62 protein-coding genes and 1 pseudogene are annotated in these 54,894 nt (G+C 59.2%); 34 read left to right on the forward strand and 29 right to left on the reverse strand.

Features of this window, described 5'->3' with window-relative positions:
- Window positions 1-88 precede the first annotated feature (88 nt).
- From GJ631_RS10555 to GJ631_RS10585, 8 genes are all read right to left on the reverse strand, one after another.
- Entirely contained in the window at window positions 89-1,153 is a 1,065-nt protein-coding gene (locus tag GJ631_RS10555) for a tyrosine-type recombinase/integrase (protein WP_156709124.1), read from the reverse strand.
- Window positions 1,140-1,265, reverse strand: a complete 126-nt coding sequence (locus GJ631_RS19240) for a hypothetical protein (protein ID WP_255453935.1) — start codon at window positions 1,263-1,265, stop codon at window positions 1,140-1,142. The genes GJ631_RS10555 and GJ631_RS19240 overlap by 14 nt, the downstream gene beginning before the upstream one ends.
- A complete protein-coding gene (locus GJ631_RS10560; protein ID WP_156709125.1) occupies window positions 1,262-1,492 on the reverse strand; it encodes a hypothetical protein in 231 nt (76 codons plus the stop codon). The genes GJ631_RS19240 and GJ631_RS10560 overlap by 4 nt, the downstream gene beginning before the upstream one ends.
- Window positions 1,493-1,718: 226 nt before the next feature.
- Complete coding sequence (locus tag GJ631_RS10565) at window positions 1,719-1,937, reverse strand: hypothetical protein (protein WP_156709126.1); 219 nt, start codon at window positions 1,935-1,937, stop codon at window positions 1,719-1,721.
- Window positions 1,934-2,200: a hypothetical protein gene (locus tag GJ631_RS10570; protein WP_156709127.1), complete on the reverse strand. Its 267-nt coding sequence runs from the start codon at window positions 2,198-2,200 to the stop codon at window positions 1,934-1,936. The genes GJ631_RS10565 and GJ631_RS10570 overlap by 4 nt, the downstream gene beginning before the upstream one ends.
- Window positions 2,197-2,334, reverse strand: a complete 138-nt coding sequence (locus GJ631_RS10575) for a hypothetical protein (protein WP_156709128.1) — start codon at window positions 2,332-2,334, stop codon at window positions 2,197-2,199. The genes GJ631_RS10570 and GJ631_RS10575 overlap by 4 nt, the downstream gene beginning before the upstream one ends.
- Window positions 2,334-3,170, reverse strand: a complete 837-nt coding sequence (locus GJ631_RS10580; RefSeq protein ID WP_156709129.1) for a hypothetical protein — start codon at window positions 3,168-3,170, stop codon at window positions 2,334-2,336. The genes GJ631_RS10575 and GJ631_RS10580 overlap by 1 nt, the downstream gene beginning before the upstream one ends.
- Entirely contained in the window at window positions 3,167-3,670 is a 504-nt protein-coding gene (locus GJ631_RS10585) for a hypothetical protein (protein WP_156709130.1), read from the reverse strand. The genes GJ631_RS10580 and GJ631_RS10585 overlap by 4 nt, the downstream gene beginning before the upstream one ends.
- Before the next feature lie 341 nt (window positions 3,671-4,011).
- Between GJ631_RS10585 and GJ631_RS10590 the strand changes: the two genes are divergently transcribed.
- The 4 genes from GJ631_RS10590 to GJ631_RS18590 all read left to right on the forward strand — a co-directional run bounded on the left by GJ631_RS10590 (window position 4,012) and on the right by GJ631_RS18590 (window position 5,081).
- A complete protein-coding gene (locus GJ631_RS10590; protein WP_156709131.1) occupies window positions 4,012-4,287 on the forward strand; it encodes a hypothetical protein in 276 nt (91 codons plus the stop codon).
- A 252-nt stretch (window positions 4,288-4,539) separates the two neighbouring features.
- Entirely contained in the window at window positions 4,540-4,731 is a 192-nt protein-coding gene (locus GJ631_RS10595; RefSeq protein WP_197424981.1) for a hypothetical protein, read from the forward strand.
- Window positions 4,732-4,911 (forward strand): hypothetical protein, encoded by a 180-nt coding sequence (locus tag GJ631_RS10600; RefSeq protein WP_156709133.1) that lies wholly within the window; start codon window positions 4,732-4,734, stop codon window positions 4,909-4,911.
- Window positions 4,908-5,081 carry a hypothetical protein gene (locus GJ631_RS18590; RefSeq protein WP_197424983.1) on the forward strand — a complete coding sequence of 58 codons (174 nt, stop codon included), beginning with the start codon at window positions 4,908-4,910 and terminating at the stop codon, window positions 5,079-5,081. The genes GJ631_RS10600 and GJ631_RS18590 overlap by 4 nt, the downstream gene beginning before the upstream one ends.
- A 2-nt stretch (window positions 5,082-5,083) precedes the next feature.
- Here the strand turns inward: GJ631_RS18590 and GJ631_RS10605 are convergent, their stop codons facing one another.
- From GJ631_RS10605 to GJ631_RS10630, 6 genes are all read right to left on the reverse strand, one after another.
- Window positions 5,084-5,344 carry a hypothetical protein gene (locus GJ631_RS10605; protein ID WP_156709134.1) on the reverse strand — a complete coding sequence of 87 codons (261 nt, stop codon included), beginning with the start codon at window positions 5,342-5,344 and terminating at the stop codon, window positions 5,084-5,086.
- 126 nt (window positions 5,345-5,470) lie between these two features.
- Entirely contained in the window at window positions 5,471-6,475 is a 1,005-nt protein-coding gene (locus GJ631_RS10610) for a Cdc6/Cdc18 family protein (protein WP_156709135.1), read from the reverse strand.
- 85 nt (window positions 6,476-6,560) lie between these two features.
- Window positions 6,561-7,088, reverse strand: coding sequence for a hypothetical protein (locus GJ631_RS10615; RefSeq protein WP_156709136.1), 528 nt, complete (start codon window positions 7,086-7,088; stop codon window positions 6,561-6,563).
- Window positions 7,089-7,402: 314 nt separating this feature from the next.
- A complete protein-coding gene (locus tag GJ631_RS10620) occupies window positions 7,403-7,831 on the reverse strand; it encodes a type IV pilin (protein ID WP_156709137.1) in 429 nt (142 codons plus the stop codon).
- A 2-nt stretch (window positions 7,832-7,833) separates the two neighbouring features.
- Complete coding sequence (locus GJ631_RS10625; protein WP_156709138.1) at window positions 7,834-8,304, reverse strand: type IV pilin; 471 nt, start codon at window positions 8,302-8,304, stop codon at window positions 7,834-7,836.
- 4 nt (window positions 8,305-8,308) lie between these two features.
- The gene (locus GJ631_RS10630) at window positions 8,309-8,812 is read right to left on the reverse strand and encodes a type IV pilin (RefSeq protein ID WP_156709139.1); all 504 of its coding nucleotides are present in this window, start codon (window positions 8,810-8,812) and stop codon (window positions 8,309-8,311) included.
- A 379-nt stretch (window positions 8,813-9,191) separates the two neighbouring features.
- On the opposite strand from GJ631_RS10630, the gene GJ631_RS10635 reads away from it, so the two are divergent.
- On the forward strand, window positions 9,192-9,341 hold the full coding sequence (locus GJ631_RS10635; RefSeq protein WP_156709140.1) for a hypothetical protein: 150 nt from the start codon (window positions 9,192-9,194) through the stop codon (window positions 9,339-9,341).
- A gap of 301 nt (window positions 9,342-9,642) precedes the next feature.
- On the forward strand, window positions 9,643-10,191 hold the full coding sequence (locus tag GJ631_RS10640; protein WP_156709141.1) for a hypothetical protein: 549 nt from the start codon (window positions 9,643-9,645) through the stop codon (window positions 10,189-10,191).
- 6 nt (window positions 10,192-10,197) lie between these two features.
- On the opposite strand, the gene GJ631_RS19245 is transcribed toward GJ631_RS10640, so the two are convergent.
- A complete protein-coding gene (locus GJ631_RS19245; RefSeq protein ID WP_255453936.1) occupies window positions 10,198-10,332 on the reverse strand; it encodes a hypothetical protein in 135 nt (44 codons plus the stop codon).
- Between the two features lie 990 nt (window positions 10,333-11,322).
- On the opposite strand from GJ631_RS19245, the pseudogene GJ631_RS19480 reads away from it, so the two are divergent.
- From GJ631_RS19480 to GJ631_RS10735, 20 genes and pseudogenes are all read left to right on the forward strand, one after another.
- A pseudogene (locus GJ631_RS19480) lies at window positions 11,323-11,532 on the forward strand (WD40 repeat domain-containing protein); the annotation flags it as partial.
- A 36-nt stretch (window positions 11,533-11,568) separates the two neighbouring features.
- Window positions 11,569-14,676 carry a carboxypeptidase-like regulatory domain-containing protein gene (locus tag GJ631_RS10645; RefSeq protein WP_231753953.1) on the forward strand — a complete coding sequence of 1,036 codons (3,108 nt, stop codon included), beginning with the start codon at window positions 11,569-11,571 and terminating at the stop codon, window positions 14,674-14,676.
- 7 nt (window positions 14,677-14,683) lie between these two features.
- Window positions 14,684-15,730, forward strand: coding sequence for a homing endonuclease associated repeat-containing protein (locus tag GJ631_RS10650; protein ID WP_156709143.1), 1,047 nt, complete (start codon window positions 14,684-14,686; stop codon window positions 15,728-15,730).
- 119 nt (window positions 15,731-15,849) lie between these two features.
- A complete protein-coding gene (locus GJ631_RS10655) occupies window positions 15,850-17,481 on the forward strand; it encodes a S8 family serine peptidase (RefSeq protein ID WP_156709144.1) in 1,632 nt (543 codons plus the stop codon).
- A gap of 2 nt (window positions 17,482-17,483) precedes the next feature.
- Complete coding sequence (locus GJ631_RS10660) at window positions 17,484-18,290, forward strand: hypothetical protein (RefSeq protein ID WP_156709145.1); 807 nt, start codon at window positions 17,484-17,486, stop codon at window positions 18,288-18,290.
- 118 nt (window positions 18,291-18,408) lie between these two features.
- Window positions 18,409-19,437: a hypothetical protein gene (locus GJ631_RS10665; RefSeq protein WP_156709146.1), complete on the forward strand. Its 1,029-nt coding sequence runs from the start codon at window positions 18,409-18,411 to the stop codon at window positions 19,435-19,437.
- A gap of 2 nt (window positions 19,438-19,439) precedes the next feature.
- A complete protein-coding gene (locus GJ631_RS10670) occupies window positions 19,440-19,700 on the forward strand; it encodes a hypothetical protein (RefSeq protein WP_156709147.1) in 261 nt (86 codons plus the stop codon).
- Window positions 19,701-19,891: 191 nt separating this feature from the next.
- Window positions 19,892-20,551: a hypothetical protein gene (locus GJ631_RS10675; protein WP_156709148.1), complete on the forward strand. Its 660-nt coding sequence runs from the start codon at window positions 19,892-19,894 to the stop codon at window positions 20,549-20,551.
- The gene (locus GJ631_RS10680) at window positions 20,548-20,940 is read left to right on the forward strand and encodes a hypothetical protein (RefSeq protein ID WP_156709149.1); all 393 of its coding nucleotides are present in this window, start codon (window positions 20,548-20,550) and stop codon (window positions 20,938-20,940) included. Before GJ631_RS10675 ends, GJ631_RS10680 begins: the two co-directional genes overlap by 4 nt.
- A complete protein-coding gene (locus GJ631_RS10685) occupies window positions 20,940-21,200 on the forward strand; it encodes a hypothetical protein (protein WP_156709150.1) in 261 nt (86 codons plus the stop codon). The genes GJ631_RS10680 and GJ631_RS10685 overlap by 1 nt, the downstream gene beginning before the upstream one ends.
- Window positions 21,197-22,090, forward strand: a complete 894-nt coding sequence (locus tag GJ631_RS10690) for a hypothetical protein (protein WP_156709151.1) — start codon at window positions 21,197-21,199, stop codon at window positions 22,088-22,090. Before GJ631_RS10685 ends, GJ631_RS10690 begins: the two co-directional genes overlap by 4 nt.
- A 5-nt stretch (window positions 22,091-22,095) precedes the next feature.
- Complete coding sequence (locus tag GJ631_RS10695; protein ID WP_156709152.1) at window positions 22,096-22,320, forward strand: hypothetical protein; 225 nt, start codon at window positions 22,096-22,098, stop codon at window positions 22,318-22,320.
- Window positions 22,317-22,499: a hypothetical protein gene (locus tag GJ631_RS10700; RefSeq protein ID WP_156709153.1), complete on the forward strand. Its 183-nt coding sequence runs from the start codon at window positions 22,317-22,319 to the stop codon at window positions 22,497-22,499. Before GJ631_RS10695 ends, GJ631_RS10700 begins: the two co-directional genes overlap by 4 nt.
- Window positions 22,499-22,768, forward strand: coding sequence for a hypothetical protein (locus tag GJ631_RS10705; RefSeq protein WP_156709154.1), 270 nt, complete (start codon window positions 22,499-22,501; stop codon window positions 22,766-22,768). The genes GJ631_RS10700 and GJ631_RS10705 overlap by 1 nt, the downstream gene beginning before the upstream one ends.
- Window positions 22,769-22,770: 2 nt before the next feature.
- Entirely contained in the window at window positions 22,771-23,319 is a 549-nt protein-coding gene (locus GJ631_RS10710; RefSeq protein ID WP_156709155.1) for a hypothetical protein, read from the forward strand.
- Between the two features lies 1 nt (window position 23,320).
- A complete protein-coding gene (locus tag GJ631_RS10715) occupies window positions 23,321-25,363 on the forward strand; it encodes a hypothetical protein (RefSeq protein ID WP_156709156.1) in 2,043 nt (680 codons plus the stop codon).
- Window positions 25,364-25,607: 244 nt separating this feature from the next.
- The gene (locus tag GJ631_RS10720; protein WP_156709157.1) at window positions 25,608-25,796 is read left to right on the forward strand and encodes a hypothetical protein; all 189 of its coding nucleotides are present in this window, start codon (window positions 25,608-25,610) and stop codon (window positions 25,794-25,796) included.
- Window positions 25,793-26,728, forward strand: a complete 936-nt coding sequence (locus GJ631_RS10725) for a hypothetical protein (RefSeq protein ID WP_156709158.1) — start codon at window positions 25,793-25,795, stop codon at window positions 26,726-26,728. Before GJ631_RS10720 ends, GJ631_RS10725 begins: the two co-directional genes overlap by 4 nt.
- A complete protein-coding gene (locus GJ631_RS10730; RefSeq protein ID WP_156709159.1) occupies window positions 26,728-28,395 on the forward strand; it encodes a hypothetical protein in 1,668 nt (555 codons plus the stop codon). Before GJ631_RS10725 ends, GJ631_RS10730 begins: the two co-directional genes overlap by 1 nt.
- Complete coding sequence (locus tag GJ631_RS10735) at window positions 28,395-29,135, forward strand: hypothetical protein (protein ID WP_156709160.1); 741 nt, start codon at window positions 28,395-28,397, stop codon at window positions 29,133-29,135. Before GJ631_RS10730 ends, GJ631_RS10735 begins: the two co-directional genes overlap by 1 nt.
- A gap of 462 nt (window positions 29,136-29,597) precedes the next feature.
- Here the strand turns inward: GJ631_RS10735 and GJ631_RS10740 are convergent, their stop codons facing one another.
- Both GJ631_RS10740 and GJ631_RS10745 read right to left on the reverse strand, forming a co-directional pair.
- Entirely contained in the window at window positions 29,598-30,809 is a 1,212-nt protein-coding gene (locus GJ631_RS10740; protein WP_156709161.1) for a hypothetical protein, read from the reverse strand.
- Window positions 30,810-30,993: 184 nt separating this feature from the next.
- On the reverse strand, window positions 30,994-31,152 hold the full coding sequence (locus tag GJ631_RS10745; RefSeq protein WP_156709162.1) for a hypothetical protein: 159 nt from the start codon (window positions 31,150-31,152) through the stop codon (window positions 30,994-30,996).
- A 956-nt stretch (window positions 31,153-32,108) separates the two neighbouring features.
- Between GJ631_RS10745 and GJ631_RS10750 the strand changes: the two genes are divergently transcribed.
- From GJ631_RS10750 to GJ631_RS10760, 3 genes are all read left to right on the forward strand, one after another.
- The gene (locus tag GJ631_RS10750; RefSeq protein WP_156709163.1) at window positions 32,109-32,696 is read left to right on the forward strand and encodes a tyrosine-type recombinase/integrase; all 588 of its coding nucleotides are present in this window, start codon (window positions 32,109-32,111) and stop codon (window positions 32,694-32,696) included.
- Between the two features lie 246 nt (window positions 32,697-32,942).
- Window positions 32,943-33,257: a hypothetical protein gene (locus tag GJ631_RS10755; RefSeq protein ID WP_156709164.1), complete on the forward strand. Its 315-nt coding sequence runs from the start codon at window positions 32,943-32,945 to the stop codon at window positions 33,255-33,257.
- 100 nt (window positions 33,258-33,357) lie between these two features.
- Window positions 33,358-34,659 (forward strand): hypothetical protein, encoded by a 1,302-nt coding sequence (locus GJ631_RS10760; RefSeq protein WP_156709165.1) that lies wholly within the window; start codon window positions 33,358-33,360, stop codon window positions 34,657-34,659.
- Between the two features lie 200 nt (window positions 34,660-34,859).
- Here GJ631_RS10760 and GJ631_RS10765 read toward each other — a convergent pair whose 3' ends face one another.
- The 5 genes from GJ631_RS10765 to GJ631_RS10785 form a co-directional block, all read right to left on the reverse strand.
- Complete coding sequence (locus tag GJ631_RS10765; RefSeq protein ID WP_156709166.1) at window positions 34,860-35,150, reverse strand: hypothetical protein; 291 nt, start codon at window positions 35,148-35,150, stop codon at window positions 34,860-34,862.
- 170 nt (window positions 35,151-35,320) lie between these two features.
- The gene (locus GJ631_RS10770) at window positions 35,321-36,841 is read right to left on the reverse strand and encodes a pentapeptide repeat-containing protein (RefSeq protein ID WP_197424985.1); all 1,521 of its coding nucleotides are present in this window, start codon (window positions 36,839-36,841) and stop codon (window positions 35,321-35,323) included.
- A 217-nt stretch (window positions 36,842-37,058) separates the two neighbouring features.
- Window positions 37,059-37,808, reverse strand: coding sequence for a hypothetical protein (locus GJ631_RS10775; protein ID WP_197424988.1), 750 nt, complete (start codon window positions 37,806-37,808; stop codon window positions 37,059-37,061).
- A 211-nt stretch (window positions 37,809-38,019) separates the two neighbouring features.
- Entirely contained in the window at window positions 38,020-38,460 is a 441-nt protein-coding gene (locus GJ631_RS10780) for a hypothetical protein (protein ID WP_156709169.1), read from the reverse strand.
- 231 nt (window positions 38,461-38,691) lie between these two features.
- A complete protein-coding gene (locus GJ631_RS10785; RefSeq protein WP_156709170.1) occupies window positions 38,692-39,726 on the reverse strand; it encodes a hypothetical protein in 1,035 nt (344 codons plus the stop codon).
- Window positions 39,727-40,228: 502 nt separating this feature from the next.
- Between GJ631_RS10785 and GJ631_RS10790 the strand changes: the two genes are divergently transcribed.
- The gene (locus GJ631_RS10790) at window positions 40,229-41,035 is read left to right on the forward strand and encodes a DUF5821 family protein (RefSeq protein ID WP_156709171.1); all 807 of its coding nucleotides are present in this window, start codon (window positions 40,229-40,231) and stop codon (window positions 41,033-41,035) included.
- A gap of 258 nt (window positions 41,036-41,293) precedes the next feature.
- Here the strand turns inward: GJ631_RS10790 and GJ631_RS10795 are convergent, their stop codons facing one another.
- On the reverse strand, window positions 41,294-41,950 hold the full coding sequence (locus GJ631_RS10795) for a helix-turn-helix domain-containing protein (RefSeq protein WP_156709172.1): 657 nt from the start codon (window positions 41,948-41,950) through the stop codon (window positions 41,294-41,296).
- Between the two features lie 83 nt (window positions 41,951-42,033).
- Between GJ631_RS10795 and GJ631_RS10800 the strand changes: the two genes are divergently transcribed.
- The 4 genes from GJ631_RS10800 to GJ631_RS10815 all read left to right on the forward strand — a co-directional run bounded on the left by GJ631_RS10800 (window position 42,034) and on the right by GJ631_RS10815 (window position 51,690).
- A complete protein-coding gene (locus GJ631_RS10800; RefSeq protein ID WP_156709173.1) occupies window positions 42,034-43,263 on the forward strand; it encodes an FAD-dependent monooxygenase in 1,230 nt (409 codons plus the stop codon).
- A gap of 487 nt (window positions 43,264-43,750) precedes the next feature.
- On the forward strand, window positions 43,751-45,094 hold the full coding sequence (locus GJ631_RS10805) for a lamin tail domain-containing protein (RefSeq protein WP_156709174.1): 1,344 nt from the start codon (window positions 43,751-43,753) through the stop codon (window positions 45,092-45,094).
- A gap of 742 nt (window positions 45,095-45,836) precedes the next feature.
- Window positions 45,837-46,745 (forward strand): hypothetical protein, encoded by a 909-nt coding sequence (locus GJ631_RS10810; protein ID WP_156709175.1) that lies wholly within the window; start codon window positions 45,837-45,839, stop codon window positions 46,743-46,745.
- Between the two features lie 469 nt (window positions 46,746-47,214).
- On the forward strand, window positions 47,215-51,690 hold the full coding sequence (locus GJ631_RS10815) for a hypothetical protein (protein ID WP_156709176.1): 4,476 nt from the start codon (window positions 47,215-47,217) through the stop codon (window positions 51,688-51,690).
- Window positions 51,691-51,723: 33 nt separating this feature from the next.
- Here the strand turns inward: GJ631_RS10815 and GJ631_RS10820 are convergent, their stop codons facing one another.
- The 6 genes from GJ631_RS10820 to GJ631_RS10840 form a co-directional block, all read right to left on the reverse strand.
- Window positions 51,724-52,203: a hypothetical protein gene (locus GJ631_RS10820; protein ID WP_156709177.1), complete on the reverse strand. Its 480-nt coding sequence runs from the start codon at window positions 52,201-52,203 to the stop codon at window positions 51,724-51,726.
- Window positions 52,200-52,331 (reverse strand): hypothetical protein, encoded by a 132-nt coding sequence (locus GJ631_RS19250; protein ID WP_255453942.1) that lies wholly within the window; start codon window positions 52,329-52,331, stop codon window positions 52,200-52,202. Before GJ631_RS19250 ends, GJ631_RS10820 begins: the two co-directional genes overlap by 4 nt.
- 318 nt (window positions 52,332-52,649) lie before the next feature.
- The gene (locus GJ631_RS10825; protein ID WP_156709178.1) at window positions 52,650-53,345 is read right to left on the reverse strand and encodes a hypothetical protein; all 696 of its coding nucleotides are present in this window, start codon (window positions 53,343-53,345) and stop codon (window positions 52,650-52,652) included.
- Entirely contained in the window at window positions 53,342-53,893 is a 552-nt protein-coding gene (locus GJ631_RS10830; RefSeq protein WP_156709179.1) for a hypothetical protein, read from the reverse strand. Before GJ631_RS10830 ends, GJ631_RS10825 begins: the two co-directional genes overlap by 4 nt.
- Window positions 53,890-54,237, reverse strand: a complete 348-nt coding sequence (locus GJ631_RS10835; RefSeq protein ID WP_156709180.1) for a hypothetical protein — start codon at window positions 54,235-54,237, stop codon at window positions 53,890-53,892. Before GJ631_RS10835 ends, GJ631_RS10830 begins: the two co-directional genes overlap by 4 nt.
- The gene (locus GJ631_RS10840; protein WP_156709181.1) at window positions 54,234-54,524 is read right to left on the reverse strand and encodes a hypothetical protein; all 291 of its coding nucleotides are present in this window, start codon (window positions 54,522-54,524) and stop codon (window positions 54,234-54,236) included. Before GJ631_RS10840 ends, GJ631_RS10835 begins: the two co-directional genes overlap by 4 nt.
- Window positions 54,525-54,894 lie beyond the last annotated feature (370 nt).

Here is a 54,894-nt window from a genome sequence, read left to right on the forward strand (position 1 = left end):
AGTATGGGGACGGAGGGAATGTAACAATTAACGGAGGTATCTCCCCGTCCAGTGATTCTACTATCACGTCGTGTTGCGTTTGTCATTGTTATAATTTATCCTCTGAATTTGATATATCGAGACGAGCCTCCACGTCTCGACGGCGTTCCTCGAACTCTTCAGTCTGGGTCGCCGCGTCGTAATATCGCCGAATTGTATCCGCGTTCGCGTTCACCCTCGTTGCGACAGTCTCGATATCGAGGCCTCGGTTCAATTGCCACGTAATCGAACCGGTGCGAATCCGGTGCGGTGACCGCGATGACGGGCACTTCGAGGCGTGGTTGCGCTCGGTGTACTCACACGTCGCCCGTCGTCGGCCGTGCGGACACTCGGTCCAGAGACACGGTTGGGTCGCCTGGTAACTCCAATACCGGAACGTCGAGAACGACGGCCGCCCCTGCCGCCCGCAGAACAACGGGGCTCGCCCTTTCTCATCGCGTTTGTCAGAGCGCTCGCGTGCGATATACGTGTCCAGCGCCGCACACACCGCGTCAGTTAACCCGACGAGGCGTTCACCCTCATGTTTGTTCTTCAGCGGCGTGCCTTCCGAGGGCCGGTGTCGGAAGTGGACGAACTGCTCGTCGGCATCGTAATCGCCGAGATCGAGGCCGCGAATCGAACCGATTCGCGCGCCGGTGTGCCAGGCGAGCTCAAGGAAGGCGTGCATCGGAACGCCGAAGTACGCCTTCGAGTCCCGGAAGAACGACAACGAGGCCTGTGCATCCTCAGCTTCGAGGCGTTCGTCGCTGGACTCCTCGGCAGCCTCCAACGTTGGAACATCAATCGAGTCGGGGAGATCGTCCTCAACAAGGTCGGTTCGCGCGCAGTACTTCAGGAACACCCGAATCGTCGTGAGCTTGCTCTTGATGGTAATCGCGGCGAGGTCACGGTCCCGAAGTTCGAGGTCGTACTCGTCGAGAAGCCACGGTGAAAGCTCGTCCATCATGGTGACATCGCGGTCGGCACACCAGTCGGCGAAGTCAGCGAGCCGACTCGCGTCACTCCGGATGGTGCGGTCGGTCATCTCGGTCTTTCGGCGCTTGATGAAGCGGTCGATGGCCTGGCGGATACTGCGTCGCGGCGGGCCGTCACCGGCGGTGTCACTCACGCTCATCACCCTCCACCTCACTCGACACCCCGGTCGGACAGCAGTTGATGGCGCTCCGTCGGGCTTCGTAGATGAGCGTACACGTCGGACAGCGATACCGAGCGAGTGTCACGCTCACGCAGTCCCACCTCCAGCAGCGGCGGACAGCAGGATAACGGCGACGCCACCGACGACGATGACGCCGAACTGCCCGACGGCGAGGACGGCCGTGGGGTCGACGGTCAGTATCGGTGTCGGGGTGTCGGGCGTCACGAACAGCAGAATCGTGCCCATCGCGGCGGCGACGGTGGTGGTGAGGACGGCGCCGAAGATGGCGACGGTGACGCCAAATCCGAGTCGGGTCATCGCTGGTCACCCCACGGGAACCAGTTACCTTCGGCCAACCGGACCGTCCCACAGTCGGGACAGACGTCACCCCACTTGAGGCCCGTCCATACCTCGGTACATGTCGGACACTGGACGTAGCCGAACTTCGTCGGTTGCCGCGGCTCCCGCCGCGGTTCCCCGCGACGGTTTGGTGACGCCCGAACGTGAGCGGCGCGGCCGCTCGTTCGTGACGAGAGGTCAGCGCTCATTGCTCCCCACCGGCCTGTCGACCCTGATACTCACAGTCCGTGTTGTGCCCGCGCTCGATACCGCTCGGCGGCGAGATGGTAATCTGACGGCCGCACTCGACACAGCGCCCGTGATGGTGGTCGTCGACGCGGTCGTCGACGAGGTGTGACTCGATGCGGTGGCCGGCGTCTGTTCGCTGGGTGCCGAGGTCGGTGAGGGCGGTCTGGGTGCTCACCGTCGGTCACCTCCGAGGCGCCCGCTGGCGTGCAAGTGATTCGAGAGCTGTCGGTACGTGGCGGCCGTGGCTTCGTGCAGTCCGCCCTGGGTTACGTCGCCGGTGACGAAGATGGCGACCGCGAAGCCCTCGCCGTCGACGGTGGCAAGACACCCGCCGGTTTCGTCCTCGATGGCGACCGGCTGCTCGTCGAGGCGCTCGGCGGCGTGGGCGTCGGCGGCGACCGCCGTCTCTGGAACGGAGGGTGCGTGGTCGGTGCTCATTGGTGGGCCCTCCGGACGTTCGCCTTGGTCGCACAGTGCCTGCATTTCTCGACACCGTCCTGCTCGATGAGCTTCTTATCCCGGCCGCAGACCGTACAGCGGTCGTTGTCCTCGAGGCGCTCGTACGTCGACATCAGAACCCACCTCCACATGGCGTGAAGCCACACTGTCGGCACACCGAGCACCCGCCGTCCGGTTGCATCTCACCGCCGCACTCCGGGCAGGCGCCCATCCCGTCGGTGACGAGATCGTCCGGGTCGGCTGCCTTCAACGCGTTGTACGTGCCGTGGTCGCCTGTCGGTTGTTCGGCGACGCCGGCACAGAACTTACAGTGCGTTTTGGTGTCCTTGAGGACGCCACGCTGTTTCTCGTGGATGTTGTTCGACGCCTGCAGCCGCGGACAGTCCAAGTCGGTGTGGAAGACGTTGGTGTGTCGGGAGCCGCGCTGGGTGGTCGCAACGTAGACGGTGGTGTCCGGGGGGACATCGGGAACGCCGCCATCCGCTATCGGAGTATGTGAATTGTTCACACTCCTTCGTTTCCGATGGAGGTCAACCACCGCCTGAATCGGGGGCTCATCGCGAGCGGCGTCGGCTTGGTCCGTCGCGAGCACGAACATCCGTTCCTGGTGGCAGTCGTCGCAGTACGTCTGAATCAACCGGACGTTGTGGGCGTCGACGACGCGTTCGCCATCGAGTCGTTCGACGTTCACGTACACCGTCTGCTCCAGTTGGCAGTTCCGGCACTGGTAGGGGAGGTCCGTAATTTCGATGCCCTCGTGGTGGCCGCCATCGGCCTGGAGTCGCTGTTCGTAGTCGTGGCGTTCCGGCGGGACGCCGGCGGGCGGTGCCTCGTCGTAGTCGTCGGCGGGTGGGTCTGGGTCGGTATCGAAGTCAGGGTCACAGCACAGGAGCGCGGCCTGCATCGTGTCGTACTTCGCGCCACAGCGGCCGCAGGCGTGGCGGGTCATGCCGAATCACCGTCCTCGAACTCCCGCAGCGTCATGTCGCCGCCGTGGTTCTCCAACACACCGTCCCAGTCGATGTCGTACACGCCCTCGCTTTCTGCGGGCGGGTGGCCGTCGCGGACAGCTTCCAGCGCCGACACGACGGCGTCGACGATGTGAGCGTCGACGGCTTGCATTGCCCACTCGGGCTTACCGTCGATGGTGATGTCCACCGAGATATCGAGGTCCTCGACGCTGACCCCCTCGCGACTCACGCGCATCGCGTCGTCGTACAGTTGCTGGGGGTCGGTGTGGAGGGTATCGCCCCACTGCTCGCGAATGTCGTCACCGCTGAGTTTCAGGGCATTCGGGCCGAGCTCGGAGACGAGCGTCACGCGTTTCTGGTGTGGACCGACGCGGATGTCGTCGACGTGCATCGGGCCGTGTTCGCGGTGCTCGACGAGGTCGCCCTTCGAGAGTGCGGCGTCGTTCGGCAGGTCGATGGCGAACTTCTCGGCGCTCATGCCGCCACCTCCGCTGGGCTGGCGCTTTCGGCTGGTTGGGTTGTGGGCTGTGCCTCTTGGTCGTGCCCGGAATGATTTTCCGGGTCGGTCTCGAAATTCATCTGTCGCCTTAGCGACCCCACACGAGCGTCGGACGGGCCCAAACCCCGTTCGGCGCGCTTTCTGTGGGCGCACCGAGTCCGCTCCTGTAGCGTCGCATATCTAAACGGTAGTAAGCCGACACCACTAATAACTTTGCACACTACTAAGCAATTATGCAAGTAAACATAGCAAGTTGCTTGGTACTTAGCGAACCTGACAATTTCGGTGCTACTATGCACACCTCGGCCGATGGAGGCAACGTGGGCCGAGAAGACCGCATCAAGCGTGTGCTCGATGTTCTCGCCGATAGCGGGTGCGCTATGCCTCCTGCGGTCATCTTTCGGAATGCCAAGCTCCGAGGGGCTGATTTCGAGCGGCGTTCCGTCAACAACTATCTGACTGACCTCCACGAGCGCGGGCTGGTCATCAAAGTCGACCCGTCCGCGCTCGATGACGGTGACGTTGTGGAAATCGACATCAGCGAGGAAGGGTACTTCATGGCCACCGACGAAGCGCCCGATCTCCTCGAAAATTAGGTTTTTGTTATGCAAATTTGCACAGTAGCACGCAAGACCTAAGTAGCTCCCGCTATTAGCGTTTAGTACGGACGCAGGGCTCAACGGGCTGGTTTCATCGAGAATCAGACTGGCCCGACCCGCTGCAACGGGACGAGCCTGAGTCCGACTCGAACAACAATGTCGTGTACCACACCCACCGACAAAAACGATTCGCACAGTATCCGAGACGACTACATCCATTTGGGTGTCGACCAATCCGGAGCGTCCCATGTGTACAGGACCTCCGACGAGACGATTTTCGCCATCGAAGCCGACGGCACACGGTCGTACCGCTTCGACGTGAGCGAGATGGGCCACCGTGCCGCTGACGACTACGTCGCCCACGTCGGCGACGCTCGAGGGTGGGCCGACTGTCGCTACGGGTTTGACGCGTTTCTCGACCGTCTCACGGAGGCGGTGTGAATGCCGCTGCGCTGTCTCGCCTGCCAGACGGACTTCGAGTGCTTCGAGGACTACGAACGGCACCGCTGGAACGAGCATGGCGGCGACTGCGACCTCGGGGACGCCGCCACCAACCCCACCCAACTCACCTCGCTCGTGAGTGATGAGGACTGTCTCGAACCACCCATCTTGGAAGGATGACCGACCGTCGTGAGGCCATCGTCGTCCGGTACGACGACGAACGGCTGCGGTTCGAACCCCGTTCGGACGGCCGCTGGCGGCGCTTCTCCCAGACATGGACAGGCTGCCGCTGGCGAACGCGCGGAACGGAACTCGTCGACGCGGTCGCCGTGACTGTCGGCGACGACTGACGCTACTCTTCCTCGTCATCCTCCTCACCCAGCGGCACGTCGAAGTGCCATTCTCCGTCTGCGCGTTCGTCGATGTAGTCGTGTTTTCCCTGGAGGTGTCGCATCGCCTCCCGCACCTTCGCCTCCGAGATATCGGCGGCCTCGCTCAACTCCCCAATCGAGAACTCCCGTTGGCCCTCCGGAATCCGCTCATCGATGTAATCTTCCAGCCGGCCGAACTCCAGCACCGTGATGTCGGGCTTCGAGCTTGTTTTCGTCGCCATGTCTACACCGAACCGCGACAATCCCGTAAGAGACTCTCCAGTGCTTCCAAAGCTTCCAAAGGCGATTACAAACGCCAAAAATCGCAATACGGCACAGGTTCGAGCTTTGGAAACGGCTTTGGAAATCTACAGCGGGTCGGCGGTGAAGTATCGGCGCCGCGAGGTCGCCTCGCCGTTGTCGACGACCAACCCGTAGCTCTGCAGTTTGTTCAGGTAGTCCGTGAACGTGCGTCGCGTGACAGGATTCTCCGAGGCCGCCTCGTAGCGCTTAAACAACTCCCCGGAGCGCAGCTGCTCGTCGGCGTCCTCCAGCGTGTGATACACGAGCCGCGTCTCGTCGTTGAGCTTCTGCAACGCCGTCTGGAGCAGCGTCTCGGCCGCATCGTCGGTCGTCCCCTGCACCGTTGCCGGCGTCACCGAATCGTACGCGCCCGCGTCGACGGCCTTGATGGCAGCCTGTAGCATCGCAATCGCCGACCGTGCATCGCCGTCAGCCGCCGCGACAATCGCATCGATGGCGTCGTCGTGAATCAACGCTCGCGACTGCAGCCCAGCCGTGATGCGGGCGTCGAGAATCGCTTCCAACTCGGTGTCAGTGTAGCGGTCGAGATGGACGTGTTCACGGCCGGCAAGCCGGGACTGCAGCCCCTCTTCGGCGTGGGCGAAGATTGCGGTCTCCTCGTTGGCGATGGCGATGACGTGACACCCATTGAGGTCGTAGCAATCTCGTAGGACTTCCGGCTCTTCGCACTGGTCGAGTTCGTCGAGGACGACCAGCATCCCAGTGTCCCACCTGGCGAGCGTATCGACGAGTTCGGCGCTGCCTTTCGAGGGGTACACGGCGTGGCTCCCGACAGTATCGCTGACGAGGTCGCGCAACACAGCGGCGCGACTCTTGCGAGCACAGCCAACGTAGGCCGTCGAGATATCGAACAGTTCCGCTTCGGCGCGATTCAGTGTCTCGCGGGCGACCGTGGTTTTCCCAACGCCGCTGGGGCCGTCGATGACGACGGGGCGTGGGTTCACCTCGTCGGTGCGGACGGCGCTGGCGATGGCGGTGAGCGCCTGTTCCCGATGGAGGATGGCATCCGGTTGGGCGTCAGGGTCGAACGCCCGGCGGTCCGTAATCATACCCGATGTGTTCTGTCGGGCCGCCCATATATCGAACCCTTACAGTTCCAAAGCTTCCAAGGCCCGCAGTCGGTCGGTTTTGGGCTTAATCGATCTCTGGATACCCAGCCAACTCCGATTTCGCGGGCTCATAAATCCGGACTGGCCAGGAGTCACCACGCACCGCGTCGGCGTCTTTGACGACACGCCGGAGCTGGCCGAGCAGGTCCTCGCGGAACGCCTCGGAGCGCGTCGCCGCGATCTGCCTGAACGGTTGGCGAACACCACTGCCGTCCCGCTCGACGCCGCGTTGGGCGACGTACACGCGGCAGAAATCGCGACCGATGTCGTCGGGTGCAAAGCGAAGGTACCGCGGGAAGCGGACGGTGCGGTCTTTATCGCCCTGGAGGCCAGTCCATGTCGATAGCACGCGGGCCAAGACCGAGGCATCGGCGTCGGGCCGGTACTCGTCGGGACGGTCGTCGTCCTCCCGGGTTTGAACGAGTCGGATGCCGGCGGCATCGGCGTAGTGTTCTAGCACCTTCCGTTCGACCTCGCTGTCAGCAATCCACGTAGCGACCCAGCGCCGGTCAATGCCGCCACTGGCGAGTGTCCAGGCGGCGAGGCAGTTCAACGCTCTCCCGCGACGGTCCCACTCCTCGAGAAGCCAATCGTTCGAAAGTGCTGTTTGTAGTCCGCGATAGCAATCGGGGCGTGACCCCTCAAGCCACGGCCGAATACGAGATCGTGGGAGTTCAACAACAGAAGACATGGCCGCCGAGCCCTTGTTCGGGTGCTTGGCGGCTTCACGTTGAACACGCTCGAAGTCCTCGACGCAGTCCCACGGGTCAGCGTACCCCGGAGGGTTGTACGTTCGAACTAGGGCGCGTTTTGCGGCCGCTGTGTCGGTCGTGTTTTCAAGCAAAATACTGGAAATCGGGTGAGGCGTTAGTTCGCTTCGTACGTCGAGAGCGTGGACGAGGAGCCGCCACCTTCTGCCGTCCAGATAAGGCGGTACGTCCCGCTCGGAGAGGTCCCAGCAACAACATCGCAAGTGTTCCCGGCAGTCACATCTGAACCGCCCCATGCGGTCCCAGTGTTACACGAATTTGCGGAGCTGCCGGTGGTTTCCAGGTTCGACGGAGTCACCGTGTCGCCACCCTCATGGGTTAGTTGGAGTTGCGGACTGGTCGAACTTTCATCCCAGTTCCACTGGGCGTTCGGACTCGTTTGTTGAACTTGGTCGCCCAGTCCGAGGACGAACGTCCCGATCACAGCGGCGAGGATGACGGTGATTGCCACCATTAGGATGACTCCGATAACGGGGGATACGGCCCGTTCCGAGTCATCAGCCGCCAATAATTTTTTGAACTCCATTGTTATTCGAACTCGTAGGTTGTCAACGTGGAAGACGAGCCACCGCCTTCAGCCTGCCACACTAATCGGACTTCGTTACCGGAACCGTCACTAAGGCTGCTGTCGCCGCTAGTCAATGTGACTGAGTCTCCAGCCCCAATTTCACTTGGGAAGGCGTTCCCGCCCTTGAAGTTGGTGCCGGCGGTGACATCCGTAATGTCGCTGGTTAACGCGCTACCTGTGAATGATAAGGTGCTCGCTTGAACTGTGTCACCACTCTCGTGAGTAATCGTTAGTTCATCTGCGTTCGATGTATTTTGCCAGTCCCATTGAGCGTTCGGACTCGTCTGTTGGACCTGATCGCCAAGCCCCAAGACGAACGTCCCAATGACGGCGGCTAGGATAACGGTGATTGCCACCATTAGGATGACTCCAATAACTGGTGAAACGGCGCGATTCTCGTCGTCTGATGTAAATAGTTCTGTGAGTTTCATTGTTTTAGTTGATCTCGTAGGTGCTGAGCGTTGAGGAGGAGCCGCCACCTTCGGCGGACCAAATTAGTCGTGCAGTGTCACCGCTGACGTCATCATCCAACCCGGCAGATGATACGCCGTCCTCACCATCGATCTCGCAGGAGACACCGGCGCTTGCTTCAGCCTCGCCCCACGTGCCATCGGTCCCGCCGCCGTTGCTATTACAGTGCGGACCGTTGATAATCGCTGAACCGCTCACTTCAAGGAGCGTAACATCGACGGTATCACCGCCTTCGTGAGTGATGGTGAGGGTGTCTGCAGAATCAGTGTTCGTTGTATCTGCGATAGATTGATCCCAGTTCCACTGGGCGTTCGGGCTCGTCTGCTGGACTTGGTCCCCCAGGCCGAGGACGAATGTCCCGATGACAGCCGCCAAGATGACGGTGATTGCAACCATAAGTATCACGCCTATGACGGGTGATACGGCACGATTCTCCTCGTCTGCTGTGAACAGTCGTTTCAGTTCCATCGTTATGTGCAGCGCCACTCCTTGAACGGTAGTGTACGCTTATCGTATCCAATCAGAGCCATCTGTAATAAAGATGCAAGCCGACTCAGGCCGTGAGTTGGATGGGTAAAACCGCCGGCAGGCGAGCTATCGAGCAGTGCTTCCAAAAGTCACGGTGACGACCTCGGCGGCAGAGGCCGTAGGGCGTGACGCTGCACAGCACCCGGTTGTGGGCGCACACCGACTTAGGGCATGGAATCTCCCCGCGGTGCATCCAGTTCTACTGCTGGTACACGCATAAAACACCCGGCCCGTTATCGCACAGTGACGATACGTCCAAAGCCCCGTCCCTATTTGCCGAGTGCGCGTGTGCGGTGGGCTATGGAGGTGACCAGGACACGTGTCACGGAAGAAGCTCGACATCCCCGAGGGCCTACAGCAGTGGGTCGAGGAGACCTTCGGGGATGGCGCTGTCAGCGACGCAGAAGCGTACCGGATGGCGCTCATGTACGCCCGGGAACGCTACCGCGCCGAGCATGGCGACGAGTGAGGCCGACGCCATTCAGTTGGTGGATATGCGAGCGCTTGAAACTGCCGTCGGTATTTAGGGGTTAGTTTGGGGTAGTTTTGGGGACAGTTGTGCAATACCTTTATACTCTTTCTGGCAGTTATATTGGGTAACGCGCGACGCGGGCGTGGTCCCAGCGGGGATACGGCAACCGACTGAAAACCGAGAGGCTGGCGGGGACTGCTGGCCGACAGCCGGTTGCTGAACACGCTCCGGTCGTGGTGTCCACACGCAGGCCGTCGCCGAGGTGTGGACGGAACAGTCCCATCTCTCACACTCATCCATGTCCACGAACACCGACACCACAAGCGACAGCGACGCTTCGACGCCGCGACTTGGCAGCCGCGAGAACTTCTGGGGCGGAAGCGACGATCTCGACGCCGACCGCGGCGGGCATAGCGAGTGTCTCGGCACCGACCCGCCGGAACATATCGCCCAACAGCTTGTGTTGCACCTCGTTGACCCAGTGTGTAACGAAACAGGCCGCCCGCTATCGGAGCCTGTATTCAACCTCCCGAAACAGCAAGCCGTCAGTACGGCCGGTCACACTATCGAGTGCCTCCCGCATCGCCACCGACGACGCATCGAGGAGCACTCAGGTCGAATCAACTGGGGCGAGACGACTTCGACGGACATCCCGGAGTTCGAGTACGAGACTTACCGGCTCTGTGTCCATACGTATCTCGCCGAACGCGACTGTCGGTTGACAAGCGTCGACGAGTATCTCGAGTACGCCGAGCAGGTATGGCGCGACCCCCAATACGGGAGTAAGGACGCTCTCGTGCAGTTCATTCGGAAGATTCGGGAGTGGGAAGACGGCGCGGACAACTGAGGTTCTTCATTCATGACACAGCAATCCACCGCCGATGAGCCGTGGCACCGCCGTCCGACCACCTACCGCCTGCTGGAAGCCGTCGCCCTCACGGGTAGTCTCGGCGCCGTCCTGACGACGTACCTCCTGCTCGGCGTCCATGCGACGGAGCTCAACCCGGCGTCGGCACTGCTCATCGAGCGCTTCGGGATCGAGGCCGTTGGGCTGGCCCGAATCGCCGTGGTTCTCGCAGCGTTCGCGGTGCTCGGCGGGCCGATTCGGCGCTGGCGACCGCTCTTCGCTGTTGCCCTCGCCTCGGGAACGGCGCTGTTGTATCTCGCCAACGGTGCGAACGACCTCCTCGTTCTCGCCCGGACGGGGTTGCCGGAGTCGTTCATCGTTGTTGACGTTGCAACGTTCGCCGCGGTCGTGGTCGGTGCGGCTGTCGTCGGTGCTGGCCGTCGCGAGATCGCTACTGGACTACGGGCAGCGCGTGGCCTGACGCCAGCGTGGTCGCCGTCGCCGCAGGCGACCGCCGCCGTCGCGTTCGCTGTGCTGTTGGTGGTGAGTGGTGTCGGGCCGTTCGCTGGGCTCGCTGGCCTCGCACCAACGGACCACGACGGACTGGCGAGCGCACAAACGAGTTGGACGAAATCCGCTGAATACACTGGCCATTCGACGGTAGTCAATTCGGTCACCACTGGCCCTGATGGCTACCTGTACTCTGGCGCAAGTTCGGGCGAGGTCCACAAGATTGACCCGTCGGATATGAGCCAAGTCGCTGTGTATTCGGGCCACGGCGACAGTTCAAACGCAGTTACAGTTGGGCCTGATGGATACGTGTATTCCGGGTCACAAGCGGGCGAGGTCCACAAGATCGATCCGTCGGATATGAGCCAAGTCGCTGTTTATACAGGACACCCCAAATCAGTCCAGTCGCTTGCCGTCGGTGCAAACGGATATGTGTATTCTGGCGGTGGTGGCCCGGACACAATCGACGGGGAGGTCCACAAGATTGACCCGTCGGATATGAGTCAAGTTGGCATCTTCGCCGGGCACTCCAACACCGTTGAGAGTTTAGCATTCGATTCGAGTAATAACCTGTATTCAGGCGCGTTTGACGACGAGATCCACAAAATCGATACGTCTGACATGACTGAAACCGGGACATACACCGGCCACTCGGGGGCAGTCATTTCGTTGACGGTGGGTGAAAACGGGAATCTGTATTCTGCATCCAATGACAATGAAGTCCACAAGATTGACCTGTCGGATCTAAGCCAAGTAGACACCTACACTGGCCATTCAAACTCGGTGAAGTCAGTCGCCTTCAGTGCTGATGGATTTCTCTATTCTGGCGGTAATGATGACGAGGTTCACCGAGTCGACCCGGCGGATATGACGCAAGCAGATACCTACACCGGCCATTCTAATGACTTGAACACAATCGCGACAGACGACGAGGCATTCGTTTACTCTGGGACACATAACAACGTTATTCACAAGACTGACCCCGGCACCTCCGTCGGACAGCCAATCACGGGCACCGTCACCGACAACGGCGGCAACCCTGTCGACGGCGCAACCGTCTCGACCGGCACGGGAGTCTCAACGACCACCGGCGCCGATGGCAGCTACTCGCTGACTGTCGAGAACACCGGCACGTACGATGTGACCGCCGAGACCGCCATCGACTCTGAAACCCAGACGGTCGACGTACCCGACGGCGGCATCACGGGCGTGAACTTCTCGCTCCAATCCGGCACCGTCGCCGGTGTCGTCGAGGATCAGAACGGCAACCCCGTCGCCGATGCGACGGTCACGACGTTGACGTACAACACCGCGGACCCGAACGTCGACATCAACCTCGAAGAGCTCCGCGACATCGTCGAGAACCCACTACCGCCGCAGTGGGAGGAGTTTCAATCCCGCGAGGGTGTGACACCGACCGAGTTGACAACCGAGGGCACTGGGACAACCGCGGGTGGCGACCTCGTCTTCGCCGAACAGACCAGTGACACGCGGGTCCTGCTGCACACGCCCGACCAGTGGGAGCTTGAAGGCCAGCCTTGGCCGATGGACGGTGTCGTCAGCATCCCGACCGCCGAGTTGAATCCGCCGCGAGTCGCTGTCCCGGCTGATTCACGCCCCGTGTTCTCCTGTTGGAACACCGACCCCGGAACCATCGAGGACACGTTCGAGGACAACTTCGGCGGGCAACTCGACGGCGTCACCTACGACACGTGCGACTCGATTACGATTGAACGCCTCGGCCCAACCGGTAGCGTCGAGGAGACGACCGAAGTCACGCCGTCGCCCAGTATCCGCATCCAGCAGGGCTGGGCGGCGATCTCGAACGGGTTCACCGTCGAGTACGAGACCGCACGACCGGACCTTGGCTCGGGTATCTACCGCGTCTACCCCAGCGACGACCCGGACGCCGCGATGGTCTACGCCGTTGCGCCGAACGGCAACCCTGAGAAGATTGCGAACAACATCGTCAACGTCACGAACAACGAAATCGAGGCCAAGAACGACTACCTCCAAGAAATCAAAGACCAGCACGACGCCGGGAACATCGACATCAAGACCACGACGACGAACGACCGTGGTGAGTTCTCCTTCGAGATCGACGAGACCGTCGTCGAGGAGGTCGAACTCCGAGCGGCCAAGAGCGGCACCGGGCTGGAGGCGCAACTCGCCAGCGGCGAACTGAATCGCCAGCAACTCGCTGCGGACTTCGAGGACACGGTCACCGGCGAGTTCAACACCTTCGACAAGTCGTCGGTGCGGTTCTCGGAGGCCGAAGTCGGAACCCAAGAGTTCGGCGATGTGTGTCGCCAGATGGGCAGCGTCGCCGACGACCTCGGCGCCCCGTACACCGGCTCGGCGAGCACGGAAGTCCCGAACCCCGACGTGACCATCCAGGGCCAACGCGCCCCGATACCGGAGGGTGTCAGCCAGCCCGTTCGGGAGTGCGCCGTCCTCAATTACGCCCAACAGGCCCTGGAGGACCCCGGCAGCCTCCTGCCCGGCCTCGCCGGTGACATCGCCGACATGGCCCAAGCGGAACTCGAAGGCCACTACGAAAACATCCTCAACCTGCTGAAGGGCAACGAAGACCTCCAGTCGGTCGTCGAGGACGAACTCGGACGCGACCTCCCCGACGACCCCTCGGAACTCGACCGCGATGAAATCGAGACGGTCATCCGCGATGGGCTTGATGGCGTCGACAACCCGAGCGACGACATCAACGTGGGCGAACCCGACGACAGCCCCGTCCCCGACATCCCGGGTGGCGATGACGACAACGACGCCCCGACTGTCGACGACCCAACCGAGGAAATCAGCGACCGCGTGAACGAAACGATCACACGCGAATGGCCGATCACCGGCGTCGACGACTGGGAGGAAGCCGGTCTCCTCATCCGCATCGACTACGCCGACGGCACCAGCGAGACGCTCTCTCGCGACAGCGAGTACGTCACGCTCGACGAGTCGGCGGTCGGGCCGGACACCGTCCGGCTCGAAGAGTTCCCGTTCGGCGAGGGCGACTCGGCGGTCGCGAACATCCGCCTCGATGTCTCCACGCCGCAGGGCATCGGCGGCGAAGAAACGCCGGTTCGGAACCCGACGTTCGACGGCACCGTCCCGTCGCTGGACAGTATCCGGCTGTCCGACTCGGCGCCCGGACCCTCAGATGCCGTCACGGTCGGCGTGACGCCCGCCGAGTCCAGTCAGTTCGGCACACTGCAGACCGTGAACGTCACGGGGCCGCAGTGCAGCCGCTCCATCCAAGCGTCGGATGGTGACGCGACCTTCACGACCTGCGGCGCCGGCCCACACCGGGTTGCGGCGACGTTCACCAACGCCGACGGCGTCCAGTTCACCGAGGTCCTGAGCGTCAAGGCGGGCAACGCTGCCCAGGCGCGTGACCCGCTGATTCGTGGCGCCGCCGGCCCGACCGGCCGCTTCGCAGTGGCGGCGAACGGCCTCGAATCCGGTCGCATCGACGTGACCGCTGGTACGAGCGAGGTCATCCTCACCGGCATCGTCCCCGCGGACGTCGACATCCCGAACCGCGTGAAGGCCTCGACGACCGGCGTCGACGTGGCCCGCGGCGCCACCACGACCGTCCGCATCCGGCAGGGCCCGAACGAGCAGACGATTCGCGACCGCATCGGCGTCGTACTGCACACGAGCGCGGTCGGGAACGAAAGCTTGCTCTGGCGGAACGGCCGCCCGATTCGGAACCCCGGCGACACCGCCTCCTCGTCAGTGGAACACTTCAACGATTCAACGGCTATAGATACATATTCATCAGACACGGCGACCGTCCGGGTAGAAGTTGACCGAGATCCATCCATCTTCCAAGAATTCCGACATTCCGTACAACTCAGATTCGCCGGAATCGATATCCCATTCCTCTCCACTTTCACCACGGTCGGCGCATCATCTTATGCCTCGATTTTGTACACCCATCTACCGAAATTAATCTGGTGGTGATGTCGATATGGCTCAAAAAATCCCGCGAGATACGTTGATTGAAGCTCTCCGAGATCTTGCGGATGAGCTCGGTGAAACGCCCACCTCTGTCGAGATGGCTGACAAGGGAGAATACGCATATTCCACCTACGGGAAACGGTTCGGGTCGTGGAGTGAGGCACTCCATGCAGCAGACCTTGACCCAACGACACCCCAACAACTAACGGTTGAGTGCGATACGTGCGGCACGGAGCTTGACCGCCCTCCATGCCGCGTGGAGAATACTGAACATCAATTTTGCTCGCAAGACTGCCAGTATTCCCATGACGCGATAGGTAATCCGGAGGCAGGCCGTGAACAGCAGTACTCTGATGAAGAATTACTCTCGGAGTTAGAATCGTTCGCCGAGGAACTCGGACGGACGCCAACAAGGCGAGAATTCAAGGAATATGCAAGCTACTCCGTTTCAACGCTCTCCCGGAGGTTTGGGACTTGGAATAGTACGCTTCGGAAAGTCGGTCTTGAACCGAACAACAAGGAACTCAGAACGGTTCAGTGTGCGAACTGCTCGTCCACTATCAGACGCCGCCCGGACATTCTTGAACAGACTGAACACAACTTCTGCGATCAAAAGTGCATGGACCAGTTCAATTCGTTTGAAACCAATTGTGCAAACTGTGGCCAATCTCTCCGAAGGCCGATGCACAAAGAGGGTTGCTTTGAGAGATACTTCTGCGATAATGACTGTAAATCGGAGTGGCAGTCTGAGAACCTAATCGGTGAGTCAAGCCCTCTCTGGAAAGGCGGGCCAGCACAATATGGTAAGGGTTGGAATGAGGCGAAGAAACGGGAGGTCCGCAGCCGTGACGGTTACGAATGCCAGAGCTGTGGAATGGATCAAACAGAACACATCGATGTGTACGGTCGGAAATTAGACGTACATCACATCGTCCCTGCTCGGCAGTTTGACACAGACGATGCTTCGAAAAATGATTCAGATAACCTCGTAACACTCTGCCAACGGTGTCACAGCGAATGGGAGGGCGTCCCCCTCCGCCCACAACTCGCTGATTAACCTCAAACAATGATTCTCAAAAATTCATCCCACTTGGTGAGCTGCAGGACTAACGAACAATCCTACCTCCCCCTAGCACTGCTTGGCGGTGGCGTTGCGGCTGCACGGAGGGTCGAGCCATGACACGAGACACCGAACCCACGGCGACGCGGCGGAACGTCCTCAAGACGACTGCGGCCGCCCTGACGATGGGCGCCCTCGGCACGCCTGCAGCGGCGGCGACCGAAGGCCTGTCGCCACCCGCGGACGCCGCGGCGGGCCTGCTGGGCTTCGACCCTGACGGCGTCGATGCGGATCTCACCGTCATCGAACGGCACGGCCACCCGTCGTGGATCGTCACGACCACCGACGACGGGCTCGTCGACCTCGCCGGCGAGTCACCCGATGACGACGCCGGTTGGATCGCTGGCGGCGAGGAGCGCTACGAGATCGCCCGGGACGCCGACGCGAACATGGTCACCGTCGCCGCGCCGCCGGGCGACATCGGTGTGACCACACTCGACCGGACACTCAACCGCGGGTTGCTTACCGAGAGTTACGTCGAGTCAGTCGCGCTGGACATCGAGATGGCGTATCCCGAGCCCATCGGCGAGGTCGCAGAGAGTCGCTTCGACCCGACGGCGAACCTCAGCCGCTGGGCGTCGTTCCGCGTCAACGAGGGCGGCCTTAGTGCCGGCCTCGCCTACGACGACGATATGCCCGCCGCGACGCTGTCGGACGTGCGCGAGGTGACGAACGCCGACGACACCAGCCTCGGTGGTGCGCTCTTCGACACCTCGAACCTCACCATTGGCGTCCTCGATACGGGCGTCAACGCCGGGTCGGTATTCGACGACTCCACGGGCTCGACGCGCATCGTCTCGGCGTCGAAGAACTTCATCAGCGGCGAGACCGTCGGCGACGCCGGTGTCACGGCTGTGGCAGATGGGTCATCTCATGGGACATGGGTGACCTCCTGCATCGCCGGCGACCCCGCGGATTCGACGTACGAATCGTACGCGCCGGCGGCGGACATCCTCGCGTGTAAGACGCTTTCCGACAGCGGGTCGGGGAGCGCGTCGGATATCGCGATGGCCGTCCGGTACGCCGTCGACAACGGCGCCGACGTACTCGTGATGAGCCTCGGGTCGGCCACGTTCAACGAACCGCTCGCAGAGGCCGTTGGGTACGCCCACGAGGAAGGTGTGCCGTGTGTCGTCGCCGCTGGGAATAGCAGGCACACCGTTCGCTGGATAGCGTCGCCGGCGGACGCCGAGAAGGCCGTGACGGTCACGGCCTCGACGGCCGAGCCCGCCGACGACGCGAAGAGCGCGGCGTTCTCCCAGGTCGACCCGGACCCCGGGACGACCGACCTCTCCGGGGGCGAAACCGCTGGGAGTCACGTCGACGTGGTCGCCCCCGGCTGTAAGATCACGGTCCAGACGCCCAGCGCCCTCTCGCAACTCACCGGGACGAGCATGGCGGCGCCCGTGGTCGCCGGCGGTATCATGCAACTCTACGCCGCCGACAGCGGGCCGAAAGGCGACGTGGAAGCGACAAAGGAACGCCTCGCCTACGCGGCGCCGGCGCCGAAGATCGGTGAGACCGAAGCCGCCCACGGGATGCTCGACGTGGCCGGCGCTATCGACGAGGTCGAGGCCGACGAAACCCAAACCGAGGCTCGCACCGACACCGCCGCGGCACGGGACGCCGCTCACCGACAACTCTCCGATATGCAGGGCGGCCGTATCGCGAGGTTCCTGTCCCGATAACCATGTCCCGCAACCAGCCAGCCGCCCGCCCGACGAGACGTACGTTTCTCCGGCGTGGGACGGCCGTCACAGCCGCCGCAGTGGGCGCGACGACGCTCGCCTCGACCGCGGCCGCCGAACGCAGCCCACCGCCTCACGTGACGCTCTCCTATGACCAACAGCAGTTAAAGCAGTACCGCCCGCTGTTGGACATCCCCTCGGACGCCGAGTTCTCGTCGCCGGAGTGGTACGGCTGGGTTGCCGAGTCACCGGAGTACGACACGACGTGCCTTGTGTACTTCGCGTACTATCGCGGCCAACGTGGCTGGACCCGCGCCGATTCTCACAGGGGTGACCGCGAGCCGATGTACGTGTTTCTGGACCAGTACGGCACCGTCACCGAGGTCGTGTACTCGGCGTGGCACTGGATGCAAGCGAGTTCGTCGACGCCGAATCTCTACGAACCCGACAGCGGCGGGAGTCACGTGACGGCCCGTACCTTCGAACCGCATCACCAATACAAATTGAACGGCGCGAACGCCGGTCGGCTGCTGCCGGTGAACGAGCTCGGGACGAGCGAGGACGCGCCCTTTGTCGCCGACCTTGAGAGCGACGTACAGTTCGAGCAGTGGCTCGCGGAGGGGTGGAGTGAAGCACTGCATCCGGGCGCCGCCACTGAGCCGTGGATCATGCAGAACCGGGATTCGTGGTGGCGTGACGGCACCGAACGCTACGCGCGGGCGGTGTGGAACGTCCAACTCCAACTTGCCCAGTTCGGCTTCGAGAGCCTCGCCGGCGAAGCTTCGAACACCGACCTCGCAGACCAATAACCATGCCTCGACACCACAACCGCCACGAAAGCGGCCTCCCGCCGCCAAAGGCACGAGACCGCCCACCGGACACGAAACCCGAGTAGTATCGCCCATCAACCAACCCCCTTCATTTCCAATGACAACTCAAACTCATCGACTGGCGAGTGTCTGCCTCGCGGCGGTGCTCATCATCGGCGGCTTCGGCGCCGTGATGGTCATGCCCGCCGCGGCGGACGCCCCAGCGAACACGAGCAGTAGCGACATCGCAACCGACGGCACGACCACCATCCAGAGCTTCGAAGCCAACAGCTCGAACATGTCGCAGTTGGTCGTCGCCAACGCGAACAACTCCGCGTCGACCATCGAGGTCGAAATCACGAAAGACAACGTGACGTACTACTCGGCGGTCGAAGGCGACACCGAGTACACGCGCCTGGAGACGAACAACGCCAACAGCAACGACGTGCACCAGTTCAACATCAGCCACGACACCCTCGCGGAGGTGCCGATGGGCATCAACGAGGACGTGACGGTCAACCTCACGGTGTGGGACCAAAACGACCCGACGAACGACACCACTGAGACCTCGTTCGTCCTCTCGAACACCGACGAGCGCTCGGTGCTCGACACCCGCAGCGAAGCCGTCGACAACCCCGACGTGGGGACGGCACTCACGACGGCGGAGGATGTCGGCCTGTTCTCGTTCTCGCTGCTGTCCGATGAGAACAACACCGACTACCGCGTCGACGAACAGCGCTCCGTGAACGGCTCGGAGACCGACATCATTGTCCCGCTGCAGGACAGCGACATGGCGTCGCGGTACGACGAGCGCGTTGGTGACATGGACGCCGGGACGCCGGTGTTCAACATCATGTCGTCGGCCGACGGCGACCTCATCCCGGTGTACGTCGACGAGCGCGGTGACTTCTCGGATGCGACCGACACCTACGCCGTCTACGACACCGACACCGACCGCATCACCGTGATGCTCGGCGAGGACAAAGCCGACCGCTCTGCGGTGGACGTGTACACGGCGTCGCACTCCATCAGCGGGAGCGAAGCGTTCGGGTACAGTGAGGCCGTCCTCTTCCGCTTCGACGTGGAAGGATTCTCGACGTTCAGTCCGCTGACGACGAACGCCGGCCACCTGACCGCGGGGGCGTGACGATGCTGGGCGAACAGCGCATGGACGCCCTGGAACGGCTCGTCGTTGGTGGGCTGTACCTGCTGGTGTTCACGCTCATCGTCGCGCCGGTGCTGTTCACCGTCGGGGTCATCCTCGGCGTCGTGGACATCATCTGGCAAGGCCTGCTGAACCGCGAAGGTATCGCGCCGATGAACTACTTCAGCAAAGCGTGGGACACACAGTACGACAACGTGCTGTGGGTCTTCACCGGCAACGGCGAGTTCGAACTCGCCATCGCCTGACGACTGCGACTGGCCGCTCTCGGCGGCCATCCAAGGTACCCCTTTCCCACGTTTCGCGTCGACGGTCCCAGTTGCGGTTCGACTCCGCGAGACGCGCTCGCCCGGCACACGCCGGGCAACCCCGTCCCACCGGGCACAACCCGCGACGGCGCTTTTCTCGCCGTCGCACACCTCGATTCCCCATTCCATTCATGACACGACTCAAACCGATAGCCGTCGCCACACTCGCCGTGCTGGCGCTGCTCGCCGGCGCCGCAGTTCCGGCGGCGGCCAACCACGACTCGACGACCCAAGACGAGGGCCTCGCCGACTCGCTGTTCGGCACGAGCAACAGCGACGACAGCGGCCTCGTCGGGCAAGCCCAACGCGTCGCCGGCGGGTTCTACGGCGCCGCCACCGGCGGCCTCGACCGCGCGCTGTATGAGTCACCGTTCGGCCCCGAGCCCGACAGTGCCGAACAGAACGCCGAGGACACCATGCAGGCGTTCAACGAGCGGTCGGAGAGCTTCGTCAGCTACGCCAACGACCGGAACGTCAGCGGCGGCGAAGTCGTCCAGATCACGTTCGGCCAAGCCGACGCCGAGGAGACGATCTATCTCGTCGCCGAGTACAACCAGACGAGCAACGAGTACGACTCGGCGCAGATGGTGAACACGACGACCCGCTCAGTCGACGAGACCGTCACGGTCAGCGGGATGGCGGCCGACAACGCCGCCGAGGAGATCGAGGCGTTCCACAGCGAGTTCGTCGCGGACAACGAGGATGTGACGACGAGCTGGTTGGCGTCGAAGTGGGCGGCGTACAACGAGGACTTGAGCAGTAGCCTCATCGAGGGCGGTGAGATGGCATGAGCGTTGTCTCGACCGCGACGGCGCCGTTCCGCTGGACGTATCGCCAGGTCGCCGGCGCCGCGAGCAACGCCTGGACGTGGCTCACCGAGGGGTTGAGTCTCAAAGACGTGCTCATCCCCGCCGTCTACGACACGCTCGTGTGGCTGACGAACCAAGTGCCGCTCGCCCTCGGCGGCGGTGAGCCCGGCGAGATGATTGAGGCGTCGTTCGTGCTCGCCGTCGCCGCCTTCGTCAGCAGCCTCATCAGTTTCGGCGCGACGTTGTTCCTCGTTGGCGTCTTCGCCTTTACGGGCTTCCTCGGGGCGCTGCGATTCATCCCGGTTGTCGAAAAGTACTGGCCCGTCGGCGAGTGGCGCATCGGCGACAGCGAGTCGCTGGGGGTGCTGTGATGGCACGGATTCCAACGCCCATCCCGGAGTCGGTCGTCAAAGACACGAAGCGCTTTTTCGCCGGTGGGTGGGGCGACATCCTCTGGAAGGCCTTCGTCGTCGTGGTCGGTGGGCTGCTGTTGGCGTTCATCCTCGCGTTGAACCCGGGTTTTTTCGTCGCCGCATTGGTCGGGATGGTGCTCTCGGTCGTGTTTTCGGATAACATCCGCGCGTTCGTATCGGACGTGTGGAACCGGAACTTCTGGGTGTGGCGAACATGACACGCACCACGACGATGCTGGTGGCGGCGCTGCTCGTCGTGACGCTCCTCACGCCGGCTGCACTCGCCCAGAGCCGCACCACTATCGACGACGACCACGCCCTTGATACCGAGGCCCAACAGGCGGCGTTCGTCCAAGAGGGCGTCGCCACCGCCGACCTCACGGCACCCGACATGCAGCTGACCGTCGCCACCGAACACGACGACGCTGGCTGTGACATCGATGGCTTCCACAGCGACCTCCGGAACGACTACCTCTGTGTGGAGTACAACGAAGAGGTCGACCGGACGATTCGGCTCTACATCCCGGCGGAGTACTGGACGCCGTACGTCCGCGAGACCGTCTCGCCAGTCGCCGGCGACCAATCGGCGTCCTTCGAGCCGATTCGAGATAACGGCTACACCAAAGTCACCTTCGAGGTAACCGAGCCCGGCACCTACGCCTGGAAGATCAACGCCGAAGCCTCCATCGCCAGCGGCGCGAAAGAGCGAACGCTGGAGAACATCGAGAAGGTGACCGGCGTCGGGATGCCGAACGCCTCGACGTGGTCCTACATCAAACCCGAGCAACTCGCCGGCAACAACTCGGCGTACGTCGTTCGGGCGCCGAACGGCACCGACGCCCTCGTGATGGAGTACCAGACCGCCAGCGGTGAGTGGGCGCAAGTCCCGGACGAAGCCGAGTCCTACGCCCCAGTCTATTACGAGACGAAGGACGGCGTCGACGACCGCGTCTACGTCTTCGCGACGAGTACGGAGGCTCCAGAGGTCCGGTATAAGACAGAGGCAGCAGCGACGACGCAGATCGGGGCGGCCGTCCGACAGATCGGCCAGATCCCGACGCGCGTCGAGGACATCTTCGGGATCGACATCCCGTTCCTTGGAGGCTAACACCCATGCAAATCGAAACTGACCCCGGCACTGGCCTGCTGTTTTTCGGCACCGTCGCGGCAATCGCTCTCGGCGTCATCACCCTCACCGGGACGTGGGCGCTCGTCATCTGGGTCGCCATCGTCCTCGTCGGCACCCTCGGCGTGTACGCCATCGGCACTCGCGTCGCCCGCTGGGCCCGCGGTGACCGCCCGCTAATCGACCGCAACCGCGGTGGTGGTGAGTCGTGAGCCGGAACCCGCCACCCATTTACATGGGGCGCCGCGAGAAGGCGAAACTCGGGTTGTTAAACCTCGGCGTCGGCGTCCTCGCCTGGCAAGCCAGCCACCTCCTCGGCCGCGTCTTCGTCGCTATCGGCCTCGGGATGCTGTTTTCCGCGGTCGTCCGCGGGGAGGAACGAATCGCCTGATGGCATCGAATAGCTTCATCATCGGCGTCGTCATCGCGACCGCGCTGGTGACGCTCGCCGCCATCATGTGGCGCGAAGACCTCATCCGCTACCACGTCTTCGAGCCACTCGAACAAGGCCGGACGCTCATCGGCCTCGTCATCACTGGCCTCGGCGCGTGGGTCGCACTGAACAGCGGCGTCGCCTGGCAGATGTTCATCGCCCTGGGTGGCATCGCGTTCGTCGTTATGTACCTGTATTTCGAGCAACCGCACGAGGACATCCGCTAACCATGACACAGACAGAGAACGAACTCATCGAGCGCTATCTCGAAGCGACAGCGTACGTCCAAGAGCCCGCCCTCGAAGACGACGCGCCCGAGATGATCAAGCGCTTCCACGATATCGAGAAGCGCCTGGAGACGTTGTGGTCGCGGGACCACGCCGAATGGATCGCCGGCTTCTACCGGAACGCCTACCGCGCCTTCCAGGCCGGCGACCGCGACGACCCGCCGTGTGAATGCCCGAATCCACGCTGTCCGTTGAAGCAGGGGAGCGTTCCCTACCAGCTGCGGCGCCGGCGGACGAACCTCGACACACCGGAGGCGACGCCGATGGAGACACTGCGGTCCTACCTGAAGACGCACCCGGAGGCGACCGTCATCGAGGAAGCCCTTGAGGAGATCGAAAGCCTCCGGGCCGAGGTGATGGAGGACCTCGCAGACTACAACCGCGACGCTCGCGACGTGCTCGACGACCACCCCGCTATCGACGATCAGGACATCGTCGCGCAAGCGGTGAAGGACCCGCCGACGCTCGACATCCCCAAGGAGGGTGCCTGAGATGAGCACCGACCGCGGCATCCACGTCGCCCAGGACCGCTCGCGGAGTCGGACCGACGCCGGCCGCCAGTCTATTCAGCGGTGGTGTGACATCGGCCACGAAGCACTCGCCGCCCAGGAGTGGGCGACGCTCCACGCAATCTGCGACGCCGAACTCCTCCCGCGAGTGGAGACGGCCCAGCGCGTCCTCCGGGCCACCGCCCGTCTCGCCGAAGACGCCGACCGGCCGTTCGACGCGCGGGCACTCCGACGGTACATACAGGAGTGCGATGGAACGGCTCACGTCGACGTGAACCCCGGGGTTGACACCGACGAAACCACGCTGCAGAACGTCGAAACAACCGTCGAGTCGGCGCCAGTGTCCGAGGCGGTGTTGACCACCGCGTTTCGCTCCATCTACACGATGCTCGCTGTCGCCGGCCGCGTCGACACCCAAGCCGAGACCGCCGTCCCAGCTGTGGAGTACGAACACCAGGTCGGCGAGCGCTACTACCGCGCGCTGTCGCCCGGGAGTCGTCGCGCCGAACTCATCGACCGCGACGGTGATCTCGAGGCGACGCTGTTCACCGGCGGCCAAGGCAGCGGGAAGTCCACGAGCGTCGAGACCATCGTCGAGGACCGCATCGAACGCGGCCACAAGATCATCGACCTGATGGACTTCACGAAAGCCGAGAACACGATGTACGACGTGCCGCCCCGCAACATCGACCTCCAAGAGGTGCGGGCGGAGATGGGCCTCGACGTTGGCTTCCAAGAGTACGACCCGCCGAAGGTGGAGGTTCGCGTCCCGTTGACGCCAGACATCGAGGACATGCAGTTGCCGTACGATACGGAGCGCGATGAGTGGGTCGTCAAGCCCTTCGCCGTCGCTGCGAGCGATCTCTCGTATCGCCAACTCGTGATGGTGCTGCCTCACGTCACGAAAACCCAAGAGCAGCACCTCCGTGCGGCATATCAGACGCTCGATCAGAGTCGCGACGACTGGACGCTCGCCGACCTCGCCACTGTCGTTCGCGAGGAGACGAACGCCGGCGACAGTATCGCCGACCGCATCGAGCGGTCGCTGGAGACCGCCCAGAACAAAGGTTTCGTCCGCGACCAGCAGGTCTCCGACGAGTACCACCTCGACTGGGAGACGATGATGCGAGACACCGACACCGCGACGGCGTTCTCGCTGTTCCCCATCACCGAGCAATCCGACAAACTCCTGTTGGCATCGTATCTCCTCGACGGGATGTACGAGGCCCGCAACGACTTACTCCGGAGTTTCTCACTCCACGACTACCCGACGGTGACGTGCGTGATTCGGGAACTCCACCAGATCGTGCCGTCCTCGAAGTCGCCGCAGGAAGCGGAGGCGACCATCGAGAACTACATGGTCGACACGATGTCGGAACTCATCGCCCTCGTTCGGCACGCCGACATCGAATTGCTGTGTGACAGCCAGAAGTTCAAACGCCAGCTCTCCGACGACGTCGCGAAGATGTTCACCCGCATCTTCGCGTTCGGCGGCCAACGGCCCGATATCAAGAAAGTGTTCCAGACACGAATCGGGAGCAGCACCGCCAACGAGCAGGCGCCGAAAGTCGCCAAGTACCAAAACGGGAAGTGCGCGATGGTCTCCGGCGACGGCTATTCGATGCCGATTCAGATGGCGCCGCCGCGGATGCATCACCTGGATGCGAAGACGGACGGCAACGGCCTCCGGTTCCGGACTGAGCACCCGACGCTCGACGAGGAACTACGCGAAGCGCCGTGGGATGCGTCGATTCCGCCGCGGCTGCGGTTTGACAACGTCGATCCGTCGCCCATTGCCGAGTTCTGGTACGAACACGTCCGCGAGACGCGAGATGCCGATGCCTTCGTCCCGAAAGACGAGCTCACGGAGGCGTACGCCAAGTGGAGTGACCTCCACGACAAGGCCCCGAAGAGCCACCGAGAGCTCCATACGTACATCTCGCGGAACTTCGATGTCGAGACGGGGCAACCCACCATCGACGGTGAACGGAAGCGGTCGTACCGCGCGATTAAGCTAACCTTCTGAACGCCATCGACCAGCCACCCATCGACTCATGCACACCTTCAAACCACCACCCGAGAGCCGGATGAACGCCTCGAACGATAACCCCGAGTCGTGACGACACCCGACTCAAGTACTGAATCCGCGGGCGCGATACGTGCGCCGCAAACTGAATCTCAAAACAGCAACACACCTCCCGCGTGCACAGCGCGTGGGAGGAATTCCCCCTTTTCGCGTATTCACCGGTTATGATTCATCATCACCCATCATGACGACGTACCAACTCGACGTTGAAGACTGGCTCTGGGACGGCTTCAAACAGACCGTCAGTCAGTCCGAGACACTGAATGACCCACTCGAAGCATCGGTCGCCGAGCGTGTCGCCGGCCACGACCTCGTCGACGACGAGCTGCAGGACCGCGCCGAAGCCTACCTCAACGGAGACCACCAGCGATGACGCTCAACCCCATCACCCACGCCCGGCGGCTCGCCGGCTACATCGCCGAAGACCCCCAGGGCAGCGACGGCCCACCGGAGCGCTGGGACGATACCTCGACGACCAGCAACGCCATCGGGTTCCTGAAACGGCATCCGTGGCTGTTCGTCGCCGGCCTGTTCTTCGCGCTGGCGACGCTGATGTTCTTCGTGCCCGTCCTGCCGACGGCCCACTACAACGGCTGGACGCTCGCCGCCGGCGTCTTCGTCGCCTCGAACGCCGTCACCGCCTACACCTTCCGGAAGAAAGGCATGCAGGCCTGGCAGGACTACGACCTCAACGTCCTCTTTACTGGTCGCGGTATCGTCCCTCGCGTCGGCAAGTGGGACGGCGACATTGACGACCGCCTGAAGGCGTTCAAAATCCTGAAGCAAGTTGGCCCCAGCGGCCTCAGAACCGCCTTCGAGCAGTTCCGCGACATCTATTCCCGGCGCGAAATCGAGCGTCACAAGGACAAATACCACCGCGTCGACACCGACGGCACCGGCGACGTCCGGCATGGTGTCCTGAAGAACACGACGTTCGAAGTCGACACCTGCAAGCACGATGTCGACGTGTTCCGCTCGATCAGCGTCTCTCATATCGGCCAGCCCGAAGAGCGCCTTGACGCCAAGGACTACGAGACCGCCGGGACCATCGCGCCTGTCATCGACGTGCGGACCAGCGACAAAATTGACAAGGCGTTCCGTGCCGAAGCCACCGCCCGCCGCCATTCTGACCAAGAGCTCGCTATCGTGAGCCAGCAACTCGATAAACTCGAAGAACACGTCGACCCAGCCGGACAGCCCCTATTCGAACGCACGATGGAGCTTCTCAACGAGGAGAAAGACCGCCGCGAAGCCGCCCAGTCGCGGTCGAACGCCGCCACGAACGGTACCGGAGGCGAGCACTGATGCGCCGGCAACTCCTCACCGCCGCGGCGGTGTGTGTCCTCCTGTTGACGATGCTGCCAGCCGGTATCGCCGCCCAGGAGGCCACGCCGACGCCGTCCGCGACGCCCGACCCCACGGCGACAGCGACGCCAACCCCCACCGAAACAGGCGGGAACACCACCGACGACGGCCCTGACGGTCCGGCTATCGGCACCCAACCTATCAGCGTCTATGTCGAACAACCCCGCTGGGTGAGTCAATCCGTCGACGAATCAACGAGCGACGGCCTCCGGCTCTACAGCGTCCAGGGCAACGTCCACGAACTCGCGCCGGAGGGTATCAACTCCTCGAACGTCGTTCGCTCCGGCGTTCGCGAGGACAACGCCGATTGGCGCTTCGACTCCGGGATCGGGCGCTGGGTGCTCGACGCCCAGGGCACCGCCGGGACGTACAACGTCTACTGGGTCGTCCGCGAGGACGGCTCGACCACGACGTACGGCGCCGTCATCAGCGTCGAGCAAGCCGAATACCAGCACGTCTCGCCCGGCCGCTTCGACGATCTCGAAAACGGCAGTGAGAACTGGCAGTGGGTGCGGGACCGCTTCGAAGGCGCCGGCCTGCTGGCGAGTGACGCCAGCGTCGACCAGGCGCGTGGCATCATCGGCGACGCCGTCACCTGGTACAAGTTCTACGTCAACCCGCTGTCGGCGTTGACCGGCCAGTTCTTCACGTTCCTGCTGTTCCTCGTGCGGTGGCCCGCCGGCTGGATCATCCTCGGCTCGATCTTCCTCGCGTTCTTCCTGTATCACCGGAAGACCGAGCGGGAGAACCGGCGGTTCAAACGCCAGTTCGCCCGTATCGAGGACGTTGACGAAGCCGAACGCCGCGCCGAAGAACGGGAATTGAAGCGGATGCTCTCGATGCAGACCTTCACCGACCTCGGGCTGTCGGCGTCGGATGCCGAAGCCATCAAACAGCACTGCGATGCCGACAACCCCCGGCAGTTCCTCGAACGCCTCCGGGACGGGCTCTCGGAACAGCACATCGTCCGGTTGCTGTTGGGCGCCCACGAGCAACGCGGTGACCACGTCCGCATCCGACGAGACGCCGACGGCATCGCCGACATGACAGTGCTCAAGGAACCGTACGACGGCGAATCCATCACGAGTGCCGACGGCGGCACCGTCCTCGACGACGAGAGCGACGAGGAGGTTCCGGAAATCGGGTACGTCAAGCCGACAGACCTCGATGAGAGCCAACTCCTGCAGTTGGATTGGACGGAACTCAACCCCGATATCCTCTGGGACGAGGAGGTCGCGGCGACGGACCTCGGGTTGCCGGTGGCGAACGACGCCCAAGCCGAGGACGACCTCGTCGCCGAGTGGGACATCCCCATCGGCGAGGACGGCCACGATTACTACATCCTCGAACGCCGCGAGGAGTTCGCCGAGCTGCTGTTGACGTTCATCCAGAACGTCGCCGCCAGCCAGTACACCGACGACGACGGCAAAATCCGGCCGGAGGTCGACCTCATCGAGTTCATGTACACGTTCACCAGCGTCGGCGCCGAGAAGTACCGGTGGTCGTTGCACGACACCGTCGACGTGCTGCTGTACAACCGCCAGCGCCTCGACGCCGACGACCGCATGGACGACCTCGCCGACCGGAGCCGACAGGGTGATGCCTGATGTTGGCCCAGACCGCCGCCGGGTACGCCGAGTCGCTGGCGTTGATTCTCGGCGGGTTGTTCGTCCTCATCCCGGTTCTCTACCTGCTGGCGACGTGGGCGCCGGGGCGTGAGGGTGACGAACGCCGCCACGAGAAGGCTATCACCAGCGAGTTGCGGTGGTTCGGCGCGACCGAGCAACGCCGCATCCGGGAGGCCGGCCACGCCGCCCGCATCGAATGCAAGCGACTGGCCGATAGCCAAAGTAAGGCGCGGTACCGGGATCGCCCCGGGAACTGGCTGCGGCGCCGCATCTCGCCCTCGACGGTCATCGTCCACGGGCGCCGCATCACCGACGGCAACGGCGACGACATCTACGTGTTGTGGATCGACCACTACCAGCTCGCCCACCGCAGTCTGGAGCAGTTACTCGAGGACGCCGAGACCGTCATCGAGCACCGCCTCGACCGGTCGCGGGTGCCGGCGACGAAGTCCGAGCGCTACTATCAGGACATGTCCGAGGGTTACGTCGATATCGAGGAGTTCCAGAAGCGCCTGCAGGGCGACTGCTACACCCGTATCGAGTCGAACATGAAAAAGAACGGCCGCCTCGACGAGGACGACCTCCGTGAGCGCCTCGTGTACGACGACGGCTTCCGGTATCCGCCGGAGGTGTTCAATCAGAAGCTCCGGCAACGCATCGGGAACGACATCCGCCGCATCCCGGAGAGCGGTGAGTTAGTCTGGGAACGATTTACCTGAGTTGTATACCGGTTACGAGATTCCCTGAAGGAGTACGATTAGGTTGTTAACGACTACGACGAGCCCCCAGAGAATCATGAGAGAAAACACTGCGAGTGCTAGCCTATAGACTTGCTGTTTTTGAGAGTCGCTGCCGAGCGAAAATAGCCACGTGAGGAGGAGTAAGCCCGTGATTGTAATAAAAAACAGTGGGACGTGGATTAGAAGTAAATCCACGATACTTCCTTCAAAATACGGCGCCATCAGTGGGTTTAATTCATCTGCCACGTCGAAGACTCGAATCGCGAGATAGGAAACGAACGGGTCTAGAATACCATGAATAGCAAGTGCAGCACCCCCTAAAATCCAAACTCGTTGGAGTCGATATTCTTCTTTTATTTCAGAATGAATTTTCAATACCGGTCGCATTAATCTGGGTATTATTTCGTTCTGTCAACAAAGCCAGCTACCACTAACTTTTCTTCACCCATCTGAGAAAGTGTCCACCTCGGTTGTCCCGTCACTTCGTTCAAACGAGACAGAGAAGGTATCGAGATTCCCATTTGGATACCTCACATTCGTCACCTCTATTTCGATCTGTGTTCCAGCTGGAATATCTCCATCAGCAGTATAGATGATTGAAACAGCAGCATACCCCCTATCAAAGCTTGCATCGTTATTTTGGAGGCTCGCACTACTGTAATCTATATCATCAGATACAAAGGGATTTGCATTTTGAGTATCATCTAAATTGATAGTAACTGTCTCGCCATCCGGAAGAGTCTGATTGACTGTGAAGGTAAAGAATTGATTATCCGGTGAATCATTCTTATTAAGATTGCCTGCGTTCACGCTTGTGAACCCTCGAACCCCATCACTTGGTGGCGTAGTCGAATCGTCATTGCTTCCACTCCCGACGTTTTGTTTCGCGGGGCCCTCATCTGGCTCTGACCGAATCCCGACCGTATTCACTTGCAGTTCGTTCGAGTCCTGCGTTGTGTCAATCGAGAACTCGAGGCCGTGGATGCCGGTCTCATAATCATCCTCGGTAACCCCGTCGTAGAATGACTGGCCCTGCATTGCGTCGCCCCAGTACTGATCCGCTGTCAACCGCGTTGGGACTGTAATATCGACGTCGCCGGTCGGAATATCGTCTGCCGTCACCGCTTCAGTTGGATACAACTCCAATGTAGCTCGACCGGTCCCGGACTGGTCAAACTCGTTCTGTAACGCTGTGATTCGAAGCGTATTCCCGTCGGTCACCAGCTGTTGATCCTCGTAGATCACCCGCCCCCCGTCCTGCGTTTCATCAAGGTACAGAATCGAATTCTCGTACCACATTGACCCGACCTCCAAGTTATTGTACCCATTTCGGTATTGGATGAATCGCGTCGAGATCGTCTCCGTGTCAGACCCATTCGTGATGACAATATCGTAGCTATCGCTCGTTTGAATTGTTCCTGATGCCGGAGGAGGATTGACCGCGAAAATCCGGGGCGGGTAATTGGTCCCCATTTGGACGGTGGCAAATTGCGAAACATCCGCTTGCCCCGCCGTCAGGATAGAACTTCGGACGCTGACCATATCACTCCGGACCTCTTGGAAGTGCTGGAACTCGATCTCGGAGTTCTCTTGCGGCACGACATAGGCTTGGTTCATCGAAATGAGAATGACGGCAAAGGCGAGGAGAAACATCGCTCCAATGAGGGCTGAGATTCCCCGAGAATCATCCCAAAACGAACGTTCAGGGCCGGGTGACGACATTTGCTGACTTGGACAAGGAGCCTCGATTGCTTGAATATTGGGTTGCCAACTATTCCAGTGAATAGAGTGGGTGAGGTTGAACGTCGCTGGCCGAAACTCGACTACCGTAATCCACCTACTCGCTCAGAACCTCGCCCACCGACTGCGTCTCCGGGTCGATGGTGAACGCCGTCCCGCAGCGACAGCTGTGGCCGATGTACTCGGCGAGCGTCGTGTAGTGGCGCTTCGTCTCCCCACACCCCGGGCAATCGACCGAGAAGCGTTCGTAGGACATACTCGATAGAGGACCGGCGCTCGCAAAAGCGTTGGCCGGTGACAATTCTCCCTATCGTATCTTCGTTTGATTATCTGATTTCGAATCCTGAATTCTGGGCTTTGGATCATCCTTTGCGATTGATGTAGCGAGACGCCGATTTCGAGCGTACTCTGCTTCATCAACTCCATCAAGCGACTCTTTCGGGATATGGTGTGGGAGATATCCTGTGATGACATTTCGGACTAAAATGATGGTTAGAGTGAGCCAGAACGCCCCACCAACGAGGGTTGCACCACTGACTAACGATGAGTTGGTCAAGAGCAACCAAGCAGAAACTGTGTAAACCCAGGTGAACCCAACCGGTAGGAATCGAAGGAAGACGCCCCAACGTACGTTTCCAGACCGTATTGCAGACAGTACCACCGCCAGCAGTGAGGAGTCATCGGGCAATTCTGTTGGTGGCACACCAAACGCGAAATAGCAGAAGTGTTTATTTATAACAGACTGAGTTTTGCTGGATTTCATCCCTGCGTTGTCTCCGAATATCATCAGTGAAGCCTGGTGCAGCCAAATCGCCGAATAAATCGACAGTGTTGTGAGAGCATACAAGAGCACCTCAGGAATCTCCCACCCGACATAGTACAACTCTATAGGTGTATTGGTAATTAACAGGTACACGAACGTTGCTGGTACCACGTACAGTAGGCCGTAGCCGGAGTTCCCCAATCCCTGAATCGAACTACCCAACATAGAAGGAAAATACATCGCGAAAGCCGCATAGTTGTTTTCACCCGAAGGGGGCCGGACTCACGCACTGACTGAATTTCAGTGTCCGAGAACCACTGCAGTTGCGGTGGGAGGTGTCCGGGAACTGCCCGAACCGCGGACGAAAAGCCGCTCAAAGAGAAGCAAAAACCAGCCCTTGGGCGAAAAAACTAGTACGTTTCGTCCGTAATACATACAATACAGACACCATGTTTTTCGAGAAACACGACGAGTGGGAGGATTACAAAATCTGGCTGTCGCAAAACGAGATTCAGCGATTCCTCAATACCACCAGCGACAGTCAACACCGACTGGCATTCGAGTTGGCTGTCCGGTGCGGGCTCCGGAGCGACGAGGTCCTTCGAGTCTGCCCCCGAGACCTCAAGGATACCGAGGCCGGGAAGATGCTCCGTGTTGACAGTGCCAAGTCCGACGGGAAACGGCAAACGCCAGTCCCGGCGGAGCTCGCGACACGAATTGAAACGATCTCCGATGTCCGGCCAGAATCAAGCGATGAGCCACTCATCGATGTCACAACCCGAACCCTCCGACGGTGGATACACAGGACTGGCGAAGAGTTGGCACGAGAAGAAGAGGAAGAAATGTGGGAATACCTCACGATGCACGACCTTCGGCGGACGTGGGCCACATCACTGAAAGGAGCGGATGTGGACGCTATGATCGTCTGTGACTGGGGTGGATGGTCGGACTTGGAGACGTTCCTCGACCATTACCGCGGGAAGTTCAGCCCCGAAGCTCAACGGAAACAGCGAAAAAAAGTGGAGTGGCTGAACTGAAGTCTGGTATCAGAACTGGGCGGTCGTCGGCATAATCTATAATATCTTGGCAGCTAGTCTCTATCTTGGCCAAGGAGCCCACCCCAAATTGGTTACCTTGGCCATTCTACCGTGGTGAGCGATGCATTAGCCGTAGCAACACCTACATGCATCTGCAGCGTTGCCGTCAGATGAACCATGTGGGGTGGGGAAGAACTGGACCGGACACAGCGAGTTCGACGCCTGTGGCTACTTTTCGGAGTCGGTGTGTTTCTCCACGGCGTTGTCGACCCAGCCATCACGGTCGTGGCGCTCACGTGGGCTCCCGGACTCGGCGAGGCAAACCCCCTCATCCGGTATGGCCTCAACAGAGGCTGGCCGACCTTTGTCGGACTCCACGTTATGCTCTTCATCGTCGTCGGCGTGCCATTCTGGGGGATCACACGACTGGTACGAACCGGCTCGGCGGACGCGAGTGAGCGAATATACTATCTCATTTCGCGTGGACTCGTTCTCGTGATTCTCTGGGGGCTCGGGCTGGTCATGTGGAACCTCTATGCCATACTGTTTCTCTCGAGTTAGCGGGGCAGGGTATCCACGGGCCTAATTTCAGGTTGCTACCAGTTTGGTTTGCATATAGCTTTTTTACCTTTCAGCGAATACCCCATGTGAGTGGGGACCAATGGGCATCATAAACGGGGACCGGGGACAGTCAGAGGTAGTTGGCGCGATATTACTGTTCGGGATTTTCATTCTTGCACTGGGACTGTTACAGGCGTACTTCGTCCCACAGGAGATCTCGGCCACAGAGCAGAATCACGTTGAAGAAGTCTCTAGTGACTTCACCGAGATGTACGCCTCGATTGGGGATGCAGCCGGCAGTAACCGTGAACGAAGCGCCAGTCTCTCCCTGGGGACTCGATACGGCGTATCGACGGTGTTTCTCACGCCACCACCAGCCCAAGGCACGATAGAGAGCGAGTCTGTTGGGTCATTATCAAGTGAAAACGGCAACGAATTCTCGGACCTGGATGGTCCGCTTGTTGAGGAGCTCTGTGGCTTGGATGATGTCGAGACGAAGGCCATCACCTACGAGGCTCGATACAATGAATACCGGAATGCGGCGTCACACACGTATGAAGCGGGTGTGCACTACCGGATGGTCGATAGCGCAGGGCTGCGAAACAGCCAGCGATTGGTAGACGAAGGCGAAGACGTCACCACGATTCACTTGGTGCCGATCACCCACGGTTCGATTCGTGAATCCGGAATCTCGAGAGAACCAATTACGTTCATTCCCGGTGGGACTGCAGAAACAGCACCGTTTGCCGGGGATTCCAGTGACCCTGTCACGATTCGTATCCCAATTCAGAACCAAGCAGGGTGGGATGCAACGTTCGATGGGAGCGTGGTCAGTACGACAGCCAACACGGCGCTATTGGAGCTTGATGATGACAGCGAAACGTATCGGGTTCGATGCACGCCGGTCGGTATTAATACGGCTCCGGATAACTCGCCATCTTCGGAATTCAGAGGGGATACGGAGAATGATGACGAGGATACAGGTGCCTTCAACCCAATCGGCAATGGCGCTCTGATCTTACAAGAAGGGTCCACCGCTGGACAGCTCAACTTTGAGAATACCGCGATTTCGGATAAGACGGTTACTCAGGTACGAATACCGTGGATTCTAAATCCAGGACAAAACACGGACGAGTTCGAACTTGACTTCATGCTGGATAGCTCAACGATTACCGTCGAAACAGGCAGCACGACGTGGACCGATACTGGTGGATGGACCTGGGAAGATGAGACAGATGTCAGCGGCTCTGAGAAGAGCATCGGTGTCGATGGTGGTGGTGGCGATCCAAACACTGGCTATGGAATCGTGTTCAAGTTCGAGGACGGAACGACGGAGACGTATCTCGTTTCTGGCTCGAATGGTGGGAACAACAATAATAATGGTAATGGAAATAACAGCTGAATTGATAGCTCCTAGTCCAACTGCATAATTCTGCCTTTGCCGCAATTTTAAATCAGTACCAGAGGCGGCTTGTAAGACACAATCGCCCAGTCAGCTGGTTCTAAATTTATTACAGGACGTCATTTTGAAAAGACGTCATAATATCTGACCCCTTGTGAGATAGGGGCCGGTTACTGACCGTGAGTTAGTGAACCGGCTGATCATTTACCACGGCGAATAACCTCACTCCGCGCGTTCCGGTCGGCCTGTTCAAATTCTTCGTGATTCCGAGCGAGGTATTCGAAGAACGAGTGCACCGGAAGGTCTGTATCATTGTTCAGTTCATCCACCTCGATGCCGCTTTCCCCGGCCTGTTCAACCGTCTCGAACAGACTCGCCATCTCCTCGAGGTACTCGACCGTCCAGCCAAGATCTCGTTGGTCCAGATCGATAGCGAACCGCTGGATGTCTTCATCAATCGGCACCGTCGCGCTGGCTCGTTTTTCAGGCATCATCCCATCGGATGGCCCGCCGCTTGATTAGCACTGTGCCGGCATCGGCTGACTCCACGGCACGGATACCTCACCTCGGAAATGAGAAATGGAGTTTCGAACAGGTGGCCACGCATCCCCCTCTTGGCTCAAAATCTGCGGAGGTGGCTCCCATCGGCGACGACAGAAAGCTATCTTGCAGCCCGGCGACCGAGGACGAATACAAAGACTGCAATCAGAATTGCACCGAGAGCAGCCTGACTGGTGACTAACAGTCGGGCAATCTGCGAGGTCGGTTCGGGCTGGAAATCACCTAACCCCAGTGTCGTGAATGTGAGTGTGCTGAAGTAGAGTGCGTCAACCGGGTTCGCTACGAAGCGATTACTGGCGTCCCTAATGAGGTCGAACTGGCTGTAGATAACGGCATACGTCGCAATGATAGCGACCGCACACGTGACAATGCGGCTAAGGCTTTCACCATATTTGAATACAGCCCGCGACAGTCGGGCGAATCCCCACTCCAGGTACTCACCATTGCGCCAATGTCGTTTCCGCTGCATATCCTGCCGCAGGACGAACATCTCGCTCTGGAGCGACGGTCGAGCGTTCTCACGAGCTAGTTTCTCGAAGGTCTGGTAGGTGTCTGCTGCTTTCCCTAACTGATTCGTCGCTTTTTCAGAAGCCGTGTCTATGATTGCTGGATCATAACCGCACCTTTGTGGCGGGAAAATTGGGGACGTCTGCCACCAGTTCGCCTCCGAGATTCGCTGCTCTTCAGCGCGAAACTCTGTACCGTCGTTAATTTGTACATCAGTGAAGGTCGCTCCGTGTGGCCGACAATTCGTTAGGTTTGCGTCGAAGAGATTCGCTCGAACCAGAACGGCATGTTCAAGATCTGCATTGGTGAGGTCAGCCGCCGATAGGTTCGTGTCGGTGAGGTCTGTCTTCCTGAGATTCGCGTTAATGAGAGTGGAATCGGAAAGGTTGGCGTCGGTGAGATTGGCTCGTAAGAGTTCTGCATCGGTGAGGTCTGCCTCCACGAGAGTTGCGGCAGTAAGGTTGCTATCCCAGAGGTTTGCTTCAGTGAGATTGCTCTTCCAGAGATTGGCCTCTGTGAGATTAGCATGCCTGAGTGATGCGTTGGTGAGGTCGGCATTGGACAAGACCGAATTGGTGAGATCTACCTCTCGCAATTCTGTGTTGATGAGCGTGGCATCCTTGACATTCGTATCTCGTAGGTTGGCACCTCTGAGCTTCGCATCCGTAAAATCGGTTTCTGAGAGAATCGCATTGCTGAGATCGGCGTTCTTAAAATACGTGTTGGTGAGGATACCAGACCAGAGGATTGCGTTACTGAGCGTAGTATCTCGGAGGTTCGTGTTGGTAAGGTCGGCCTCCCAGAGGGTCGCCTCTGTGAGGTCGGCCCCCACGAGAGTCGCGTCGGAGACATCGGCATTTCTGAGGTTCGCCTCTGTGAGGTCGGCCTCTTCAAGATTCGTCTCAGAAATGTTACTGTCACGTAACATAACACGTCCAAATGTCACTGCATCCCCCAACTGAAGTCCGGACAGCTTTGCTCCGTCGAGAAGTTCAGCGACATCCGAGGTCTGCTCCCGGATGTCCGGTGGTGCGCATGCCTGCTGCAGCGCTTCAGGGGATTTCGAGACTTCGTCCGAATCGGCATGCCAAATGCAATGGTCCGAACCTTCCACCACCTCCCTCCAGCAACAGTTCTGATGATCCGCTGATTGAGGGGTTGAATAGTCTTCGTCCCACGTGAATCCACAGCGGCCCGCTGGCACCTCAGACATAGGCGATTAGTTTCACCCTTGCACTACAAAGGTTGTTGAGGGACCCAAACCTTCGTACGTCAGTGTCGGTCCGACGAGGAGCCACCTGGTGATCTTCCGTTCGTTCCTGTTAGCCGACTCAATCCAAGTACTGGACGTACTGGTCGAACACATGGCGGTCGGCGACCAGTTGGATGTGCTCCTGGTAGCCAGAGTTCACGTTTCGGCCTGCAGCGTCTTGGAACATATACTCGGGGATGCTGGCGTAGGAACTCGGCACGATCAGTTCGTCGATGTGCGACCAGACTGCGGTGTACTCGACGCCGTCGGCCAGTCCGTCGTCGTTGAGTTCATCCATCATCGTGCTCCGCGGAATCATGTCGCGGCCACCCGCAGTCACGAGACCGACGTAAGAGACGTACGTCCCCTGGTGAGGGGAACCGAGCGTGACGAGATCGTCGACATAGTCGGCGGCGCTCTCCTTCTCGATGGCCCAGCGGGCGTCGAGACCGCCCATGGAGTGGGTAATCAGGTCGACAGGGCCGCCGGAATCGTCGGCGACGCGTTCAATCTCACGAGCGACGACCTCGCCGTACTCCGAGGGCGAATCGACCGTCGTACCGGGGATGTTTCCGAGGCTTACCTGATGAATCTCCGCCTCGTCGTACCCCACGTCGCCGAGGTATCCGGTGATAACATCCCACCATGGCGTGTCGCCGGTGTCCATATACCCGTGGACGAGGAGGATGTGGTCTCTTCCCGATTCAGCGCTGGCTGTACCAAGGCTTCCAGCGCCGAGGAGGGCCGCACTGCCGGCAGCTGTCGAACGGAGTACTGACCGTCGTGTGGTAACACTTCTTTCGGACATGACCTCCCAGCCCTCCGCCACGGAGAAGTTTATTCCCCCGGACAGTACAGGTTTATTAAGAGGCAGTGGTGTCCGGATACAGGGACCGAACGTGGGAAGGTCGAGTGGCTGAATTGAGAGTTACTATGCCACAGCTAAGGTTGATACTGAATTTGGGAAAATCCGGCTCTGTTGAAACCGTATGAATTCAACACTTCTGTCGATGAAGGATTGTTGGGTGGGCGTGCGATAGTCACGATTTAGCGCGCATCTCGGATAACCAATTAACACCTCTCCCACCGAGATAGCCGACCGCAAACGCGGCTGTCCCGAACACGATAGCCGCGAGTGCGGACAACCCGAGTGAGATTGGGTCGAAGAAGAATTCGAGCTTGCCAGCGAGTGTTTGACTCGACAACCCGAGAAACGCCCATTCAGCGAAGAAGGCGGCGTAGGCGCCGAACAACGTCACCCACGCGCCGAGAAGACTACCACGCCGATAGCCAATCCCCGCTGCCGCGACGCCGCCAACGAGCGTTGCATCCGAGGGAAGGAAAACGACGCCACCGTCGACGGTGAAGCCGCCGGTAGCGTACATAACGAATGTGCCGACAGCGATGACGACCGCAATCAGCACGTCGAGCCGACGCTCGAAGCGATCTGCGAACAGGATTGTGTGGAGGACATCACGCATATTGACAGTCTTGACCACACCTTTACAGGTGTTTCGCCATCTGGGGTAGCGGTGTCATCGACCAGTTTTCTCCCCTAATCACCGAGGGAAGGAATCGATTAGGTGAGCGAACCGCGAAGCACTCGATGCAGCCCCTACACCTACCGATCTGCCGCACCAATTCTGTTAGCGGATGAGGATTTCAACAGAGCCGAAAGTCCCGTAAAGGGCTCAACAGCAGCTAAAGCTAGATCATGAGACTACGCCTTTCCACTCACGCCATTCTAAGTTGGGGTAAAGCGCTGTGAATTGCTCCTCAGTGGGGTCAGATGTTCCGTCACCATCAGTATCGACGATGGCCATATCGGGCTCTCCATCGTTGTCGACATCGACGACCGTCGCAGCAGTTTCTGTACCGTTCACCTCGACGGTTGTGGACCGCATGTCGTATGGAGAGCCGCCCTCGCTTTGATTGTCTCCACTTGACTCGGACTCGGAGTCATTCATCAGACCCTCAGGTGGCTCAGTCGGTACGTCGGCAGTTCTGACTGGGACGCTATCGGGCACCGAGCCGTCAGTTGAACCCTGTCCGTCGTTGCTCTCGGGTCGGTCATCATCCGTTTGTTCCGTATCGGATGCGTCCGGGGGGTCAGGGGCCGGGGCCGAGCCGCCTATATCAGGGATACTTGGTTCTGGTGTCGGGGTGCTGGGCTGTGGGGTTGCCGTTGGCTGTGGAGTTAGCGTCGGCTGTGGGGTTGCCGTCGGCTGGGGAGTTAGTGTCGGCTGTGGGGTTGCCGTCGGCTGGGGAGTTAGTGTCGGCTGTGGGGTTGCCGTTGGCGTCGGGGTGGCAGGTGCTATGACATCGTAAGTATGTCTGTCCTCTGCAAAGTGATCTCCATCTCGGTCTTCAACAATGACGGAAATGATGAACCCGTTTCCTACTCGCTCACGTGGAATCGTGGCGTCTACTGATACCGTTGTAATCGCGAATTCGCCGGTCCCTGTTACGTCTTTGCGGACCTCTCTGTCGAGATAGGCTAAATATACACTTACCTCACCAGACTCTGCATCCGGCAATTTATAGCGTATCTCGAACTCGAAGTTATATTCTTGCCCACCTATCAGTGCATCATCACCCGCAGGTAACGCGGAATCGCGGGCCAAATCAACGGCAGCGTTGAAATCCGCAGCCGCAGTCTCACTTGTGAGTATCATGGCCCCAGAGGCTGGTGTCAGAACCAGCAGAACTGATAATGCAACACTTACCAATCGAATTCTGGAGATCATACTGATCCCCCCTGTTAGATTGGTAGCTCTACAACGACGCTGTAATTCTGAATTACATCCCCCCATTCGCATGAGCATCAACACAACAAGACTGATCATATAATATGCAGATGGTTTATCCCGGTAGAATAGGGCAGAGCCAACTGAATCGAAGACTGAAGTATAACTAATCGTTCATCATAATGAATCCGTCAATCAACGTGGGATAAGAGAGATTGTCCGGTAAACGGTTTATTCTGCTTGGTAACGATTGGTCGAAAATCCAGTCAGCGGGAAATCGTAGATGAGCTTCTGGAATTAACATATTAATGATGGATTAGTGGCCGTTTTGGTTGTAATAGGCTACGGTTCGACATAGCTCTGAATCTCTTTAGCGTTTCCTTGGTTTCTCAACGCCGGTCGGAGATGTAGGATGTCGACGCGCTGCTTATCGGGGGTTCAAAATCATCTCGCAAATGATTATTTCGTAAAACTAAATCCGAATCCTCTGGTGGCAACCTATATGAGCCAGGTCCCAGCGCAAACGCCCCATCAGGAATCCCTCGACGAGTTCTTCCAGCGCGTCTCGACGGATCTCATGGCCGTCGCGACGAATTATCGCGCCGTCGCCGCGGTGACCGAGGCCGCCGCCGGCCTCGAGACCCCACCCACAATCCAACTGGCTGCTCCCGAGGCGGCACTCAAACCACTGGACACCCACTTCACCGTCGGCTGGCTGGCCGCCGATCTCATCGACATGGGCGCGCTTGAGCTGGTTACGACCGACACCGTCCCCGATGGCACGCGACTGACGGACGGCCAGGAGGCGTGGACGCTCACGATGGTGGACAAAACTCCGCGTGTCGTCGCTCTTGGAGACACAATCGTCGCCGAGGCCGTCGAAGGGACCGTCACCAATCGAGACGACGCCGATGGGTTCCGCCTTCGAACTGTCGGGCGTACACAGGTCCTCGAAACGCTGGCCGAGACCTTCGAGCCGGCTGTCGCCGATGACTTCGAAGCCGGGGTTGCGGCCGCCGCACCGATTGCTGAATCGGCGCTGACACCGTATCACATCGCGCTGTTAGTCGGCGCACGCCACGAATACCTGCAGTACGAGTTCGGGCACTGGGCCGAGGACATCCGCTTTACCAGCCAGGCGACGCTGTCACGTAAGAAACGGGCGCTCAAAGAGGCCGGGCTGGTTGAGACGACGAGCGTGAAACACGATGTCGGGCGCCCACGGCATCGACTCCATCTTAGTGGGCCGCTGGCTGGGTGTGACGATATCGAGGCGGTTGTCGATCGGGCCGAGGCGGAGTTGGAATAGCGATTGCAATGAGCCTGAGAGACCAAAGACGGATCCAGTAACCGGTCGACAAACTGTGGTAATCGTTCGCGGTCCGGGCGGATCGTCAAGCGAATGTGCTTCAAACCGGTGCGTTGCCCGTGCAATTCTATTAACCTCTGTCACGGCGTCCTGAACCGTCGGTGGAGCATGGATGCGTTGATGCGGTGCCCGGATGTCTGCACAGGAGCAGCTATTGGACGGGAACGACGGACTGGCCGAGTTGTCGTCTTACCCTACTCACAGGACTATCGATTCGAAAACGCACTCCTCGATTTTCCGGAGATGATCGCCGACGGTAGACGGTGCCAGACCGACCACCTGGGCAACATCTTCGTGTGTTGCCTCGCGCGGTGCTCGGTAGTATCCGACATCTACGGCTGCCCTTAGCACTTCTTCCTGGCGGCTCGTCAGCGGCCGTGTGAAGCTCTGAGCATCCGGGTCGTACTCACCAGTCTCCATGATCTCGACATCAAGGGTGTCCATATTCTCCGCCTCTTCGAAGATCGCCCTAAACGCCGATTCATCGCCTAAAATGGTGATTTTCTGGGTTCCTCCGACTCCAAATAGGATTGGCGTCTCGACGACGATGTCGGCCTGCTGTTGCCACTTTAGAAGTCGTCTGACTTCGTCAGTTGGGTCAAACTGACTTACTGCCATCCACCGTTCATCGCCCGAAAGCATGTACGCGTCGACGGCGGGTGATGACGACATGATCTCTTCGTATCGTACCCGGTTACCGATCCCTTCAGCGAGTGTGAGAACTGTCTCGTTATCGAGAAATTCTACGTGGTGGATCGCCTCTCGCTGTATTGATGGCTCCTCAGTGAGCTGCTTTCCGAGTGGGTGAAACCCATTTCCCTTGGTAGGGGACAGACGCATCGTCACATACCGCATACCTCATCCAGTCAGTCACCAAACTTAAAAGAACGCGGATAACCCCCATTGACTCATTCCGTTCTTCGAGTGTGTATTCAAATATGACGCAGAAACAATCTCCAAAGACGATACCGTCTAATCAGGTACAATCGAATCGGACTGTCGACGGCGAATCGGCTCAGAACATCGCTATCGTCGGTGGTGGGATTTGCGGGCTCACCTTGGCGCTCGCGCTCGAACAGCGCGGTCACGCGCCGACGGTATACGAGGCCGCGTCTGAGTACAGACCAGTCGGTGCGGGGATTCTTCTCCAGACCAACGCGATGCTCGTCTTCGACCGGCTCGGTATTGCCGACGCCATCTGTGACGCCGGCAGGCAGCTAGAGGGTGGTGGACTGCGCTCACCGGACGGCCCGTTTATGACGCGGTTCGACCTGAACGACGTCGAACGTTCCGAATTCGGCTACGGATTCGTCGCTGTTCACCGTGCCGACCTCCAACGGATTCTCCTCGATGAGCTGGACACCAACGTGCAAACTAACATGGCCTGCACAGCGGTTGTCGGGACCGACCCGCCAGTCGTACACTTTGACGACGGTACCAAAATCAGTCCTGATATCCTTGTCGGGGCTGATGGTATTCACTCGACAATCCGTGACGCCGTGGCCCCCAGCGTCGATATCCGTCCCCTCGACGGTGTCGCGTATCGCGCACTCGTCACTCTTGACTTGCCAGAACCGTACCTGACGCAGGGGTTCGATATCTGGGGTGACGGCACCTATACGGGTGGGTCTCCTATCGACGAGAATCGATTCTACTGGTTCGCAACCGCACCCGAACCGCTCACCGGGGACCACGCTGCACCCGAGGCGGTCAAGTCGTCTCTCCGTAACCACCTCACTGGCTACCCTGAACCGATCCCGGAAATTTTGGACGGACTCGATCCTGCTGACATTATCATGACCGACCTCAAGGACCTGCCCTCGCTCGACACATGGTCACGGAACCGTGTTGTCCTTGCCGGCGATGCCGCCCATGCCATGCTTCCGTTCGCTGGCCAGGGCGCTGCACAAGCGATCGAAGACGGGTTGATGCTTGCCGACGCGCTCGCCACGCACGAGGATCACGATCGCTCGTTGAATACCTACGAGTCCGAGCGCAAGCCTCGTGCGGACCGCGTACGCCGCGAATCATATCGCCTCGGGCGCTTCGGAACGATGCAATCTACTCTCGGCTGCCGTCTCCGGAACTTCGCTATCGATACGATTCCCGATGCGGTATTTCGTCGGGTTCGACGGCGCCAGGCGGCCGGCACCTCACTCCCGGAGTGAACGTCCACTCAAGAGACAGGACAACCCGATCTAATGTGTCACCAGAGAGTTCTTAAGACGCGAAGAGGCCGTAGTGAAAGCTCCTGGGACAACTCGTAAAACTCCTTAGCCAAACGCTACAACACAGAGGATATCGGAAAACTCGGTTCAGTGGATGTTTGTGATATACGGTAGTTTGGTGTGACATCTTCCAGGGCGCGAAAGGTTTTCTAATACGCCTCATATTGCTTCTCGCGGTCGTTTTCGGGGGTTTTAACCCGGTTTCTGCCTTCCCAATCCGTTCGATAGCAGTCTCGATTGATATAGTCCTCTAGGACTCCCGAGAAGGAAAACCCCGACCCTCAAAATGTTTCAATCGATTCGCTGGTTGTCGTAAGAATGGACGGCTGTATAAAGGGGCTGTAAGCCAAGGGTCGTCTGTTTATACTCCTTTTGGTAAATCGGGACGGCCAAGAAGTAATGGGGACGGGCCTCGGGTAAATGATGTATGGACTTCCGGGTGGAGGACGTACTGAATATAAAGACTATCGCGTTCTACGTCCTCGGTCCCGCTTTCGTATTTCTCGGGATATCTGCGATACTTTCGGGCGGCATTTTCGGTGTCCTCAGTGGCCTATCCTTCCTCATAGGGGGCGTGTTTTTGATGCCGCCGGTGCGAAATGCCCTATTCACCGCTGTCCAGAAGGCTGGTGGACCAGCCTTCGGCAGCCTCGGTACTGCTACGGTGGCGCTCGTTATCGTCGGGAGTCTTCTCTTTGGAACGCTCCTGATGCCACAGTCGGGCGGTCTCAGTGGACTCGACGGGCCACCCGATGACGACACTGTCACGTCTGGCGAACCGGCCGCTACCTCAACTCCGACACCGTCGCCAACAGCAGAACCCACTGCGACGCCAACTGCGACCAGCCGCCCGACGTCTACTCCTACCGCGGCACCGACACCAACAGCAACACCGCGGCCGACAGCGACCGCCACGCCGACGCCGAGTGGTCCACAGACAGCGTGGACCGTCACCGTCGTCTCAGTGACCGATGGAGACACGATGGATGTTCGATTCGCCAACGGTAGTGTGGAGACGATTCGGCTCCTTGGGGTCGATACACCGGAGACCTCGGTGACGCAGGTGTCGCCCGACGAGTGGGAAGACATCCCGTCGACGACCGATGGTCGCGACTGGCTCGCCAACTGGGGGCAGGATGCCAGCCAGTATGCCGAAGACCGCCTCGCCGGTGAGGAAATCTATATCGAGACCGACCCAGAAGCCGACCGCCGAGGCTACTACGGCCGACTACTCGTCTACGCCTCTCAATCAGAGTCGTCCTCGACATCGTTCAATCTGCGATTACTCGAGAACGGATACGCTCGCTACTACAGCAGTAGCTTCTCGAAGCGTGATGTCTATCAAGCGGCCGAATCCGACGCCCAGAATGGCAGGATCGGTGTCTGGGACTATACGGCTCCGTCCACGCCCGAACCAAGTTCAGGCGGTGGCTCGGCAGCAGGTATCGAAGTCGCTGATGTTCATGAAGACGCTGATGGCAATGACCATGACAACCTAAACGGCGAGTACGTGACTCTGGAGAATACCGGCGGCGAAGCCGTGAACATGGGCGGCTGGACCATGTTCGATGCAGCTAACCACACGTACTACTTCCTCTCTGGATTCACGCTTGATGCTGGCGACGAGGTGACGATCTACACTGGCAGTGGCTCAGACTCCAGCTCGGAGTTGTACTGGGGGAGGGATAGGGCGGTTTGGAATAACGGAGGTGACACAGTCCACGTCGAAACAGACAGTGGTGACACGGTCGTCGAATATCCATACGACTAACCGGTTAAGTAATAGCCGTATCTGACAGTCTGTCGTATAGGGGTCGGTATGTGGCACTGACTACGACATTTTGCTGGCGCTAAAACTACGGATTTATCCCTATCGTTTAAATTGCCGCTCGCCTCGCCGTCCCACATCTCATATCCAGAAGCAGTACTTTCACCCCGCTCTATCAATCCTTATCAGTAGTTGAAAACACGCCTATTCTATTCAGTAGTGCTTCCAAGCTCTGGTCGGTATCAGAAGGGCTCAGAGCAAGAGGAATACCGCCGTCCGTACACACGTAAGAATACAGTCAATTTGGCCTTCAGATCAACTCGCTCGCCGTCGCATACCCGCCGTCTTTGCAGAAGGCTTCGACTCGGCGGGCGAGCGAATCCGGTATCTTTGGTCGCATCCGTAAAGTTAGTCTACGGGCCGCCAACTCTAAAACGCTATTGTGGCATAAGCCGTCACTTTGTGGCTTCTCGCGCCTGATTCGAGTTGAATAGGGCGGTGGTTTTGTGCCCCTCCAGCACATACCCTCTTGTGGGGCCAAGGCCCTGCTCGTCGTACCAGAGTGGCTGGCTCACTTCGGAGGCTACGGTGAGCGAGTCAGTCGGACATGTTGGTGAACGTGTGCCACCCGCGTTCCCTCCTCCACACTGGCGAGTGCCCGAACCGAGGGTAACAATAAGGGAACGGGTCTGTTTTGTTTACTCAATCGATGGCGGAACACTCTCTTGACCCGGACGAATTAGAGGTGGAAGCAGAGTTCTATTTTATACAGGACGGCGGTAACCGGTCTCCCAGTTCTGCTCAACTACAACTCACGGACGTAATGACCAGACGCGGATATGACATACTACATCAAGGTCAACGGGTCTGGGAATATATGCTCCTAAATCCTCAGCCCTCACCGAGATTGTGGTGGAGGTTGAAGCATAAAGTCGGGTTAGCGAATGAGGCAGACAAGACGGCTGAACAAGCGATTGAGGCGCTGAAAGAGACGCGCCATAACCATCCGTATCGCATCAAATTCAGATTCATCCCGACCTCGTGGGAAAACGGCGATGAAGGGTATGTCGTGGAGGTTGAATGTATCCCTGCTCTTCGAGATAAATTAGACCGACTGAGTGGGGATTTCGGGGACGCAAACCCCAAGAGTGCAGTAAGGACCTGCAAGAGTGAACTACGAGATATTGCTACAGAAGTCGGATTTAGTATCCTCCGAGAACCGTTCACTCGTGCTGAAAACCACGAACCGGCGTTAGAACAGCATCTCCGTAAGCAGCTTCAGGAATACAAATATGGCTCTTACGTAACTCAGTTCGCCGATGACGCAGACGAAGCCCTCCGGTATTCCCTCATTCGGCCAGCGATTTGCGCCTACGTCCACGGTATAGAGTGGGCCATCATCTGCTACATTGCAGAGATGGAGAACCGCGATTTGATGGAAGAAGAAGGTTATGGACGGGGAAAAGGGTTCAAAGGGTTGATTGAAGAAATCGAAGAAACGGGGAAAGTCAAGCAAACCACTTCTGAAGCGTTGCGACAGATGAATACTGAGCGTGTTTGGATGGCTCACCACAAGGAGGGTGAAGTATCTGAGATCGAGGTAAGACGCGTCAAGCAACGCTTCTCTATTCTGCTCGAAGAACTATTCCTCTGAATCTAAAGCCACATATCTGGGTGTTCAGTGGCCCCTATCAGTCACACAGGCTGGAGAAATCTAATCGGGTGTTCTGCTCTTCAGCACCCTAATACTCGTCGGCAGGAGTGACTTCCATACCGCACAGTTCGTGTTCGTAAACAGTTCGCTTGTCTCCTCTGTCTTCACGGACAACTTCAGAGGTCTCGTGAACTTCGCTCGCTTCTACCCATTTGGTACATTCTTCGCACCAGAACTCACCAGACATAGGTGTATGATATCACCCAACTGTTTTCAAGCCTTGGTGATTCTGCTTCTCAGTAAGATTCGACTTGTTCACCGCGTCTCATTTCTATTAGTATATCCTGACGATTGAACGCCGTTCCGAGCGAGGTCCCTACGTCAGTATACGATTGGCTTCTCTAAGTTCGAATTGGAGCGTTTGAGCCCTGTATCTCAATTTTATATATCCGGGATATTTAGAAGAAGTATGGGACGAGAAGAGGATATTCTCGGGGCTATCGACGAACTAGACGGGTTCGATTTTCAGAAGCTTGCCCGCCGTCTTCTCAAGCGAGAGTTATTTCCGAACTTAAATCCACTTCCGGATCAGGACGACCTCGGTCAAGACGCCCAAACAGAAGAGCTGCCGGTCACAGACCTTCCGTCTGTGGATGGGGAAGATATCACGTTCGCCATCTCAAAGACAAATACGAGGTCGAAACTGACGGGAGATTGTGACCGGTGTCGTGAGGTGGGTCACGACATCGAGACATTCATTTTCGTCACGTTTGGGGAAGTCACGAACGCCCGCCAGCAGGAATGGAAGCAGCACGTTCAAGACGAGTACGGGTGGGAACTCGTCATCTACGAGCGAACATGGTTTGCGGACGTGGTAACGCAACCTGAGCACGAGAAACTGAGTGAGGAAGTACTAGGGATTCCCCCGCTGAACGGTGATTACTATGCGGATATTGTCGAGGCGTTCAAGCGTGAAACCGAGAAAACCTTGAAGGGGGTATCGACGACAATCCCTCTTCTTGACCAACATCTATCTCGATCGGAAGTTTCAGAGATTCATACCAAGCTTACTGCGGGCGATGGAGTGTTGGTGACCGGAGAGGGTGGCGTCGGGAAATCAGGTGTGCTTGCTCAGCTCGTAGAGCAGTGGACTGACAACCCGGTATTGTTCATCGATGCTCGACGCTTTTCGGAATGCTCGACGGCTACCGAGCTCAGGCACGCGTTTGATTTCAACGGACCTCTCTCGGATGCTGTCGCCCGTGTTGGCCGGCACAATAACTGTTTGGTGATTGTAGATCAGCTCGACAACATAGGGGGGACCCCTGCGGCCAACATCTTCACTGATTTCCTCACAGCGGTAAGTGATGTTGATGGTGTCTATCCTGCCGCTGCCTGCCGCAGTTGGGATCTGGAAAACCAGCGAGTCTTTGATTCGCTTACCGACGAAGACAGGTTCACGACGGTCACGGTCTCCGAACTGTCACGGCCGCAGGTCCGTGACACTCTTTCAGACCTCGGTATCACCGACTACAGCGATGAAATCCTAACGCTTGGTCAGAATCTGTTGAATCTCTCAATCATCGCTGAACTAAAAACACGAACTGAGCCATCACAGATCGACTTCACCGCCATAAGGGCACAAGTGGAGCTGTGGGACCAGTATCAGGAAACCCTGGTCGAACGAGAAACGCAAGGCGGTGAATGGGATGAACGGTCCGGAGACGAGGTCCGGGCACGGGCAATCGAACTTGCACAGACGGGTCTTCGAGACGGGTCTCGCGTATTTCCGATCAGCCTCCGGCGGGAACGACCGGATAAGCGTCTTATCAGCCGAGATGTTATTGTCAGAGAAGTTGGGGAACGATACCGATTCCGACACGAGGAACTTCAGGACTACTTCTACGCCTGGAACGCAGTGAACCGGCTAGGGTGGACTACCCCCCAGGAGGTGTTAGGGGAAATTGACGAACGTGTCGCAGCAGGGGTTTTCCGTTGGGTGATACGAATTCTGCTCAAACGAGATGGCGTATCGGCGAAGGAATTTCTTGATGCGGCGTTGTCCGATGACAACCTCGGCTATTATGCGGCCACTCGAATCATCGATGAAATCACGACATGGGAGCCGGCGGACGTTGAGGACGATGTTGTAGACGTTGCACTCTCGCAGATTGATTCAAACGAACAGTATTGCGAATATTTCTATACGAATCTCGAATCAGCAGCTTGGGTGGAGACCCTCTATGAGCGAGGACGGTTTGATGACCCCTGCGGACCGGTGATGGCGTATCTAAAACAAGTCGCGACCGAAGTCCCGGACTTGACCGTTGATATCATCCAGAGTACAGGCACGGATCAAGATCGCTTCCAAGCGGCCTTTGTAAAAGCAGCGGAGGAACTTCCGACGGAGCAGGCAACACAGTGTGTGGAGGTCTTCACCGACTGGCTTCCGGCGGCTGACGCTGAGGTAGGTCCTTATACCGTTCATTACCACAATTTCATCGAAAAACTGGTTGCAGAGAATGCCATAGACAGCGCCCTTTCAATGCTGTCTGGATTTACCGACCCGCAGCCACCTGACCCGGAAATCATCCAGAGGGAGCTCGCTAATGGGGAGACCTGGAACCATCGAATGCAGACCGAAGCGACTGCGGTCGCGCGTGTTCATACTATTGAAAAGGCGATTGAAACGGTTGTGGCCGATCTCCCAGAAGAATACACGGAGGACGTCATTCACCTCTTAGAGTCCAATCTTCGCAAGGCTATCCGACTGGAAGCGCAGGAAATGGATGCGGACCCGGGTGAACTGCCGTGGCCACGGTACGCAGGTGGATCTGACCTGCACAATTCAAAACTCAAGGAAGTTCTTCTCGACGAACTTCGGAGCTTCCTTGAAGAATGGATTGCTACAGAGCCGTCCGCCGCAGATCGTCGCGCCCTGTTGGATCGATATCTGAACGATTTTAGACTCTTCCGGCGGCTCGGCCTCTACCTTCTGAGTCAGAATGCCGCTGCGTTCCCTGATATGGTCCGAGAAGAACTCCTCGCAGAGGAGAATTATGACGACTATTCGATTAAACAGGAATTCTTCCAGTTGCTCCAAGACGGGTACCAGGTTTTATCCACTGTGGAGCAAGACCGGGTCCTCGACATCATCGATGAGGGCCCAGACCGAGCAGAATTGGTTGAAAAAGCAGAAGCACGGGAAGAGCGATTCCCTGAGCGCGACATTGACGATGTCGTAGATGAGGAAATTGACCTATGGCAGTTACGCCGATTATGGATGATACGTGACCATCTTTCGGGCGATCAAGTTGACCGTGTTGAACAGCTCGTTGAAACATATGGTGAACCAGACCATCTCGAGGGTAATCGCTCTGCGAGGATGAGCGCAGTCTCGTTCGAAGGCCCGATGGATTCTGAAGAACTCCGTGATCTGGACGCTGATGAGATATTCGAACTATGCGTTAACTGGGACCCGGATGAGGCCGATGGGGACACGGATTTCCTCACCGAGATTTCACCACGCGGCCTCGCAGAAGATATCAAGGAATTGATTGCAGAATCGCCTAGCAAATTCACACCCTACCTGAATATCCTTTTCGACGCAGATTCCATCTACATCGCCTACGGACTTGATGGCTTCCGCGACGCGCTTGACGCCGACCGTGAATTCGAATGGGGGCCGGTTCTCGACCTGTGTCAGGAGACAACGACGCGCGACGATGCTCAGGCCTCATCAAGTCGTAAACATGCGTGCCGGTTACTGTCAGAGGGGCTATCCCAGGAAAAGACTACCCTGTTAGAGCATCAGAATGGGATTCGTGACTGTCTACTAACTCTTGCTAACGATTCTGACCCAGAACTCGAAGACGAGGACCGCGGGTATCTTGGCCACGACCGTCCACTACAGGTTGCAATAAATGCGGTCCGGCCTATCGCCGTTGACACCCTCATCACATATGCAGTGGAACGCGCAAAAGCTGCGGGATTTGACGGGTACGACAAAGAACAAGAATCCGGCATTGAATCCGGCGTCCGAACATGTCTCATCAGAAAAATGGACGATCCGAGTACAGCGGTCCATTGCGTCTTCGGGAAGCGGCTTCGGAATCTGTTATGGGTTGATCGGGAACTGGTTGAGAATAATCTTGAGACCCTCTTTCCGATGGAAGATGATTCGGAGGCCCGTGACCGCTTCAGTGCTGCTTGGGCGGCATATCTTAGTGTCTCTCCTTGGGTGGACGAACTTTATCACGACCTGAAGGATCAGTATTTCCATTCGATTGAGTTACACGGCACAGAGGATCGGTTCACCGGGAACACCGAAGGGAACAGGTTCGTCGGCCACGCCCTCTGCTCGTATATTCACACAGACGAATCGTTGACGTCGTCTGACAGTTTGTTGCCCTACTTCTACGAGAACACAAGCCCCGATACGGCTGGGAGTGCAGCGTGGCAGTTGTGGCGGTGGGCAGACCAAGAACCGGAGTTCCGTGAACGGTGGCCAGATATCCGGGCACTGTGGGAATGGCGCTTAGACGAATCGAGTGATAACTATGAGGCTCATTCGAAGGAATTTGGGTGGTTCGTAGAATGGCTTGATCTGATCCCCGAGGAGGTTGAACCGACGACGATTAAATCGATGTTACAGCGCACGACTCCGATTCTTGTATACAATCGACGTGGGTGGAAGACGTTGGAGACCTATTTGGCGAGATGGGCGGACAACAACCCTCATTGCTGTATCGAAATTTACGGTAAACTTCTCCGTCAGCCCCAGATTCCTGATTACATGGAGTTTGAGGATGAGGCAATGACCATATTGGAAACTGCGCTTCAAGCCGGAGGGGATACCCGCGACCTCGCGCTTGAAGTAACTGAAATGGTGGCAGAGCATGATCAAACATTCCTTAGCCTACTACGGGAATATAGTGTTGACTGAATATCACTATTGGAGTTTCCTGTGCAGTGATAATCAATCGGCGTCTGACGAAGCCCAGTCAGCATCGAGTATATCTCCAAATACCTGCTTAGTTGCTGGTGGTTCGGTCGGAATCCGAAAGTCGCGCGGGTCGTCCTCGATGGCAACCACGCGCGACCGATAGATGTCACATTTCTCCGGTGGGTCGCCTTTCCAGTAGATGTCGGCGAGGTTGTGCCGAACGACGCCTGCGTGCTTTCGTTGATGGTCCCAGCCACCAGTGGGGTACGTCGACCACATGTGATACGGGCCTTCCAGCGCGTCGAACACCCGTGGCGTCGGGTCGTACGCCAGCCACCACTCGTGGTCGGCGACGAGCTCGAAGTAGATGGCGACCCCGCCCGCCGTCCGCTGGAGGGCATCGAGCCACGCCGACGGGTCGATAGCTTCGTGGGTGTCGCGGCCGTCGAGCACGTCGACGACGGGCGTGCCGTCGACAACACGTCGGGGCCACGAGAGGCGGGTGTCGGTCATGCCTCGCCCTCCAGGCCGAGTTCGTCGTCGAGGAGGTCACGAACGAACTGCGAACGGTTGTCCGTCTCGTCGTCGATAGCGTTGATTTGATCAGGTCGTAACTGGAACTCGGTGGGTATCTTCCGCATACCTGCATGCACGCATGCAGGCACCCTAGAACTTCGCAGACGCTTACAGCGCTGTAAGAGATACCGCGGTGAGTCAATACCTCTTACAGCGTCGTAAGAGGTTTCACACAACCGACCGTCATCCCGTTGGTCGGTTGTGTGAAACAAGAGGGCCGGGCGCATAGCTAATTGTGTAAGAGAACATAATTGCAACGCATACAGCACAACATCAGCTATTACTAGGAGGCGGCTTCGACCGCGTCACGACACCGCTCCCGCCGATATCTCTTACGGCCAGTCGCCCGATACCGCTTACGACGCTGTAAGAGGTTTGCCGACTCATCGCGAGACCTCCTTCAACAACCGCCGAGTCTCGTCCGTTGCCGTCGACCGAACCGACTCCATGTGGTACTCGAAGTCGCCGCCCTCGATGTGGGTGTAGTTCTCGTCGTTGGTTCGTTCCTCGCCACCCGAGAGCTTCGCCATCGCCTTCATCAGCCGATAGACTTCGTTCCAGGCGAGGTCTTCGCCGAAGTGCTGTTCGAGGCGGTACTTGATCTGGGAGGGCTGGTTCTTCGCGTTCACGCGGGCTTTCGTCTCCATCATCGTCGTGCCGTTGACGTCCCACGCCAGCTCGTCCCAGTGGAGGTACACCTCGACCGCTCGGCGCTTGGAGGTAGACAGCAGGTCCTCGCGCTCCTGCTGCGTCATGTTGGTGTATTTCTCCAGCGTAGTTGTGCCGTCGAGACTGCCGTCACTCTCGACAGCGCGCTGGAGTTCATTCACCATCTGGACGAGGTCCTGCTTCTGCTGGCGTTCCTCGGCGAGTTCGCGACGTGTTTCGTCGAGGTCGTTACGAAGCGACGCAACGGCGTCCTCCAAGGCGTCGATGCGGTCTTCGGTGTCGTCGCAGTCTTCGACAGGCTCCTCGCTGTCGCGGTCGTCTGCGACCGCGTCGCCGTCGCCGTTTTCCTGTTCTGGCGTGTAGCTCAGGACTGCGGCTTCGTGATCGGAGAGATCTTCGTTGGCGCTCATCGGCCGTCACCTCGCCGGAATTTCGAGTTGCGTTTGGGGTCGGCCTTCCCGGGGATGTTCTGAGGGATATCGACGAGCTTCCCGGTTTCGAGGGCGTACTCGACACACCGCAGCGCGGCGTTCTCGCTGTTGAACGCCGTGTGGTCCGACACCTGTAGCGCGCCCAGGAGCTTCGTCCGCCCGACGGGCTTGTACCAGTCGTACTCGTCCCACAGCACGTCGAAGTCGACGTCTTCGGGCCCCCAGCCGTCACGGGCGCCCTCGTCGTGCTCGTGACGCTCTCGCACCGTCTCGTCGGGTGTTTCGTCGAGTTCCTCTCGAACGGACTCTCTGAAAGCCTCGTTTTCGCCCTCGGCCAGCTGCTGGCCGTCCTCGAGGCGACCGTCGAGGGCGACTTGGGCGAGATCGAGCGCGCCCTCACGAACCATGTTCTTGGCTTCGGTCCGGAGGCGCTGGAGTTCGGGCTCGTCGAAGAGTTCCTCTCGCGGCTGGCCGTCGTCGTTGTCGGCACCGGTGCCGCCCATCGAGTCGCTGGCGTCGGTGCTCATGCGGCCTCACCTCCTTGAAGTAGCGCGTTACACTGGCCGACGAGCGTGGTTCGTTTGATGTCGGCCTTGGATTCGTTCTCGATGAGCGCTTTGAGGTGCTCGTCCGTTGCTGGTGCGAGCAGGCCGTGCCAGGAGACGATTTTCCCGGCGTCGTCGAGTGCAGCGACGGCGGCTTCTATCTCGTCTGTGTCGTATCGGACGGAGAACTTCCGGCCGTCGTCGCGAAGGCGCTCTTTCGAAGTCCAGACGTTCGACTGGACGTTTTGCTTGCCGTCTGGTTCGGGAGCGACCCGATGGGCGACCTCGGCAACCACCCACTCCGTGACGCTGTCGGGCTCGGTCACCGTCGCTCACCTCCGTCGGTCGCGACCGCTGCCTTAGCGTCGGCCTGGGCGGCCTCCAGTTCGCGCTGGCGGCGATTCAGTGTGGCGACGACCTCGCCTCTCGGTTCGTTGCGGTCGGTCTCTACATCGAGATACGCCCGCACGAGGGCAACGGATTCGAGGCCGCGAATTCGGGCCTCGGGGTCGTTGATGTGATACAGGATGCGGGCGGGGTCCTCGCCGAATCGGTCCGCGTACTCAGGGTACGTCGGGTGGTCGCAGTCGGAGGCAGCGGGCTTCCCTGTCATGGCCGACACACCCCCTCATCGAGGGCCGGGCACTGCTGGTCGTCGAGTAAGTCCTCGATAGGTTGGCCGCACCACTCACAACAGTATGTCGGCGTTATGGTAGGTCGGCTCTCAGCGGCCATGTGAGCCACCCCCATAACCTCGGGTAACTGGCCGTATAACTCCCTGAGTAACCTTTTTAGTCAGTATGGGGGGGACGGAGGGATTTGAACCCCGATCTACTGATATCTCCGGTGTAGCGCCTCGGTCCTCCAGAGGGTCGTCAACGCGGAGCGATGATCAGTCGTCCGCTCGGTATATCAGTCTGGAGTCTCGTCACCGGGCGCGTGGCCTCTGGAGTCAGCCGCCATGCCTGGCTTGGCCACGTCCC

This window comes from Natronomonas sp. CBA1123, assembly GCF_009741925.1.
Lineage (GTDB): Archaea > Halobacteriota > Halobacteria > Halobacteriales > Haloarculaceae > Natronomonas.

What these genes read in the sequence shown, in the direction of transcription:
- GJ631_RS10555 (WP_156709124.1), bottom strand. Translation starts at nt 1,153, where the DNA reads ATGAGCGTGAGTGACACCGCCGGTGACGGCCCGCCGCGACGCAGTATC.
- GJ631_RS10560 (WP_156709125.1), bottom strand. Translation starts at nt 1,492, where the DNA reads ATGACCCGACTCGGATTTGGCGTCACCGTCGCCATCTTCGGCGCCGTC.
- GJ631_RS10570 (WP_156709127.1), bottom strand. Translation starts at nt 2,200, where the DNA reads ATGAGCACCGACCACGCACCCTCCGTTCCAGAGACGGCGGTCGCCGCC.
- GJ631_RS10575 (WP_156709128.1), bottom strand. Translation starts at nt 2,334, where the DNA reads ATGTCGACGTACGAGCGCCTCGAGGACAACGACCGCTGTACGGTCTGC.
- GJ631_RS10580 (WP_156709129.1), bottom strand. Translation starts at nt 3,170, where the DNA reads ATGACCCGCCACGCCTGCGGCCGCTGTGGCGCGAAGTACGACACGATG.
- GJ631_RS10585 (WP_156709130.1), bottom strand. Translation starts at nt 3,670, where the DNA reads ATGAGCGCCGAGAAGTTCGCCATCGACCTGCCGAACGACGCCGCACTC.
- GJ631_RS10600 (WP_156709133.1), top strand. Translation starts at nt 4,732, where the DNA reads ATGCCGCTGCGCTGTCTCGCCTGCCAGACGGACTTCGAGTGCTTCGAG.
- GJ631_RS18590 (WP_197424983.1), top strand. Translation starts at nt 4,908, where the DNA reads ATGACCGACCGTCGTGAGGCCATCGTCGTCCGGTACGACGACGAACGG.
- GJ631_RS10605 (WP_156709134.1), bottom strand. Translation starts at nt 5,344, where the DNA reads ATGGCGACGAAAACAAGCTCGAAGCCCGACATCACGGTGCTGGAGTTC.
- GJ631_RS10610 (WP_156709135.1), bottom strand. Translation starts at nt 6,475, where the DNA reads ATGATTACGGACCGCCGGGCGTTCGACCCTGACGCCCAACCGGATGCC.
- GJ631_RS10620 (WP_156709137.1), bottom strand. Translation starts at nt 7,831, where the DNA reads ATGGAGTTCAAAAAATTATTGGCGGCTGATGACTCGGAACGGGCCGTA.
- GJ631_RS10625 (WP_156709138.1), bottom strand. Translation starts at nt 8,304, where the DNA reads ATGAAACTCACAGAACTATTTACATCAGACGACGAGAATCGCGCCGTT.
- GJ631_RS10630 (WP_156709139.1), bottom strand. Translation starts at nt 8,812, where the DNA reads ATGGAACTGAAACGACTGTTCACAGCAGACGAGGAGAATCGTGCCGTA.
- GJ631_RS10640 (WP_156709141.1), top strand. Translation starts at nt 9,643, where the DNA reads ATGTCCACGAACACCGACACCACAAGCGACAGCGACGCTTCGACGCCG.
- GJ631_RS19245 (WP_255453936.1), bottom strand. Translation starts at nt 10,332, where the DNA reads ATGGACGCCGAGCAGGAGGTACGTCGTCAGGACGGCGCCGAGACTACC.
- GJ631_RS10645 (WP_231753953.1), top strand. Translation starts at nt 11,569, where the DNA reads ATGACGCAAGCAGATACCTACACCGGCCATTCTAATGACTTGAACACA.
- GJ631_RS10650 (WP_156709143.1), top strand. Translation starts at nt 14,684, where the DNA reads ATGGCTCAAAAAATCCCGCGAGATACGTTGATTGAAGCTCTCCGAGAT.
- GJ631_RS10655 (WP_156709144.1), top strand. Translation starts at nt 15,850, where the DNA reads ATGACACGAGACACCGAACCCACGGCGACGCGGCGGAACGTCCTCAAG.
- GJ631_RS10660 (WP_156709145.1), top strand. Translation starts at nt 17,484, where the DNA reads ATGTCCCGCAACCAGCCAGCCGCCCGCCCGACGAGACGTACGTTTCTC.
- GJ631_RS10665 (WP_156709146.1), top strand. Translation starts at nt 18,409, where the DNA reads ATGACAACTCAAACTCATCGACTGGCGAGTGTCTGCCTCGCGGCGGTG.
- GJ631_RS10670 (WP_156709147.1), top strand. Translation starts at nt 19,440, where the DNA reads ATGCTGGGCGAACAGCGCATGGACGCCCTGGAACGGCTCGTCGTTGGT.
- GJ631_RS10675 (WP_156709148.1), top strand. Translation starts at nt 19,892, where the DNA reads ATGACACGACTCAAACCGATAGCCGTCGCCACACTCGCCGTGCTGGCG.
- GJ631_RS10680 (WP_156709149.1), top strand. Translation starts at nt 20,548, where the DNA reads ATGAGCGTTGTCTCGACCGCGACGGCGCCGTTCCGCTGGACGTATCGC.
- GJ631_RS10685 (WP_156709150.1), top strand. Translation starts at nt 20,940, where the DNA reads ATGGCACGGATTCCAACGCCCATCCCGGAGTCGGTCGTCAAAGACACG.
- GJ631_RS10690 (WP_156709151.1), top strand. Translation starts at nt 21,197, where the DNA reads ATGACACGCACCACGACGATGCTGGTGGCGGCGCTGCTCGTCGTGACG.
- GJ631_RS10695 (WP_156709152.1), top strand. Translation starts at nt 22,096, where the DNA reads ATGCAAATCGAAACTGACCCCGGCACTGGCCTGCTGTTTTTCGGCACC.
- GJ631_RS10705 (WP_156709154.1), top strand. Translation starts at nt 22,499, where the DNA reads ATGGCATCGAATAGCTTCATCATCGGCGTCGTCATCGCGACCGCGCTG.
- GJ631_RS10710 (WP_156709155.1), top strand. Translation starts at nt 22,771, where the DNA reads ATGACACAGACAGAGAACGAACTCATCGAGCGCTATCTCGAAGCGACA.
- GJ631_RS10715 (WP_156709156.1), top strand. Translation starts at nt 23,321, where the DNA reads ATGAGCACCGACCGCGGCATCCACGTCGCCCAGGACCGCTCGCGGAGT.
- GJ631_RS10720 (WP_156709157.1), top strand. Translation starts at nt 25,608, where the DNA reads ATGACGACGTACCAACTCGACGTTGAAGACTGGCTCTGGGACGGCTTC.
- GJ631_RS10725 (WP_156709158.1), top strand. Translation starts at nt 25,793, where the DNA reads ATGACGCTCAACCCCATCACCCACGCCCGGCGGCTCGCCGGCTACATC.
- GJ631_RS10730 (WP_156709159.1), top strand. Translation starts at nt 26,728, where the DNA reads ATGCGCCGGCAACTCCTCACCGCCGCGGCGGTGTGTGTCCTCCTGTTG.
- GJ631_RS10735 (WP_156709160.1), top strand. Translation starts at nt 28,395, where the DNA reads ATGTTGGCCCAGACCGCCGCCGGGTACGCCGAGTCGCTGGCGTTGATT.
- GJ631_RS10740 (WP_156709161.1), bottom strand. Translation starts at nt 30,809, where the DNA reads ATGTTTCTCCTCGCCTTTGCCGTCATTCTCATTTCGATGAACCAAGCC.
- GJ631_RS10745 (WP_156709162.1), bottom strand. Translation starts at nt 31,152, where the DNA reads ATGTCCTACGAACGCTTCTCGGTCGATTGCCCGGGGTGTGGGGAGACG.
- GJ631_RS10750 (WP_156709163.1), top strand. Translation starts at nt 32,109, where the DNA reads ATGTTTTTCGAGAAACACGACGAGTGGGAGGATTACAAAATCTGGCTG.
- GJ631_RS10760 (WP_156709165.1), top strand. Translation starts at nt 33,358, where the DNA reads ATGGGCATCATAAACGGGGACCGGGGACAGTCAGAGGTAGTTGGCGCG.
- GJ631_RS10765 (WP_156709166.1), bottom strand. Translation starts at nt 35,150, where the DNA reads ATGCCTGAAAAACGAGCCAGCGCGACGGTGCCGATTGATGAAGACATC.
- GJ631_RS10780 (WP_156709169.1), bottom strand. Translation starts at nt 38,460, where the DNA reads ATGCGTGATGTCCTCCACACAATCCTGTTCGCAGATCGCTTCGAGCGT.
- GJ631_RS10785 (WP_156709170.1), bottom strand. Translation starts at nt 39,726, where the DNA reads ATGATCTCCAGAATTCGATTGGTAAGTGTTGCATTATCAGTTCTGCTG.
- GJ631_RS10790 (WP_156709171.1), top strand. Translation starts at nt 40,229, where the DNA reads ATGAGCCAGGTCCCAGCGCAAACGCCCCATCAGGAATCCCTCGACGAG.
- GJ631_RS10795 (WP_156709172.1), bottom strand. Translation starts at nt 41,950, where the DNA reads ATGCGGTATGTGACGATGCGTCTGTCCCCTACCAAGGGAAATGGGTTT.
- GJ631_RS10800 (WP_156709173.1), top strand. Translation starts at nt 42,034, where the DNA reads ATGACGCAGAAACAATCTCCAAAGACGATACCGTCTAATCAGGTACAA.
- GJ631_RS10805 (WP_156709174.1), top strand. Translation starts at nt 43,751, where the DNA reads ATGGACTTCCGGGTGGAGGACGTACTGAATATAAAGACTATCGCGTTC.
- GJ631_RS10815 (WP_156709176.1), top strand. Translation starts at nt 47,215, where the DNA reads ATGGGACGAGAAGAGGATATTCTCGGGGCTATCGACGAACTAGACGGG.
- GJ631_RS10820 (WP_156709177.1), bottom strand. Translation starts at nt 52,203, where the DNA reads ATGACCGACACCCGCCTCTCGTGGCCCCGACGTGTTGTCGACGGCACG.
- GJ631_RS19250 (WP_255453942.1), bottom strand. Translation starts at nt 52,331, where the DNA reads ATGCGGAAGATACCCACCGAGTTCCAGTTACGACCTGATCAAATCAAC.
- GJ631_RS10825 (WP_156709178.1), bottom strand. Translation starts at nt 53,345, where the DNA reads ATGAGCGCCAACGAAGATCTCTCCGATCACGAAGCCGCAGTCCTGAGC.
- GJ631_RS10830 (WP_156709179.1), bottom strand. Translation starts at nt 53,893, where the DNA reads ATGAGCACCGACGCCAGCGACTCGATGGGCGGCACCGGTGCCGACAAC.
- GJ631_RS10840 (WP_156709181.1), bottom strand. Translation starts at nt 54,524, where the DNA reads ATGACAGGGAAGCCCGCTGCCTCCGACTGCGACCACCCGACGTACCCT.